Genomic DNA, 56201 nt, shown 5'->3' with positions numbered 1-56201 from the left:
TGCCCAACGGGGGCGACGGCTACGCGCTGGTGCTGTGGCTCCCCAACAGCAGCCTGCCTTACGTCACGCCGGGGGACAGCATCAACATCCGCTACGAAGCTTTTCCATTTGAGAAGTTTGGCCAGTTCCCCGGCAAGATCCTGTCGATTTCCAGCGTGCCCGCCTCGGCGCAGGAAATGGCGATGTACAACAATGTGCCCCGCCAGCCGTCCGGCACCACCAATCAGCCCTTTTACAAAGTGCTGGTCACGCTCGACCTGAGCCGCCTCACCGCCAGAGACAACCCCCTGCGGCTCTCCAGCGGCATGAAGGCGGAAGCCACGCTATTCCTGGAAAAACGCCCCGTCTACCAGTGGATGCTCGCCCCTTACTACGACCTTAAAAAAAGCCTAACCGGACCCGTGCATGAATGAATCCGCTTTTAAAGACATGATGCATCAGCTGAACTTTAGCCTGCGCCGCAGAGTGCCCCAGGTCCTGCAAACGGAAGCGGCAGAGTGCGGCCTGGCTTGCCTGGTGATGGTCTGTCGCTACCACGGCATGAACATCGATCTCTTCAACCTGCGCCAGCGGTTTGGCATCTCTTCTCACGGCGCGACGCTGGCGGTGCTGATCGACATCGCCACCCAGCTGCGCCTGAAAAGCCGCCCGCTTTCGCTGGATCTGAACGAGCTGCGCGAGCTGAAAACGCCCTGCATTCTCCACTGGGACATGAGCCACTTTGTGGTGCTGGTCGCCGTCAAACGCTCGGGCTTTGTGATCCACGATCCAGGCTTTGGCCGCCGCGTCGTGGGCATGGCGGAAATGTCCCAGCATTTTACCGGCGTCGCGCTGGAGCTGTGGCCGGACAGCGAGTTTGCCCGCGTCACCCAGCGCAGCCGCCTCAGCTTCCGCACCCTGCTCGGTAACATCGGCGGCCTGAAAGGCTTTTTGACGAAAATCTTCTGCCTGTCTCTGGTGGTGGAGGCGATCAACCTGCTGATCCCCATCGGCACCCAGCTGGTGATGGACCACGTCATCATCGCGGAGGATCATGATTTACTGGCGCTGATCTGTATCGGACTGCTGTTCTTTACCCTGTTTCGCACCTTCGTCAGCATGCTCCGGGCCTGGACGTCGCTGGTGATGAATTCCCTGATTGAAGTGCAGTGGAAAGCGGGCATGTTCGACCACCTGCTCAAACTCCCTCTCGCCTATTTCGAAAAGCGCAAACTCGGCGATATCCAGTCGCGCTTTGGCTCCCTGGATACTATTCGCACCACGCTGACCACCAACCTGGTCAACGGCATTATTGACACCCTGATGTCGGTCGGCGTGCTGATTATGATGGTGCTTTACGGCGGCTGGCTGGTGTGGGTGGTGCTGGGCTTTACCGCCTTTTATATGGTGCTGCGTCTGGCCACCTACAACCAGTACCGCCAGGCCTCGGAAGAGAAGATCGTCAAAGGCGCGCGGGCCAATTCCCACTTTATGGAAACCCTCTACGGCATCGGCACGCTGAAAGCGCTGGGGCTGTCCACCACGCGCTCGCAGTACTGGCTCAACCTCAATATAGATACCGCCAACGCCAACATCCGCATCACCAAGCTGGATATGCTGTTTGGGGGCATCAACACCTTTATCGGTGCCGTCGACCAGATAGTGATTTTGTGGCTGGGCGCGCTGATGGTGATCAACGGCCAGATGACGCTCGGGATGTTCGTCGCCTTCAACGCCTATCGCGGGCAGTTCTCTGAGCGGGCGGCCAACCTGATCGATATGATCCTGCAGTTGCGTATGCTCGGCCTGCACAGCGACCGTATCGCCGACGTGGTGTTTACCGACACCGAAACCAGCCAGCCGCCGCGCAAGCTGCTGCCTAAAAATCAGCCCGCCAGCTTTGAAGCCCGCGACCTGGTCTTCCAGTACGACGCGCTCTCGCGGCCGATTTTTGCCGATCTCAATATCACCGTCGCCGCCGGGGAAAGCGTGGCCATCGTGGGCCCTTCAGGGATCGGGAAGACAACCTTAATGAAGGTGATGGCCGGGCTGCTTGACCCCACGCGCGGGCAAATCCTGATCGACGGCCTGGACATCAGTAAAGTCGGGCTGAATAACTACCGCGACAGCATCGCCTGCGTGCTGCAGGACGACAAACTTTTTGCCGGGTCGATAGCCGACAACATCGGCAGCTTCGACAGCAGCAAAGATGCAGAGCGCATTATCAGCTGCGCCCGGAACTGCAACATCCACGACGAAATTATGAGCCTGCCGATGGGCTATGAAACGCTGATTGGCGAACTGGGGGGCAACCTTTCCGGGGGGCAGAAACAGCGGCTGCTGATCGCCAGGGCGCTTTATCGTCAGCCCAATCTGCTGTTTCTCGACGAGGCCACCAGCCACCTGGATTTGGCCAATGAAGCCCATATCAATGCCGCTATCGCTTCGCTGAAAATAACCCGCATCTTTATTGCCCATCGCCCGTCGACAATCGCCAGCGCTAACCGGGTGATAGATTTAGGATAGTGGCCAGAGGCTTAAATAAGAGGGGAATATTCCTCTTATTTAAGCCAGAGCAATAGTGACTAAACAGAAAAGGGAAATAAATAAACGCAAATAAGATATACAGCAGCACCCTTCCGGCGGCTGCCATATATTATGGGGAGTGTTTTAATCCTTTAAAATGCCGTTCCGTTATTCCATTAGGAAAAGCATCGCGTCCGTGATATTAACGCTTGGTGCTGCCGAACAGACCGGTGCCGCCAAGCAGGCCGCCCAGAATAGAACTCACGCCGCTAACCACGCTATTCACCACGCCACCCACGAGCTGGGTCACGCCATTGAGCACGCCGCCCACAACCGGCAGGCCGCTAACAATGCCGCCCACGGTGCCCAGCGGATCGCCCGTGCCGCCGATCACGCCATCCAGTAGACCCGCACCGCTAACTGACTTAACTTCCTGAGTGGATAATTCTTTCATGATTTTCACCATAATAAAATAAACGGAAAGAAAGGTTAAAAGCTCTCGCGGATAGTGAGGCGGTAAAACAATGCATTCCCTACCCTGATATAATTTCTAATACAGGCCAGGCAAAAGATCAAACCACCATAAAACATTATTTTTTTATTTTTAATAGGCCTGATTTTAACAGGCTTATAAATGTCACATTACTTTAATGGTGATTATCTGAATAAGCATTTGTACAAAATGGAATATAGCGAAAAGACGGATTAACTATGTTATATATTGTATATAGGCAGGTTTATTTCAGCGATTATATATTCATTCTGATTCAACAGGCTGGACGCCATTTTAATATGACTTAAAGAGAAACAGGCATCCCCCAGCCCGCTCTGACCAAAGAGCAGGCTGGAAGTCGATGTCTCTCAGGCCCCATAGCGGTTCCCGGTGTGCGCCAGCTGCCGACGCCATACGCCCGGCGCGATGCCATACTGGCGCTTAAAGCTGCGGTTGAAAGACTGCTGTGAGTCAAAGCCCAGGGAGATCGCCACGTTCAGGATCGGCTCTTCGGTGCGGCTCAGGCGCTCGGCGGATTTTTTCAGCTTCTGCGCGCGAATGTACTCGCCCAGATTGTAGCCGGTGTGCTGCTTGAAGATCCGCTGCAGGTGCCACTTCGAGTACCCTGCCCGCTCGGAAACGGTGTTGATGTCGAGGCGGCTGTCCAGGTGATTATCAATCCAGTCGAGTAAATCATGCATGAAGGCATCGGTGCTCATTGTCTCTCTCCCCTGCGGGTTTGTTAAAAGCATCTTTATCAGTTGCATTTAAATCTGACCTGCTTTGACAATAATTGCAAGTTTTATTGTTACATTAAATCCTCGTTACAAATGGGCCTTTTTCGAATGGCACAAATAGCACAGAAAGTGCAACAATTATTCTTGCACTTAGTTCTACGCCTTCCTACAATCGCCGCGATACTGTATTCGTAATTGATACACATTTTGTGCCGATGAGCGACACAAATGGCCTCAGGTCAGCCCGGACAAAGGAAGTGGCGCGGCACCCTCCGCTGCGTCTTGCCCGGCCGACTTCAACTATCGGAATAAGAATAATGAGCCTGCAAAAACATTGGGTTAGCCTTCATCTGCGCGTGTTGGGGCCGGTACTGCTTGCCGCGCTGCTCGCCGGATGCGACCGGGGAGTCGCACAAAACGCCGTGCCGCAGGCACCAGCCGTGAGCGTCGCCGACGTGGTGGTGAAACCCGTTAGCCAGTGGGATAGTTTTAACGGCCGCATCGAAGCGGTGGAAAGCGTTCAGCTCCGCCCCCGCGTCTCCGGCTACATCGACAAAGTGAACTACACCGACGGCCAGGAAGTGAAGAAAGGTGAAGTCCTGTTCACCATCGACGACAGAACCTACCGCGCCGCGCTGGAACAGGCGCAGGCGGCGTTGATGAGAGCCAAAACCCAGGCCAGTCTCGCCCGCAGCGAAGCCAGCCGCACCGACAAGCTGATCGGCACCAACGTCATTTCCCGCGAAGAGTGGGAACAGCGCCGCTCCGCCGCCACCCAGGCCGACGCCGATATTCGTGCGGCCCAGGCGGCGGTTGACGCGGCGCAGCTAAACCTCGACTTCACCAAAGTCACCGCCCCGATCGACGGCCGCGCCAGCCGCGCGCTGATCACCAGCGGTAACCTGGTCACGGCGGGCGACAGCGCCAGCGTACTCACCACCGTGGTGTCTCAGAAGACGGTTTACGCCTACTTCGACGTGGATGAATCCACCTATCTCCACTACCAGAACCTCGCCCGCAGCGGCCAGGGCGCGTCCAGCGACCATAAAGCCCTGCCGGTTGAAATTGGCCTGTCCGGCGAAGAGGGTTACCCACATCAGGGCACCGTGGACTTCCTCGACAACCAGCTCACCGCCAGCACCGGCACCATCCGCATGCGCGCCGTGCTGGATAACGCCCAGCGTCAGTTCACGCCGGGGCTGTTCGCCCGCGTTCGCCTGCCGGGCAGCGCGGAGTTCCAGGCGCTGCTGATCAACGACAAAGCAGTGCTGACCGACCAGGACAGAAAATACGTCTACATCGTGGATAAAGACGGCAAGGCCCAGCGCCGCGACATCACGCCGGGCCGCCTCGCAGCCGGGCTGCGCATCGTGCAGCAGGGGCTGAACCCTGGCGATAAAGTCATCGTCGACGGGCTACAGAAAGTGTTTATGCCGGGCATGCCGGTGAACGCGAAACCTGTCGCCATGGCCGCTACCAGCGCTGCCGTTAACTGATCCCTTACCAGAGAATCCGACGCATGGACTTTTCCCGCTTTTTTATCGACAGGCCGATTTTTGCCGCGGTGCTGTCGATTCTGATTTTTACTACGGGGCTTATCGCGATCCCGCTGCTGCCGATCAGTGAATACCCGGACGTCGTGCCGCCGAGCGTGCAGGTCCGGGCGGAATACCCTGGCGCCAACCCGAAAGTGATCGCTGAAACCGTGGCGACGCCGCTGGAAGAAGCGATCAACGGCGTCGAAAACATGATGTACATGAAATCCGTTGCTGGCTCTGACGGCGTGCTGGTGACAACCGTGACCTTCCGTCCAGGTACCGATCCGGATCAGGCGCAGGTTCAGGTGCAGAACCGTGTTTCCCAGGCCGAAGCTCGCCTGCCGGAAGACGTTCGCCGCCTCGGCATCACCACCCAGAAACAGTCGCCGACGCTGACCCTGGTGGTGCATCTGTTCTCGCCGAACGGCAAGTACGACTCGCTGTACATGCGTAACTACGCCACCTTGAAAGTGAAGGACGAACTCGCGCGCCTGCCGGGCGTCGGGCAGATCCAGATTTTCGGCTCCGGGGAATACGCCATGCGCGTATGGTTGGATCCGAACAAAGTGGCGGCGCGTGGCCTGACGGCCTCTGACGTGGTCACGGCGATGCAGGAGCAGAACGTGCAGGTCTCTGCCGGTCAGCTCGGGGCTGAGCCGCTGCCGAAAGCGAGCGACTTCCTGATCTCCATTAACGCCCAGGGCCGCCTGCACAGCGAAGAAGAGTTCGGCAACATCATCCTGAAAACCGCCCCGGACGGATCGCTGGTTCGCCTGCGTGACGTGGCGCGTATCGAGCTGGGTTCAGGCAGTTATGCCCTGCGTTCCCAGTTGAACAACAAAGATGCGGTCGGGATCGGTATCTTCCAGGCCCCCGGCGCCAACGCCATCGATCTGTCTAACGCCGTGCGCGCCAAGATGGCCGAGCTGTCCACTCGCTTCCCGGAAGACATGAAGTGGGCGGCACCTTATGACCCGACCGTGTTCGTGCGCGACTCCATTCGGGCGGTGGTGCAAACCCTGCTGGAAGCCGTGGTGCTGGTTGTGCTGGTTGTGATCCTGTTCCTGCAAACCTGGCGCGCGTCGATTATCCCGCTGATTGCCGTCCCGGTTTCAGTCGTGGGGACGTTCAGTATTCTTTATCTGCTCGGCTTCTCGTTGAACACGTTGAGTCTGTTCGGACTGGTGCTCGCCATCGGCATCGTGGTGGACGACGCCATCGTGGTGGTGGAGAACGTCGAGCGTAACATCGAAGAAGGGCTTGCCCCGCTGCAGGCGGCGCACCAGGCCATGCGCGAGGTTTCCGGGCCGATTATCGCTATCGCTCTGGTACTGTGCGCGGTGTTCGTGCCGATGGCGTTCCTCTCCGGCGTAACCGGGCAGTTCTACAAGCAGTTCGCGGTGACCATCGCCATTTCGACGGTGATTTCGGCGATTAACTCCCTGACGCTCTCCCCGGCGCTGGCGGCCCTGCTGCTGAAGCCGCACGGCGCGCCGAAGGACATGCCTACCCGGCTGATCGACCGCCTGTTCGGCTGGCTGTTCCGCCCGTTCAACCGCTTCTTCCACCGCAGTTCGGACGGCTACCAGGGGCTGGTGAGTAAAACCCTTGGCCGCCGTGGCGCGGTGTTTGCGGTGTACGTGCTGCTGCTGTGTGCTGCCGGAGTGATGTTCAAAACCGTGCCGGGCGGGTTTATTCCGACCCAGGATAAGCTCTACCTGATCGGCGGCGTGAAGATGCCCGAAGGCTCTTCGCTGGAGCGCACCGACGCGGTGATCCGCAAGATGAGTGAAATCGGGATGAACACCGAAGGCGTGGATTACGCCGTGGCATTCCCTGGCCTCAACGCACTGCAGTTCACCAACACGCCGAATACCGGCACGGTGTTCTTCGGCCTGAAGCCGTTCGGTGAGCGTAAACATACCGCGGCGCAAATTAACGCCGAGATCAACGCCAAAATCTCGCAAATCCAGGAAGGCTTCGGCTTCTCGATTCTGCCGCCGCCAATTCTGGGCCTGGGCCAGGGTTCCGGCTACTCGCTGTATATTCAGGATCGGGCGGGCTTAGGCTACGGGGCGCTGCAAACCGCGGTGAACACCATGTCCGGCGCGATCATGCAAACGCCGGGGATGCACTTCCCGATCTCCACCTACCAGGCGAACGTGCCGCAATTGGATGTGCAGGTAGACCGCGACAAAGCCAAAGCCCAGGGCGTGTCGCTGACCGATCTGTTCGGCACGCTGCAGACTTATTTGGGCTCGTCCTACGTGAACGACTTCAATGAGTTTGGTCGTACCTGGCGCGTGATGGCCCAGGCCGACGGGCAGTTCCGCGACAGCGTGGAAGACATCGGCAACTTGCGCACCCGTAACAGCCAGGGGGAAATGGTGCCGATCGGCAGCATGGTGAAAATCACCACCACATACGGACCGGATCCGGTGATCCGCTACAACGGCTACCCGGCAGCGGATCTCATCGGCGATGCCGATCCACGCGTGCTCTCTTCCGCTCAGGCTATGACTAAACTGGCCGCCATGTCCGGCCAGGTGCTGCCGAACGGAATGAACATCGAATGGACGGATCTGAGCTACCAGCAGGCAACCCAGGGCAACACGGCGATGATCGTCTTCCCGGTGGCGGTGCTGCTGGCGTTCCTGGTGCTCGCCGCGCTGTACGAAAGCTGGACGCTGCCGCTGGCGGTGATCCTGATCGTGCCGATGACCATGCTGTCCGCGCTGTTTGGCGTCTGGCTGACCGGGGGCGATAACAACGTATTCGTCCAGGTCGGGCTGGTGGTGCTGATGGGCCTGGCCTGTAAGAACGCCATCCTGATCGTCGAGTTCGCTCGCGAGCTGGAGATGCAGGGCAAGGGCATTATGGAGTCCGCGCTGGAAGCCTGCCGTCTGCGTCTGCGCCCTATCGTGATGACCTCGATTGCCTTTATCGCCGGGACTATCCCGCTGATTCTGGGCCACGGCGCGGGCGCGGAAGTGCGCGGCGTGACCGGGGTGACGGTGTTCTCGGGCATGTTAGGGGTGACGCTGTTTGGTCTGTTCCTGACGCCGGTGTTCTACGTCACGCTGCGCAAACTCGTTACGCGCGGCAAAACCCAGGCAAAAACTGTCGAGGCGCAAATGCCCTAAATCAGGCGGTGTAAAAACTGCCTGATGAACCCAATAAAAAACCGCCTTTCAAAGAGGCGGTTTTTTTATTTCTGCGGAAAGTGGCTGCGGCGCTTAATGGCCTTTTTTGTACAGCGCCTCAAGCTCGGGCACCGGCTGGCAGCCGCTGGTATCGCTTTTTTTCACTTTCTCCAGCGCAGTGGCCACGGTATGGCGAGCCAGCACGGCCAGCGACGCCTCTTCGGCTTCTTCCGCAATCGTTTTGAAGTACCAGCAGGCGTTGGCGCTCACCACGCAGCGGGCAGGCACGTCCGGGCGGGAAGCCCAAATCTTTTTGTCTTCAATCACTGACAGGTAAATATCTCGCAGGGTTATCTCTTCGGCCGGGCGGCCAAGATGAATGGAACCGTTGCGCCCCAGCGTCGAAACAATAATGCCGTCGCGCGTGAGGGGAACCATCAGTTTACGGATAAAGCTCGGATTGGCTTCCAGGCCGTAGGCGAGGATCGCGCTGGTCGAACGTTCACCCATTTGCTCCGCCATCGCTACGCTGAGAACCATCTGCAAAGCTGTCGGGAAGCGGTAATCTAACATTTCATTTTCCTGGGTCGCGGTGGATCTTGTTCTTTTTGGCACCGCTTAGGTGAATAAGCAATCAGCACAATATAACAAATGTCAGGTTTTTTTTGAAGCAATCTGAGCTTTCCCTGGGACCCAGCTCAAAATAATCGAAAGCTCATTTTCAATAAGTTACGGGAGTAAACTATTCGATAAATGAATTCTGGCAGGCCGGTAAATTAATTCAAGTCTTTGCCATGCTGAATAATAAGTCATGCAGCTGAGGTTTAATAAAATGCCCCGGCCTGATTTGACCGGGGAAACTGGTTAGCGGCACTCTGGTTGCCAGTTTAACGCCTGCAGCGCCGCCATATCTTTGTCGTTATCCGCCTTAATACGCTTCACCATGTCGTTTTCGGTTACTTTCGCGTCAGCGGGATACTGGCGGGCAAACTGCAGGTTGACGATGCCGCCGCAGGCCTCACGGGCAAGCCACACGTCAGACTCGTAGCCGCTTTGCTTTGCGTCCCCCGGCTTAGGCAGATAGATAATCCGAACCTCGGCCACGTCGCCATTTTTCGCTATATCGAAATGTGGCTTCGGCACCGTGCGGTTTAACTCCACCGCCGTCGCCTGCATCCAGCGGTCAAGCGGGGCGTTGAGTTTGATCTGATTAACCGTAATCAGCTGCGTCCACTGCCAGTTTTCGGCCTTTTCACCGTCGGTGGTGTATTCCCACACCGCCTGCTGCGGCGTTGAGCGAGTGAAGGATTGCCCGTACGTTTTGCCGGCAAAAGCGATGGTTTGCGGAGCCGCCAGGTCTTTAATTTTCGATGTTTTTGCCGACTGCGGGCCCGCACAGGCGGCCAGCAGAAAAACAGATGCCAGGGTAGCGATATGATAAGTTTTCAAAAACGAGATTCCTTTTAGTCTTTATTAAAATATTCCAGAGGCAGGTGCCCGGAAAATACTCGATCATTCTCCGATCTCAGACCATAGAAGGAAGTGCACTAGATTTCAATTCAGTAAGTCTGAAACTGGCGGGGGATCGAATAGATCGTTTATTCATCTTCAAATAATTTTTCAATCGACCGGGTTGGATAAAAAAGCGAATTAGCGTTTTTCCCCACCAGCGCAATAAAGCCTAATTTTTGATAAAAGTGCTTCGCATTGTCGTTAATGGCATCGACAAAAATCCCATGAACGCCCACCGCCTGTGACGCTAAATAAACCACTCTCATCGCGTGAGCCACAAGCGTTGAACCCCATTCCTGGCCCTGCAGATCTTTATGAATAGCCAGTCGCCCCAGCGTCACGCTGGGCACATTGGCATAAGGAATTTTTCGTTTCTGACTATTCGACGGCAGCGCCTCTTTTTCAAAACAGCTGCCGGATAAGGTGTAGTAGCCCAGGACTTTGGGGTTAGCGTCTTTGGTCACGAGAAGATAGCCACGTAAAAAGCGGCCATTGTGCTGGCGAATAAAGTGTTCGGCGAGAAAAGCATTCAGAGACGTTTCTCCGCAGTCAAAGCCGTGAAAATCATAGGCGGTGTCTGCTGAAAACAATTCAATAGTCAGGTCGGCCACGGCTTACTCCATGTCTTTCAGACGCCTTGCTGCATGTTTTAGCCTGTCATCCGGTTCAGGCGGGTTACTAATGGCATCCATCACTCGGTTCCACGATGCTTCATTTAGCACCAGGCGGCGATGCTGTTCGATCACTTCCGCAGCGCGAGCCGACGCACAGGCAATCATAAACTGGGTGATCGTCTGATTGGACATGGCTGCCGCCTCTTCGATCATGCTTTTGTCGTCGTCACTCAATCTGAGGTCGATGCGCTGTTTTTTTAAAGCTGACATCCTGTATTTACTCCCCGACCTGCCGCAGGTGTCAGCAGGAGGATGAAATCAATGAACATCTTAAGATGTACGGAAAAAAACCGTACATAAACAATACGCCTGTCGGGATAAATTTTCAACAGCGTCCGAGGCTTAAGGTGTCATAAATTCTGGCCAGATCCCTGGCCTGAAAAAACCCGCCATCATCGCCCCACCTTCCCGCAACAGGCCTATACTTATCGGCGACACTTTTCCGCACGTTCTGTTCTGCATGCACCGATTTATGCGAGATAACGCTATGGAATTAAAGGATTATTACGCCATCATGGGCGTGAAACCGACGGACGAACTCAAAACCATCAAAACCGCCTACCGCCGCCTGGCGCGCAAATATCACCCCGACGTCAGCAAAGAGCCCGACGCAGAAGCCCGCTTTAAAGAAGTGGCGGAAGCCTGGGAAGTGCTGAGCGACGAGCAGCGCCGCGCCGAGTACGACCAGATGTGGCAGCACCGCAACGACCCGCAGTTTAATCAGCAGTTCCACCAGGGCGGCGAGCAAAGCTACAACGCCCAGGACTTCGAAGATATCTTCTCTTCCATGTTTGGCCAGCAGGCCAGGCATTCTCGCCAGCCGCACGCCGCGCGAGGCCATGATTTAGAAATTGAAGTTGCCGTATTCCTCGAAGAGACGCTGGCCGAACACAGCCGCACCATCAGCTACAAGCTGCCGGTCTATAACGTGTTTGGCATCGTCGAGCAGGAAATCCCGAAAACGCTGAATGTAAAAATCCCGGCAGGCGTCGGAGACGGCCAGCGCATCCGGCTCAAAGGCCAGGGCACGCCGGGTGAAAACGGTGGGCCAAACGGTGACCTGTGGCTGGTGATTCATATCGCGCCGCATCCGCTGTTCGACATTGTCGGCCACAACCTTGAAGTCGTGGTACCGCTTGCCCCGTGGGAAGCCGCGCTGGGGGCAAAAGTCGAGGTTCCTACGCTCAAAGACAGCATTCTGATGACCATTCCTGCCGGCAGCCAGGCCGGGCAGAAGCTGCGTATCAAGGGCAAAGGGCTGGTCAGCAAACAGCACACCGGCGACCTGTTCGCGGTGATCAAAATCGTGATGCCGCCCAAGCCGGATGAAAACGCTGCGGCGCTTTGGCAACAGTTGGCAGACGCCCAGTCGGCGTTCAATCCGCGCAAAGATTGGGGGAAAAAATAATGGCTAACGTCACCGTCACTTTTACCATCACCGAGTTCTGTCTGCACACCGGCATTCAGGAGGAGGAACTCAATGAGATCGTCGGTCTTGGCGTCGTCGAGCCTTACGATTTTGAGGTCAGGCCGTGGCAGTTTGACGACCACGCGATCAACATAGCGCAGCGGGCATTGCGGCTACGACGAGAATTAGAACTCGACTGGCCGGGCATCGCCGTGGCGCTCACCCTGCTGGAGGAGAACGAACGCCTACGACAGGAGAATCGCCTGCTCCGGCAGCGCATAGGGCGTTTTATTCGCCACCCATAAGCCTATCTTCTGGTGGATTATTCATCAGAATATATCCACCAGTCGTGAACATCCTGAATCATTTAGGAATATTACCTAAGGCAACATCCGCTTCGCTGTGCCAGGCTTATTCACGGTCATAAGGACTGATAACGTTTGTTGAGGATATTATGAAAAAAACGATCATCGCTTTATCTGCAATTCTGCTGGCTGCCCCTGTTTTTGCCGCGACCACCACACATGCAACCGATGAGACCGTCGCTGCAGCACACGAAGGCGCGAACACCGCCAAAGAGAAACTGCACGAGGCAGAGAACAAAGGCGAAGAGCTGAAGCTTAAGTCGAAACACGCCGCCGAAGGGAAGAGCGACAGCACGGGCAGCAAGATAAGTGAAGGCTCCCAGAAGGCGTGGCATAAAACCAAAGAAGGCACCGAGAAAGGTTGGGACGCAACCAAAGAAGGAGCTGAAAAAGGCTGGAATAAGACCAAAGAAGGCGCCGCTGACCTGAAGAAAAAGGTCACTGAATAATTAGCTTTCTTTAAACAATAAGCCGCGAAAGCGGCTTTTTTATTGCCTCAATCTGTCCGTTTTTCAGCAAAATATCGTCCCGGCGTTTTCCCCAGCGCTTTTTTAAACACGCCAGAAAAAGCCCCAGGGCTGCTGTAGCCTAAATCCAGCGCAATGCGCGTGATCGCCTCCCCTTCACCTAACCGACCTATCGCCGCCAGCAGGCAGGCCTGTTGCCGCCATGCCACAAAGCTGATGCCGGTCTGCTGCCTGAACTGGCGGGTAAAGGTTCGGCGGCTCATGCCCACGCGCGCTGCCATATCGTCGACGGACGTTTCCAGCGAAGGTGCCAGTAAGAACGCCCGACAGGCCGCCTGCAGACGAGGTTCGGCGGGCAGCGGGGCGTTGAGAGAAAGCGCGGGCATCGAGGCAATTTCATAGAGCAGAAAATCAAGCAGGCTTTGGCCGCGCCCTTCAGGCTGAATAACCTCAGCCAGAGCCACGGCCTGCGCCAGCAGCTCGCGCAGCAGTATTGACACGCCGAAAACCTGGCTCGTCTGCGGCAGACTAAGCCTGTGCGCTGCGGCATCACTGATATAGCCGTTAAGCATCATGACCGGCCCGCGCATTTGCATCGCGTGAACCAGGCCGCCCGGCACCCAAATGGCACATTGCGGCGGCACCGCCCAGTTTCCGGCAGGCGTCTCCACCGAGATAACACCGCCTGCAGCGTAGGCAAACTGCCCGCGCTCGTGGCTATGCCGGGGGAAATAATCCCCATCGGCGAAGTGCTTTTCCGTGACGATGATTGCCTGAGGCGAATCCTGATAGAGTGCTGCGCGATTATTTTGCATGGCCCAATTTTACCTATAATTGACCCGTTAATAAAAGCAGGCCAATCAGGGAACCGCTACAGTTCCGTCAACACTTTTCACCGGACGCAGACATGCAGCGCAAACACCTTTTTCTCGCCCTGGCCGTCACCGCCGCCTGGGGGATTAACTTTCCTCTCACCCGGCTTGGGCTGGCCCATATCGATCCCCTTTTATTAACCGCCCTGCGGTTTACGTTTGCCGCCCTGCCGTGGGTTTTCTTTATTCGACGCCCGGCTGTAGCTCTGCGCTGGATAGCGGCCTACGGCCTGATTTTTGGCGTGGCGATGTGGGCGCTGATCAATCTGGGTATCGCGTTTGGCGTCCCGCCCGGCAGCGCCGCCTTGCTTATCCAGCTCAGCGCCTTTTTTACCCTGGGCTGGGGCGTTCTGCTGTTTGGCGAACGCCTTACGCGCCCGCAGCGCTACGGTATTGTTCTGGCGGCGGCGGGGCTGCCTGGCGTGGTGCTGGATAGCGGCGGCAGCGCAACGCTAACCGGATTGATACTGATTGTGATCAGCGCGCTGGCCTGGAGCGCCGGGAACATCATCATCAAACTTTCCGGCGTGAAAGAGATCTTTGCTTTTGTGGTGTGGGCCAGCCTGTTTCCCCCTGTGCCGCTGGTGCTGCTGACCTGGGTCTGGCACGGTTCCGCGCCCTTCACTTCGCTGGCGCAAAATATCGATAAACAGGCCGTGTTTTCGCTTCTGTTCCAGGTTTATGCCGCGACGCACTTCTGCTACTGGGGCTGGAATACCCTGCTTCACAAATACCCGGCTTCCCGCGTGGCGCCGCTTTCACTGCTGATCCCGGTCTTCGCCATGCTCAGCTCGGCGCTGATTCTTGGCCAGGTTCCCGATCTCACCAGCGCGCTTTCGCTGGCGGCGATCCTGCTGGCCCTGGCCATCGGCATGAAAAAAGAGCGCCCGCTCAGCCGCTAGTTATGCAGCGTCACGCTGTCGTCCACGCTCTGGCGCCACATGCGAACCTGAGCAGAAGGCGCATTCGGGTCGGCATAGCCGAAGGAGATCCCGAACAGCAGGCGATAATCGTCCGACACGCCAAGAATTTTACGCGTCGCATCGGCATGGAAGCCGAGCAACGTCTGCGGAATACCGGCAAAACCACGCGCTGCCAAAGACAGAAGGAAGCTCTGCCCGTACATGCCGATGTCGGACGCCACGCGCACGTTGTCGCCAAACGAGGGCATAAACAGGAACGCTACGTGTGGGGCACCGAAGAAGTTGAAGTTACGCAGGTACGCCTCACGACGCTTCTCTTTATCGTCACGGGCGATGCCAAGCGCATCGTAATAAACCTTCGCCTGGCGCTGGCTGCGCTCGTAATAATCTCCGTGAAAATCGTCATAGCTGAAGCTGAAATCTGGCGTGACATTACCCGCCGTATCGTTCTCAATCATCATCTTTTGCAGCGCATCTTTGGTTGCGCCGGAGGCAATATGGACGTTCCACGGCTGCGTGTTGCAGTTGGACGGCGAATGCTGGGCATCCTGTAAAACATCCCGAATTTGTGCCTCAGTCAGCGGCGTAGGCAGAAACGCTCTGGATGAAAAACGCTGACGTACGGCCTCGTCAAAAGCCAAAACTGTATTACTCATACCATCCTCTCTGTGCTTGCCCGGCGAAACCGGACATCGTTACTTGCCGGAGAGGATAACGCTGCCGGACGTAGCGAAAAACCGTATAATCCATTAAGGACTTTTGCGGAAATTGCACAAATGAAAGATCTGAGCCAGATAAATGCGCGCTCAATGCGCCTCTTCCTTGCCGTTATCAGCGAAGGCAGCTTTTCAGAAGTGGCCCGCCAGGAGAACCTTTCCCCCTCTTCCGTTTCCCGCACCGTAATTCAGCTTGAGCAATCGCTGGAGACACAGCTGCTTTACCGCAACACGCGAGCCGTGGTCGCCACCGAGGCGGGGAATATTTACGCCGCAGCGTTCAGGGAAATGCTGAGCCAGCTTGAGCAGGCGCAAAACCAGATTGGCGAGCGCCGCCAGCAGCCCGGCGGCGTGCTTCGCTTCAACGCGCCGGTGTCTTTCGGCCTGCGTCACATAGCCCCGTGGATTGCTGAATTCAGCGAACGCTACCCGGCACTGCGGCTGGAGCTAAACCTGGCCGATAACTACATCGACCCGTTGGCGGACGGCACCGATCTGCTGCTGCGTATCTCGCCGGTGCAGGACAGCTCGCTGCACGGGCGTTTTATTACCCGCCAGCGCGCTTATCTGGTCGCCAGCCCGGACTATCTCGCACGCTACGGCACGCCGCAAAAGCCCGAAGAGTTGCACAGCCATAAACTGCTGGCCTACCGTGGTCTGATGGGCCTTCAGCGCTGGTATTTCACGCAGGGAGAAGAAAAAATACAGCTAACGCCGGAGCCTAAAATCGTTTCTGGCAATGCTGAGATGCTGGTGAAAGCAGCAGAAGATGGCGCGGGGATCGTGCTCTTCCCGGACTGGCAAATCAGCGATGCGCTACGGGCCAGGCGGCTTATCCCGATGATGACGGATTACACCGCGTCCTACAGCGCCACGGACCATTCACTCTATATGCTCTACCCCGGCGGGCGTTTTCCGTCGCTCAACACCCGCACCGCAATAGACTTTTTTATGGCGAAGTTTGGCTCTCCGCCCTACTGGCAGGACGCTTAACTCGTTTATCGCCAATCCATTGCATAAACTCGCCGACGTGATTAGCCCACAGATCCGGGCGCGTCATGGTGAAATGCCCCGGCGATGTTGGCGTGCCTGCCTGCACCACGTAGCGGCCCTGTTTTAGCTTCGGCACTTCGGTTTCCAGCACGCGCAGGCTGTCCGGGTTGAACTCGTCATCCGAAAAGTTCAGCGCATACAGTTTGGTGGTGATTTTGTTCAGGTCAGGCTGCGGGTTATAGCTGAAGGAGGATTTGAGCGAATAAATCACATCGTTGGTGTCGATATGGTTGGCGGTGAAACGGTTGTTCGCCAGGAACTTGTCCGCCGCGGCCCCGTCCGGGATCGTTCTTTGCAGATCCGGCGCGCTGTCGATCATCATTCGCAGGATGTTGTAGCCCTGAAGCCAGCTCTCGGGTGCCTGAGTATAATTGCCGTTGTGCCAGGCCGGATCGGCTCGCACCGCGTCCACGATCATTCTGCGCCACAGCAGATTACGCCCGGAGACCTTGATCGGCAGCGACACCACCGGCATAACACCGTCCATCATATCCGGGTACGCCACCGCCCACTGCCAGGCGTTCATGCCCCCCATCGACATCCCTATCACGGCATGCAGATGCTTAATGCCCAACGTTTCGGTCACCAGCTTGTGCTGCAAATCAACCATATCGCCGTAATCGTAGTTGGGGAATTTAGCCTTTAAGCCGTCGCTCGGCTTACTCGACTGACCATGGCCAATGCTGTCGGCAAAAATCAGATAGTAGCGGCTCGAGTCCAGCGGGCGGCCTGGCCCGTAGAGGGATGTGGTCCAGACAGGGCTCAACAGCGCCCGGCTGTCCGCCCCCGTCCAGTGCAGCACGAGGATCGCATTATCAATCTCTCCCTGCGCATTTCGGTGCGCTTTCCCGAGCGTGGCGTAGTGCAGTTTCACCTGAGCCAGCGTTTCGCCATCCCGAAACTTGTAGTCATTGAATACGGCATTGGCCTGATGTGCCGCCGGGTTGAGCTGAGTATCCCAGGGAGCCGCGGGTGCTGCTGCGGGGGCGGCAAATACGGGGCTGGAGAGCCCGGTACCGGCCAGCAAAAGGCTTAACAACAGACTGATTTTCGTAAGGGTACGCGTAGATTTCATCAAGATTCACCTGGGTAAATGAGCGACGGTTCTCTGGCATCGGGCTGTTTAAAACTTGCCCTTTCACCATCAACTCTTATAATAAGAGTAACAATAAAAAGATCAACTACAGCGTAACCATTGGCCGGAGGCAGAGATCCGGCTATAGACTGTTACCGGGTCCACGTTGATGAAAAATAAGGAACGCTATGCGCTCGAAAGGTTTTGAAGGTATGACCTGCTCCATCGCCTGCGTGATGGGAGCCTTAGGCGACCGCTGGGGAATGCTGATTATGCGGGACCTGTTTTTAGGCCTCCGCCGCTACGACGATTTTCGCCGCTCCAGCGGCATCACCAATGCCACGCTGTCCGACAGGCTAAAAGTGCTTGAAGAGCAAGGGTTGATTACCCGGCAGCGCTACCAGACGAGACCGGATCGCTACGAATATTTGCTCACAGAAAAAGGGCGGGATATCGGGCTGGTGCTGCTGAGCATGATGCAGATAGGCAGTAAGTGGAATATCCCGGGCCTTGTGGGGCCGTCGCTTTTCATGGTGGACGGCAGCAGCGGCCATAAAGTGAAAGTTGCCCTCGTGGATACCGAAACCGGGCAGCAAGTTTCGCCGCAGGACGTCATGGTGGAGTTGGGGCCGGGTGCCGACGACCTCACCCGCTGGCGTGCTGCAGGCCGAATCAGAACCCCCGAACCGAGCGAGAGCTAAGTCGGGGACGATCCTTGTAAAGCGCAGAGAGAAAAGTGATGAAAATACTGGTGGTTGGGGCAGGTGCAATCGGGGGCTATTACGGCGCAAGGCTGATTCAGGCTGGCGCTAACGTGACTTTTCTCGTTCGGCCAAAACGGGCTGAGCTGCTGGCAAAGCAAGGGCTGCGGCTGGAAAGTAGTTTGGGCGATTTCAACGCCCCGGTTAACGCAGTCACCCGGGAGAGCCTCCGGCCGGACTACGATCTGATTTTGCTCAGCTGTAAAACTTACGATCTGCAGGCGGCTATCGAGGACATTACCCCCGCAGTTGGCCCTTCTACCGCTATTTTGCCTTTCCTAAATGGCATCTCGGTTTACGACGAGCTTGACGCTCGCTTCGGCCGCGATCGAGTGCTCGGCGGCGCGGCATATATTGCCACCACGCTTAACGCCAACGGCGAGATCAAACAGATGGGTGCGGCGGATCAAGTTGTTGTCGGCGCGAGATCGCCCGCAACGCTTGATGTAGCAAAAGCTGTTTACGCGCTTTTAGCCTCTTCCGCGGGCGCACGCGTCCTGTCAGATAACATCATGCAGGCGCTCTGGAACAAATGGGTGATGCTGGCTTCCGGCGCGTTGATGAACTGCCTGATGCGCGGCACGGTTGGGGATATCCTGGCGACAAAGGACGGCGAGGCGCTGATGAAACAGGCGATTTCGGAGAGCCTGAGCGTCGCCGCAGCGGAAGGCTATGCGCTACCGAAGGCGGAAATCACCAGCATTGAAAAACGCCTGCTGGATCCACAATCCGCCTGGGCCGCCTCGATGATGCGCGACATTGCCAGCAACGCGTCACGCCTGGAAGGTGATGCGATTGTCGGCGACATGATTACCCGCGCCACCCGGCACGGCCTGAACGTGCCGCTTTATCGGGCGGCGTACTGCCACCTCCAGGTTTATGCCCACCAGCGTACTCCGGGTGCGGCAGTTCAGCAGCCGTTCAAATAACGAGGTTGTATGGAGCTTCTCGCTAACGAGTGGACGCAATTTGTCGCGGCGCCGTCACAGGGGCTCCAGGGCCTGCACGCCCATTTTAATAAGCACCGCTACGAGCGCCACTCCCACGATTACTTTGTGATCGGCACTATGGACGTCGGGGCCTCTAAAGTGGGCTTGGGCCGCGGATCAATCATCGCCCCTGCAGGCAGCGCGATGATCGTGAATCCGGGGGATGCCCACGACGGCAGCGTTTACTCCGAGCAGGGGTACACCTATAGCATGCTCTACGTGCAGCCCTGGGTTGTGGACGGCATTGCCCACGAGCTGGAACTGGATCCCGGCTACGGACTGTGCTTCACCAGCCCGATCCTGAGCGATCCTGATATCGTCGCCAGGCTGCAAACGCTACACCGCACGCTGTTTCAATCGCAGGATAACTTAGCGCTGGAAGTGCTGCTGATTGACGCATTAAAACCGCTGCTGAGCCGCTATTCCACGCGCCGCTTTACCCCGCAGGAAGAATGCCACGAGCCGCGAATCGCCAGGGTGAGAGAGCTGATTCACGCCAGCTTTGCTTCCACGCTGACCACGGAAGATATGGCGCAGGCATCCGGGCTGAGCCGTGTCCGCCTGAACCAGCTTTTCCGTGCCGCTTATGGCCTGTCGCTGCACGCCTACCTCAACAGAGTCCGCATGGATGCCGCCAGGCAAATGCTCCGCGCGGGCCAACCTGCTGCAGACGTTGCCACCGCCGTTGGCCTGTTCGATCAAAGTCATTTGATTCGCCGCTTCAAAGGCTGCTTCGGCATCACGCCCGCACAATTTGTTAGCGCTCATTTTTCAGATATCCAATACGGCCACCGCTGACCTTTTCATACTCCTGCGTTTTAAGGTTCTTACTTTCTTCGGAGCAGAGTATGTCTCATTCCACGGATTCACCGTCCGTCAGCCAGGCCAGCGCGCGAGTGTCCGCCTGGGTCATGATTGTGATTGGCGCGGGAAGCGTGCTGTCGTCGCTCGATCTGTTTGTCGTCAACCTCGCTTTCCCGGCTATTCGCGATAGCTTTGCCGGAGCCACTAACCAGGCGCTGTCCTGGGTGATCAGCGCCTATTCCATTGCCTTCGCTGCGTTTCTGGTGCCCGCAGGCCGAATAGCGGATATTTACGGCCGTAAGCGTATCTTCAAGGCGGGTCTGGCGGTGTTTTCGGTGGCGAGCATAGCCTGTGCTTTTGCCCCGGATGTTATCTCGCTGATTTGCGCGCGGGGCCTGAAAGGCGTGGGCGCCGCGCTGATGATCCCCACCAGCCTGGGGCTGCTGCTGGCGGCGTACCCAAAAGAGCGCCATAAGCAAATGGTAGGGATTTGGGCCGCTACCGGCTCAGTTGCCGCCGCACTTGGCCCAATGCTCGGCGGAGCGCTGGTGAATATCGACTGGCGATTGATCTTCCTGATCAACCTGCCGGTGGCAATCCCGGCGCTGTGGCTGAGCAAGCACCTGACGGAAACAGCGGTCATTAAAAGCCGCTTCCCGGATATTCTCGGCTCGCTGATGCTGGTTGCGGGGCTTGCACTGCTGGTGGCCGGGATCTCCTGGGCCAGCGACTGGGGCCTCGCCAGCGCCAGGCTCTGGACGGTGTTGGGCGGGGCGTTCATCTTCCTGACGCTGTTCGTTCGTCGCTGCCTGACGCAACCTTCCCCGGCGCTCGACCTGCGGGTATTCCGCGTGCCTGCGTTTACCCTCGCCACGCTGGGCATGGCCTTTTTCTACATGGGATTTGCCATCATGCTGCTGGGCGGTAGCCTGTATCTGACCCAGATCTGGCACTGGCCGACCGTCGAGGCAGGCGCCGCTTTTGGCCTCGGCCCTGGCACCGCCGTTGTCGCGGCGTTGATCGCAGGCAGAACGGGCCTTTCTCCTAAAAAACTCACCATCGCCGCCGGTATTTTATATGTGATAGCCGGCCTCTGGTGGCACAGCGCCCTTAATGCCGCCCCCAATTATCCACTTGCCTACCTGCCTGCGCTGGTGCTAACGGGGATTGGCGCGGGCATCGGCCAGACAGGATTTATCGCAGGCGGTACGGCGGCGCTCCCGGGGCAGCAATATGCCACCGGCACCGGGATCATTAACACCTCGCGGCAAATTGGGGCCGCCATAGGCGTGGCGGTGTTTGTGGCCGTGTCCGGCAGCGCCGTTGCCAGCGAGCAGTACCACACCGCGTGGCTGCTGATGTCGCTTTTCGGGCTTATCGCCTCGCTGTCAGCGCTGCTGCTAAGCGCGAAGCGGTAGCGCTTATTTTTCCAGTAAGCCCAGGCGAATAAAACTTTCGGCGGTGGCGACAATCGCCTCCTCCGGGGAACGCGGTGCCCAGCCGAGCAGGTTCACCGCTTTCGCATTGGTCACGTTCATGTCCACGCCCAGCAAAGTCAGCGATCCTTTCATGCCCGGATTTTTGTGCGCCGCCAGGCGCACCATCCAGTCCGGCAGCGCGAGGGTGGAGACTTTGCTGGCGGCGTCACCAAGGTGTTTACGCAGGATTTTCGCTACCTCAACCATCAGCAGGCTTTGGCCGGAACTGGCAAGGAAGCGCTCGCCGTTGGCTGCCGGGTGCGTCATCGCCAACCAGTGCAAGTCGGCCACGTCGCGCACGTCCACAAAGCAAGAGTTGATGTTCGGGTTGCCTTTTTGCCCATCCAGCATGTTTTTTACCAGCCGCGTGGAGTGTGAAAAATCAGGTCCCAATACCGGCCCCATCACCGCCACCGGGTTCACCGCCGACAGCTCCAGGCCACGCCCCTCTTTCTCCACAAAGTCCCAGGCGGCTTTTTCCGCCAGCGTTTTCGATTTCTGATAGGGCCACACTTTGCCGGACACGTCGCTCCAGTCCGTTTCATCAAACGGACGGCGATGGCTTGCCGGGTGCCCGACGCCAACGGCCCCAAAGGCTGAGGTGAGGACGACGCGCTTAACCCCAGCAAAGCTTGCGGCGCGGAGCACTCGCAGGTTGCCGTCTACCGCAGGTTTGATCCAGTCTTCGTCGGTGGCGTGGTTACCTGAAGGCGTCGGCGATGCGCCATGCATCACGTAGCGGCACCCGGCCATCGCTTCAGCCCAGCCTTCATCCTCCATTAAATCTGCAACGAAAAAGGAGAGACGTTCGCCCGGTTCACAGCCGCCCTCTTTCAGGTTGTTGAGCACTTCTGCTTTACGGTCAGCGGAACGCACGGTGGTGCGAACTTCATAGCCTTTAGCCAGCAGCGTAATGATGCAGTGCTGGGCAATAAATCCGGTTCCGCCGGTAACCAATACGCTATCTTGTGTCATGCTTCTGTCCTCTGTGGCCTGGCAAGCAGGCGGTATACGTTCACTTGCTGCGCAGAATAAAACCAGCCAGTCGGATTTTGAATGCTTGATAGTCCGTTCTACTTGCGTAATAGTACGGAAATGCATACCGACCCGTTTTCTGAAATCCTCAAGTTTGCCGACGCAGAGTCGCTGGTCACCGGCGGCTTTACCGCGGGCGGCGACTGGGCGCTTCACTTCCCCCCGCCGGATAAAATCAAGTTCTTCGCCATCGTCAAAGGCAGTTGCTGGGTGATGCTCGAAGGCCACCCGGAACCGATACATTTTTGCACCGGCGACGTCGGCCTGCTGAATGCCAGGCGGGCGTTTATTGTCGCCAGCTCACCGGAAATCAAACCGGTCGATGCCATGAGCGTTTTTAAGGCCGGAGAGCGGAACTACGCCGCTCTGGGGGAAGGGAAAGAGTTTGAGTATATGGGTGGCCACGTCCTGCTGGATCCTAATCGCGGGCAGATGCTTGCTCAGGTGTTGCCACAGTGGATCCACATCCCGGCCATATCCCCGCAGGCGAGTTCGTTCCGCTGGCTGCTCGATCAGCTGATTGTCGAAAGAGAAACGGCCCAGCCCGGCACCCAGCTCGCCTCCGCGCAGCTTTCGCAGTTGCTGTTTATTCAGATTCTTCGCGCCCATTTGCAAACCAGCAGTTCGCTTCCGGCAGGTTTGCTGCGCGCGCTGGGAGATGCCCGTCTTGCGCCGGCACTCAGGCTTATTCATTCCAACCCGGCACGCGGCTGGCGGCTGGAAGAGCTCGCCAAAGCCTGCGCCATGTCGCGCACCACATTTGCGGAGTATTTCCGTAACGTATCGGGCATTACGCCTGTAGCTTATCTTACCCAGTGGCGCATGCGGCTGGCTGAGAAAGCGCTGCGCGAACAGGCGGATCAAATCGCCATGGTGGCCCAGTCGCTCGGGTATACCTCGGAAAGCGCTTTTAGCAACGCCTTCAAGCGCGAAACCGGGCTGTCGCCAAAAGCCTGGAGAAACGCCGCCCGAAGCACGGTAAGTTAGAAACAAAAAACGCCGCACGGTCGCGGCGTAAACCAGTAAAACTCGCTATTTGATCTGCGAAGAGACTCGCCATAAGTCCACGCCGCCTTCGGTGGCATACCGATCGATCTCAGCCAGTTCCTGTGCACTGAACGCCAGGTTATCCAGCGCCTGCAGCGAGTCCGCCAGTTGCTCAACGGTACGCGCCCCAATCAGGGCAGAGGTGACTCGTGAGTCACGCAGAACCCAGGCAATAGCCATTTGCGCCAGCGTCTGCCCGCGGCTTTCCGCCACGGCATTCAGTGCGCGTATCTTGTTGAGATTCTCGGCATGCAGCATGCCTGCAACGCGGGAACCCTCACCGGCGGCACGCGCGCCCTGTGGCATCCCATTCAGATATTTTGACGTCAGCATGCCCTGCGCCAGCGGTGAGAAAGCAATGCAGCCGCTGCCCAACTCAGCCAGCACATCCAGCAGCCCGTGCTCGATAGTCCGGTTCAGCATGGAGTAGTTCGGCTGGTGGATGAACAGCGGGACTTTCTCTTCGGCCAGGATCTGCGCCGCCTGACGGGTCAGCTCCGGGGAATAAGACGAGATCCCCACGTAGAGCGCTTTGCCCTGGCGATGCAGCTGCACCAGCGCACCCATGGTTTCTTCCAGCGGCGTATCGGCATCCACGCGGTGGCTATAGAAGATATCGACATAGTCCAGCCCCATTCGCTTCAGGCTTTGCTCGCAGCTGGCAATCAGGTGTTTTTTCGTGCCCGTTGGGCCGCCGTAGGGGCCAGGCCACATATCCCACCCAGCCTTGGTGGAAATAATCAGTTCGTCACGGTAAGGGGCAAAATCTTTCGCCATCCAGCGGCCAAAGTTCTCTTCCGCCGACCCCGCCGGTGGGCCGTAATTATTCGCGAGATCGAAGTGGGTAATGCCGTTATCAAAAGCGTGACGCAGAATAGCCCTGCCGGTTTCAAAAACATCCACCCCGCCGAAGTTCTGCCATAGCCCCAACGAAATAAGCGGTAACGCCAGGCCACTTTTCCCCGTTTTACGGTACTGCATATTATTACTGTAGCGAGATGGCGACGCACTATAATTCATAACGCATTCCTCATGGTGAAGAAAATATCAAGGGCAAGTTCGCATTAAATGAATAATGCAAAACTTATCGAGCAGAGGTAAATACCAGGCAACAAATCACCGGAGTTATTTAAAAGGGATTAATCAATGAATGAATATTTAGGGCGAGATAAATACTCATTGCGAAATCTATTTTCGCAGCGTATCGTTAATCTGTAAAATTCATTATTGAGATTGCATTAATCTTTACTGGAGATAAATGATGGAGCTGCGCCAGATTCGGCATTTTATTGCCGTTGCGGAACATGAAAATTTTACCCGGGCCGCGCTCAGCATGCATATCGTGCAGTCGGCGCTCTCCACCTCTATCAAGCAACTGGAAGAAGAGCTGGGCACCCCGCTGTTTATTCGCTCCACGCGCAAAGTTCGCCTGACCATGGCCGGGAAAGTATTTCTGCACTATGCCCGCACCATCGGCCATTACGTGGATAAAGCGGTCCAGGAAGTGGATGCGATTGTCTCCTTAAAAACCGGGACGCTGTCCATTGGCACCGTACAAAGCGTGCCGCCGTTTATTGATCTCCCCGAATTGCTGGAGACATTTATCCGCAAGTTTCCCGATTTTGAGGTCAAGCTTTGCCAGGGCTCTTCTGAAAGGCTAAATGAAAAAATCCAAAACCAGCAAATCAGTCTCGCCATTATGCCGGTGGAAGAGGTCTCAGACCGGCTGGCCTCGCGCATCATCGCCTGCGACGAAATGGTGCTGGCCTTCGCCCACGATTTTCCCGGCCTGCCCCCAGAGGGAGAAGCCATCGCGATGGAAGCGCTTGCCGGCCTGTCATTTATCGACTTTGAATCGGGCCAGGGCACGCGCAAGGTCAATGACGGCTGCTTTGCCCTGCGGGGCTTAAGCCGAAAAATCACCTTTGAAGTCAGCGATCTCGATACGCTGCTCAGCCTTTTAGAGCGGAAAATGGGGGTGGCTCTGCTCCCGGAAGAGGTGGTTATGGCGCGCGGGAACAGACTGACGAGACGGAAGATCAGCAACGCAGACCTATGCTGGGAGCTGGCCGTGGTCTGGCTGAGCGACAGCCCGGGCAGCCTGAAGGTTCACGACCGCCCGGTACAAGAGTTTTTGGACATTTTAGGCCCGGCAGAAGAAGAAGCCTGATCTTCCGGGTTCGTCAGGAACCATTTGCGGCTGGCGGTACAGAGAGGCGCCTCGCTTTGGCGGTCAGCGCAATCCCGGCCAGCAGAATAGCCACCAGCCACAAAGCAAGCTGCAGCCCAAGCCACCCGCTCAAAGCACCGATTATTACCGGCCCCAGCAACATGCCGGTATAGGCCATGCGGGTCACCAGCGCGATTTCTTTACTGGCATCGCCTTCCCCCTGCGAGGCCGCAATAATAAACATCAGCGGCACAAGCGTCGAAATGCCCAGCCCCAGCAGTAAAAAGCCGACCAACGCATTGCCGGGCGAGGACGACAGCAGCACGATACTCATGCCAATAAACCCCAGCGTGGCCATCAGCGACAGTAGCGTTTTCTCGCGTACTGCGCGACGGAGCGTGTCGCCGCTAAAACGCCCGGCCGTCATCCCCACCGAGAAAAAGGCGTAGCCTAAATAGGCGCGGCTCTGTTCAGGGTGAAGAAACTCCTGCATATAGAGCGTGCTCCAGTCGTAAATGGCCCCTTCACACAGCAAAGCCAGGAAAGCCAACACCCCTAATACCCAAAGCGACAGTTTTCCATCAGTTTGCCTGACCTCTGCCGTCGCGTCTTCCACGGCCGGCGCCGTTTCAGGCAGCGTTCTGGCCAGCAGAAAAGAGACTACCGCGGCCGCAATCAGCACGACGGATAGGTAGTAAAGCGCCGAGAATGTGAGCCGATGCGACAGCAAGCCTGCCAGCGACCCGCCTATTCCCCCGAGGCTAAACATTCCGTGCAGCTTCGACATAAATTTATGCCCGCTGGCCCGCTCCACAGCCGTCGCTTCCACGTTAGTCGCCACGTCAAGCACTGCCAGAGACAGGCCAAACGCCATCAGTAACAGGCATGAGGCCGCGAAGGAAGGACTAAGAAATACCAGCCATAAACTTAACGGATAAAGCACGCTGAACAGCCCAATAGCTTTTTTGGCCCCCATCGATGAGACCCACAGCCCGAGGCGTTTCATGGCCAGAATTGCCCCCAGCGACATCGAAAACAGCGCGATGGATAAAAGGCTGTTACTCACCTGGTGGGCTTCTTTCAGCCAGGGAATAAAAACGCCCCAGGTAGAGAAAATAACCCCGTTAGTGAAATAGAGCGCAAACAGCGTCAGCGCCGATTTTTTATAGGATTGCATAATTTTTGACTTAATTTTCATAACAGAAAAGAGAGGCCCAGGGCCTCTCTTAGATTACAGCGCAACCCTGGGCGACTTACAGCCCCTGAATTTCGCGCCATCCTTCCAGATACGTTTTTTCCGCCGGTGACGGCAGATCCAGAGCCAGTTGAGCGCGATGCCAGAACGGATAAATGGCCGCCGGGCGCCCCGCCGCTTCGATTTTCAACATCTGTGCTTCGGTGAGCGTCAGGTGAATGGAGGCAATATTTTCCTTTAGCTGCGCCTCGTTTCGCGCCCCTAACACGAGGGTATCGACGTTCGGGCGCTGCCTGACCCACGCCAGCGCCACCTGTGGCACGGTTTTACCGCACTCCGCCGCCACTTCCTTCAACACGTCAATCACCTGGTAGAGCCGGGCACGATCGCTGATATGCGGCTCGGTCCACGTCGAGCCCTGCCGGGTACCGTCCTGCGGCGGCGTCTCGCGGTCTATGCGCCCGGTAAGCAAGCCTTCCCCCAGCGGGCTCCAGATCATCGACCCGATCCCCATCTCTTTGCCCCCCGGCAGCAGCTCATATTCAGCGTCACGGCCTTCCGCCGTGTAATAAATCTGCTGGGCCACCGGCACGGTATAGCCCAGTTTCTCCGCCAGATATTTGGTTTTCGCCAGCTGCCAGCCGCTGTAGTTAGACACGCCCCAGTAGCGGATTTTACCGGCCAGCACCAGCGAATCCATCACTTCCAGCGTCTCTTCTACCGGCGTTACGCCGTCCCAGCCGTGGATCCAAAAGAAATCCAGCCAGTCCGTTTTCAGCCGGGTGAGGGACGCATTCACCTGCGGGATGAGATGCTGACGCGATGCCCCGCTGCCGTTCGGGCCTTCATGCATGCGAAACCGGGCTTTGCTGAACAGCAGCCAGTCGTTGCGCTGCCCCTGCAGGGCCTCGCCCAGGATGCTTTCCGCCTGGCCAAAAGAGTACAGGTTGGCGGTATCAATCGCATTTATCCCCGCCTCGCGGGAGAGCGCGATCATCGAGGTGGCCTGTTTCACGTCCACGCTACCGGCGCGGTCAAAACCAAAATCGCCGCCAAAAGTCAGGGTTCCGAGTACATATTGCGAGACTTGCAGGCCGGACTGGCCCAGATTGACATACTGCATGGTGACTCCCGTAAAAATATCATTCACTGCCAATTTATGGCGTTATGCCTTCCAGTAAGCGGTAATATCTGGCGCCAGGCCATTTACCGGATCGTTTTTTGGAAACGGCAGGGAGGCCATCCGCGCCTTCATTTCGGCGGTGGGCGCCTCCCGGCAAATATCAAAGCTTTGCCCGGCCGGGTAAGCCCCGACCACCAGAAAATCCTCGCTGGCCGACAGGCGGCAATGCCCAATCCCTGCGGGCAACAGCACCACATCCCCGGCGTTGACCGTCACTTCATGCCCCTCAGGGCCCCCCAGCATCAGGCGCGCCGTGCCGCCTGCAAACCCCAGTACCTCATGCGCCGTTGAGTGGTAGTGGTGGTAGTCATAAACCCCGTTTCGCCATTGCGGAAACCACTGATTCGCAGCAAAAATCGCCTCCATGCCGGAGGCAATATCTCCCCGGGTCACCACGTTTCTGTAATGCAAAACCGGCAGCCTTGAATTATTGGGCACCCAGCCGTTGGCGATAATTAATGTGGCCTCCGGGGTGATGCCCGAACTGGCCCAGCCGCGGCCGGGCGTGAGCGATATTCCTGCCCCGGCAACCAGGACCGATTTAATAAAATCTCTTCTGTCGAATGTGGCCATAGCAATGTATTCCCGCGTTGTGGTCAGAAAAAAGAAATGCGCCAGCGCCGTTGGTACCTGTCTAGCATAGCCAGAAGGATTTATTTTTTAAGTAGATTATTTAGATGGGAATTATCTATTCTGGAGATAGCATATTCAGGGCGTGGGATAAAAATAAAATCAACGCAGTTTGTCAGGCCCGTCAGTTGGCGTTCAATAAATGGGTGCCTATGCCCCAGCGCTGTAACTCGATCCCCGAAGCGGTGACGGCCAGCAGGCTATAGCTGCAGTTTTGCTGGCCGTAGCGGCTAAGCTCCTCCCCCGGGGCCGCACCTTTCAGCTGCCAGAGAAGAATTTCCAGCGCCGCGCCGTGGGTCACGACGGCCACGGCGTCATCCACGTCTGAAAGCGGCAATGTTTTAAAAAAATCGAGCAGGCGATGGCTGACCTCAGCGACGGATTCTCCCTGAGGGATCCGTGGCAGAGGGTCGCCGACGGACAACTGGCGCATCGCGGCGGGGTATTGTCTCCGGGCCTCGTCCAGGGTCAGCCCCTGCAGCAAACCAAAATGGCGTTCATGCAGCCTTTCATCCGTTGTTATCGGGCAGGTAAAGTGGCCGGCCAGCACGCCGGCGGTGTTTTGCGCCCGCAAAGCCGGCGAGGTGTAAACCTGAGTCACAGGGAATTCAGACAGGGCCGCAGCCAGCGCAAGGCATTGCCGGAGACCGCGGGCGGTGAGCGGGCTTTCCAGTCTGCCCTGAATCATGCCCTGTTGATTGCCTTCACTTTCCCCATGCCGGACCAAAATTACTCGCACACGCTTTCCTTTGTTAACGTTTTAATTTAGCATTTACTTAATTTAGAATTATCTAAAATAAAAATATGCAACCCGATCTCTCCCAACTTCAGGCCAGCGCGGAGGCAGCCGCCAAACTGCTAAAAGCCATGAGCAACCCGAAGCGTTTGCTCATTCTGTGCCTGCTGCTCGACTCCCCCGGCACCGGCGCCGGGGAACTGGCCGCCGCCGCAGGGCTAAGCCCGTCGGCCACCTCTCAGCACCTGGCGAAAATGAAAGATGAAGGGCTGATTGAATATAAACGCAGCGCTCAGCGGGTGCTCTATTTCATTAAAGAGAGCGCGGTACGCGAAGTCATTGCCGCCCTGAAAGCGATTTATTGTCCCTAAGGAGTACCATGCCAGTTTCAACCATCTTGCCAGAAGAAGCGAAAAAGCTCATTGCCAGCGGTGCCGCGCTGATCGACATCCGCGAGCCGGATGAGCATGCCCGCGAGAACATTCCCGAAGCGCATCTGATGCCGCTTTCTGCCATTGAAAACGGCGCCAGGCTGGGGCCGCTAGATCCTCACGACGTGGTGATTTTCCACTGTCAGTCCGGAATGCGTTCTTCTCAGCATGCCCAAAAGCTGGCGGCGCTTGCCGAACCGGCCCAGGTCATGCTGCTGGCCGGGGGCCTCGAAGCATGGAAAAAAGGCGGGCAGGAGATTCTGGCGGATAAAAGCCAGCCCCTGCCAATCATGCGGCAGGTACAAATTGTGGCGGGGACGTTAATCCTGCTTGGGGTCGTGCTCGGGTACAGTGTAAATAGCGGATTTTTCCTGCTTTCCGGCTTTGTTGGAGCAGGTTTATTGTTCGCAGGTATCAGCGGATTTTGCGGTATGGCACGTCTACTGGCCTGGCTGCCGTGGAACCGCCGTTAGCGTATCTTGCTTTATCCGCCTCAATTTCTGATCTATGGTTATCAGGCGGCAAAACCGCATTAAATTCCCTTAGCATTCAGAGGTTTTTCTATGTTCAAACCAGGTGATGTGGTGCAGCCCAAACAGGGCGGCCCTAAGCTACAGGTGGTCGAGGTTCAGGGAGAGGATTTGATTTGCGTCCCGGCCGCGACCTTAGGTGCGGATCAACTGACGCTGAAAGCAGATTCGGTTTCGCTGTACCAGGAAGAAGGCGATTTCGGCGTTTGCTAAACGACAAAAAAACGGCGTGAGGTTAATCACGCCGTTCTTCTCAATAAAAGTGCCCCTATCCTTGTCGTCGCCATTCATAAACAACCGGGCACGGCGGCAATCCAGGCCAGCAATCAATAGCCCTTCTCATAACCCGCAAAGAAACATCGAACCACAACGTCCGCGTTGACCTCTTTCAGAAAGTCAGCCACCGACTCTTTATCCAGCTGATAGCGGCGAGTTAGCACCCCGGCTTCCCAGGCTGCGCGCTGGCGATCGCCGGTCTGCTCGGCCATATGGTGAGTAAAGCCCAGCACAAATCCGCGTTTGTAATCCGCGCAAAAACGCTCCACGTTAAGCGCGCTGTCGGCCTGTCGGGCTTTCATTCCGGCCATCAGCCCCTTACCAAAATGGTTATCCATCAGCGACTCCTTATCACTCGCTATATAAATAATTATATAACGATTTTATCCGCGATGGGTATCCCTAAAACCCAGGGTTTTAGGGGGATTTTGTGCTTTAAGACACAGTTAAATCATCTCTTTGATAATCATCAGAAAATTAAAATGAGAACCACAAAATCAGGAAATGCCAGCGGCAAAGTGTGTTTCAACGCACTTTATCGACAAAAAACCTATAAATAAAAATTTATAGCTAATTGATGAAAACATTGCAGTGACATACTCTACGCCCAGTGATTTACATGTTTTATAACACCAATAATTAGCCATAAAAGTAGCGCAAGCGACTACTTTTAAACCGGAGTCAACATTATGTTTTCCCCTGAGTCACGCTTACGCCATGCCGCCGCAGATATTTTTGCAATGGTAGTGTATTGCTCGGTAGTGAACATGATGATTGAGATCTTCCTCTCAGGCATGACCTTCGAGCAGTCGCTCTCTTCCCGCCTGGTCGCCGTGCCGGTCAACATTATTATCGCCTGGCCCTATGGTTTCTACCGCGATGCCTTTATGCGTACCGCGCGCCGCCTGACCCCGGCGAGCTGGGCGAAAAACCTGGCTGACGTGCTGGCTTATGTGACTTTCCAGTCCCCGGTTTACGTGCTGATTTTATGGAGCGTGGGCGCTGACTGGCACCAGATTGTGGCCGCCGTGACCTCGAACCTGTTGGTGTCGATGATGATGGGTGCCGCTTACGGCTACTTCCTGGATTTCTGCCGCCGACTGTTTCGCGTCAGCGGCCAGATGGGCGTGAAAGCGGGCGCCTGAGTCCCAACATGCAAAGGCGACTGGCCTGAAGCCAGTCGTTCACTTATTCAGACTCGCCAAATAACCCTGTCAGATATCTTTCCAGCGCAATACGGGAACTGAAACCATGCGGAATACCGTAGTGCTCGTGCGTTTCGCCGGCAAGATAGAGCGGGAACTGCTGGTAGTGATCGCAGGTTTTCATCTCTGAAGCCGGTTCGGCCAGCGACTGGCTGCGCTCTCTCAGGGTAGGGTGAATAATCAGAGCGGTACGCCCCATGCGCGCTTCGCGGTTAACATAAACGTAATTCTCACCACGACGGTAGCCGTAGGTTTTTGCCGTTACCACATCCATGGTAAAACCCGATTTCTCAAGCACTCGGGCCACCTCATCCGGTCGTAAATACATAGATTTTCCTCGTCATCATTTACTGCATCGCAACCATACAATAAGCAGCATTGGCAACGCTTTCGGAATTGTCCAGAAAGGCCGGCAAAGGCTTTGCGCCGCCCCATAACTAAAATCCATGGTCTACACTTAGCGTTACATCTTAGAAAGGGAGACAATAATGGCTAGCCGAGCAAACAAAAATAACGTTGACGATCAGGTAGACGAAATCAATAACGATGTCAGTCAGCTGGCAGATACGCTGGAAGATGTACTGAAATCCTTCGGTAGCGATGCGAAAGATGAAGTTGATGCCGCACGTAAAAAAGCCGAAGCGCTTCTGAAAGAGACCCGTGCAAGGATTAACGGTAATCAGGGCCGAGTGACGCAAGCCGCGCGAGATGCTGTTGGCTGCGCAGATTCCTATGTTCGCGATAAACCCTGGCAGAGCGTGGGGATTGGCGCGGCGGTAGGTATTGTCCTTGGGGCATTGCTGGTGTCACGCCGCTAACCCCAAGCGTTTAACAGTCGATAAATGAGACTAAATGCGCGTTGTAACCCCGGCCCCATTCGCCGGGGTTTTTACTTTATGGCCAACCGCAGTTGAAGCGCATAGCGCTGGGCCATTTCATACGAACTGATATTGGTAAAACTCAGCAGCAAACCACCGGGCCCATGATGTTCAATTCGCCAGTGGCTGAGTGCCTGGACGGCAAGTCCTGCGGCTCTGGCTTTGCCCTCGATAATCAACTCGTCACCTTCGACTTGCATCACCATCTGAATGCCGCCTTCCTGAGGCACAACCGTAAACCCTTGCTCACGTAGCGCCTCCTCGAGCCATAACCGGCGTTCGGCGTAGCACTGACGCATTTTTTTTAAGTGCCGCCAGAAATGCCCTGCCCGCAAGAAATCGGCGATAGCCTGCTGAATAAGAATTGGAGCGGTACAGGGTTGCCTGCGAGCCTGACGCTGAAAATCGTCTACCGCGTGGGAAGGCACCACCAGCCATGCAACACGCAGGGCCGGAAACATCGACTTACTGAAAGTCCCCGCGTAAATAACCCTCTGCGGGCTGTCCAGGCTTTTTAGCGGCGGCAAGGGCTTGCCGTGGTAGCGAAACTCGCTGTCGTAATCATCTTCAATGATCCAGCTTTGTTCCCGACTGGCCCATTCCAGCAGCGCGTGTCGCCGTGAAAGAGAGAGCGCCACGCCTGACGGGCTTTGGTGCGCAGGCGTCAAAAGTGCAAAACGGGCATTGGGGAAATGGTTCACGCCGTAATCAACCTGCATGCCCTCATCGTCCACGGGGATCGCCCGGATCGCCATCCCCGCTTTTACAAAATCAGGTCGAACAAAGCGGTAGCCCGGATCTTCCAGCCAGATGCCATCCCCGGGCCGCGCAAGCGTAGCGAGTATCAGGGCAATACCAGCCTGGAATCCGGGGGTAATAAAGATTTGCTCCGGCTGGCAGTCAATGCTGCGGGAGAAGCGCAGGTAATCCACAATCGCCTGCTTCAATGAGGCTTCCCCGCTGGGTTCCGGCAGCATCAGGTCAAAACGAGTTTGCTGCCGCAAACGCCGCCCCATAAGCCTCGCCCAAATAGCCCGAGGGAAGAGATCCAGCGCGGGCAGCCCCATCTGAAAAGGCCTGGGCGCGCCCTGCGGGTGAGCGGCCGAAATGTTTTGACCACCGGGATCGTGCTTCACCGATGGACTCACAAAAGTGCCCGCCTGCCCACGCCGCTCCAGCCAGCCCTGAGCCACCAGGTCGCCATAAGCGTTCTCAACCGTGGCTCTGGCAACCCCCAGCTCTAGCGCCAGCGTCCGGCTGGACGGCAGGCGACTCCCTGCCGCCAGTTCACCGCTGTTTATCGCCTGCTTTAGCTGACGGGCAATTTGCTGGTAGCGCGGCTGAGCAGGATGAGAGGCCACGGTAAGCGGCGCAAATTTTTGTTTCATGGTCTGGTTTTTTAGTTAATTTATGGCTCTATTTGATAGTCCATCATAGTGGTAAATTGCCCTCACACCAACCTGAGGAGCCACACCATGATCGAATTACGTCAGCCTTACTATGAACTCTCCCCCAACGTGATCAAACCGATGCGGCAGGCGCTGCAGGGGCTGGAAAATGGCCCCCTGAGCAACGAGCTGATCGAGCTGGTTTTCCTGCGCGTGTCGCAGATTAACGGCTGCGCCTATTGCCTGGAGATGCATGCCAAAGCGCTGCGTAAATCCGGCGTTGACCCGGTGAAGCTGGATTCACTGGCGGGCTGGAAAGTCAGCCACCAGTTCACGGAGAAAGAGCGTGCGGCGCTGGCATGGGCAGAAGCGCTCACCCTGATTGCCGACAGCAATGCCGAAGATGATGTGTACCAGCCGCTGCTGCAGTTTTTCAGCGCCGAGGAGATTGTAGATTTGACCCTGGCGGCCAGCATGATGAATGCGTTTAACCGCGTTGCGATTGGGATGCGGCAGTAAGAGATTTTTTTGTCTTTGAGACACAAACACGTTCTATGTAGCCTGGAGAATATTACGTTCACTTCCAGGCCTTTTTTATATACAGCCCCCGCACCAGTGAACGTCTTAGGGGAGTCACCGTCCCCCCCTAAGAACCCGGACTCCCGGCCAAATAAATCGACCGCGTGATCGGCAGACCTCCGTTTTATCTCCCAGTCCTGGGTCGGCTGAGATGGGTTCCCGACGCTCTCAGTCACAACGTCTCTGCTTCTTTTACCCTCACCCTAACCCTCTCCCTGGAAGGGAGAGGGAATAAACAATGTTTCCCGTGGCTTTTGTTTTCTCCCTCGCCCCTTTGGGGAGAGGGCCGGGGTGAGGGGAGATTTGTCCCCGGCTCTCAGCGCCCCCGGCTATGACCCAACTCAGACAGGGTTGAGCTGTCGGGAACAGCGAAAGAGAGCGATCGTCGGGAACGAATCGTGAACGACCCCGAATGTTTGGGTGATAACCGGTGGGTTTACCGCTTCAGCGGCGATGAGCTCGCCGGGCGCCGGGGGTTGTCAGAGGCATGGCGTAATGCCACCTGACACTTTCACGTGCTTTGAACGTGCAGAGGAAACAGGATTACGAGTGAACGGAATCTCAACCGTTCTTTCATAGATAAAGCTCTTTCTGCTGAAAAAGATCCCCCTTCCCCTACACTTTTCAATCCCCTACAAAAAATCACAGAAACACTATATCTTGCGTGGTTGCAAATTTTAAAATCAACATCTAGTATTTCTTTCAGTACGAACACACCACCCGCAGTCCACTTTATGCGGCGTTCCATTATTCTAAAGGGAAATACGAATCATGCGCATTACTATTTACACTAAAGATGACTGTGTTCAGTGTCATGCTACAAAACGGGCGATGGAGAGCCGGGGTTTTGCCTTCGACATGATCAACCTCGATCAGTGTCCGGAGGCGGCTGACGACCTGAGAGCCAAAGGCTTCCGCCAGCTGCCGGTGGTGGTAACAGAAGCCGAAAGCTGGAGTGGTTTTCGCCCGGATATGATCAATCGCCTGTGCGTTGCTGCCAGCGCATGAGCACCCTCGTCTACTTCTCCAGCGAGTCGGAAAACACCCTGCGTTTTATCGAACGTCTGGGGCTACCCGCCTTACGCATTCCCCTGGAGGTAAAAGCGCGCCTGGAAGTGACGGAACCCTACATTTTAATCGTGCCCAGCTATGGCGGCGGCGGCATTGCCGGGGCGGTACCGCCGCAGGTGATCCGCTTCCTGAACAACCCGAATAATCGCGCGCTGATCCGCGGCGTTATCGCCAGCGGTAACCGCAGTTTTGGCGAAGGGTTTTGCCGGGCCGGGGACGTCATTTCACAAAAATGCCAGGTGCCTTACCTCTACCGTTTTGAGCTACTGGGCACCCCGCAAGACATCGACAACGTGCGTAAGGGAGTAAGCGAATTTTGGCAACGACAGAAGCAGTCCGTTTAGCAACGGAAAGCGTGGACTACCACGCCCTGAACGCCATGCTCAACCTCTATGACAAAGAGGGAAACATCCAGTTTGATAAAGACAAACAGGCCGTGGAAAGTTTCTTTGCACAGCACGTCTTACCGAACACCGTCAGCTTCCCCAGCCTGCAGGCGAAGCTGGACTATCTGGTGGCCGAGCACTATTACGACGATGCCGTGTTAACCCGCTATTCGCGCTCGTTTATCCTTGAACTGTTCGACAGAGCGCACGGCAGCGGCTTTCAGTTCCAGACCTTTTTAGGCGCGTGGAAGTACTACACCAGCTACACCCTGAAAACCTGGGACGGGAAGCACTATCTGGAACATTTCCCGGACCGTGTGTGCATGGTGGCCCTGACCCTGGCGCAGGGAGATGAGCCGCTTGCCACGCGCCTGATGGAAGAGATGCTCAGCGGCCGTTTCCAGCCTGCCACGCCAACGTTCCTCAACTGCGGTAAGAAGCAGCGGGGCGAGCTGGTTTCCTGCTTCCTGCTGCGGATTGAAGACAATATGGAGTCGATTGGCCGCGCGGTTAACTCGGCGCTCCAGCTTTCTAAGCGTGGCGGCGGCGTTGCCTTCCTGCTTTCCAACCTGCGTGAAGCCGGGGCGCCCATCAAACGCATTGAAAACCAGTCATCGGGCGTGATCCCGGTAATGAAGATGCTGGAAGACGCGTTTTCCTACGCCAACCAGCTTGGCGCACGCCAGGGCGCGGGGGCGGTTTACCTCAACGCGCATCACCCGGATATCCTGCGCTTCCTCGATACCAAGCGGGAAAATGCCGATGAGAAGATCCGCATTAAAACGCTATCGCTCGGGGTGACTATTCCGGATATCACCTTCCAGCTCGCCAAAACCAATCAGCAGATGGCGCTGTTTTCGCCTTACGACGTGGAAAGAATCTACGGCAAGCCGTTTGGCGACATCAGCGTCAACGATCTTTATCAGCAAATGGTGGAGGACGATCGGATTCGTAAGAGCTGGATCAACGCTCGCGACTTCTTCCAGACGCTAGCGGAGATCCAGTTTGAGTCCGGCTACCCGTACATCATGTTTGAGGACACGGTTAACCGGGCCAACCCGATTGCCGGGCGTATTAACATGAGTAACCTCTGCTCGGAAATTTTGCAGGTAAACAGCGCCTCGACCTACGATGAAAACCTGGATTACGCGCAAACGGGCAAAGACATATCCTGCAACCTTGGTTCGCTGAACATCGCCCATGCCATGGATTCTGAGGATTTTGGCCGCACCGTGGAGACCGCCATTCGCGGCCTGACGGCGGTGTCTGATATGAGCCATATTCGCTCGGTGCCGTCGGTTGAAGCCGGGAATACCGCCTCCCATGCTATTGGCCTCGGGCAAATGAACCTGCACGGCTACCTGGCGCGCGAGGGGATTGCCTACGGCTCAGCCGAAGGGCTGGATTTCACCAATATCTATTTCTACACCATCACCTGGCACGCGCTTCGCGCTTCCAACGCTTTAGCCCGGGAGCGACAGCAGCGTTTTGCCGGTTTCGAACAGTCGCGCTATGCCAGCGGCGAATATTTCCGACAGTACCTCGAACAAACGTGGGAGCCAAAAACGGAGAAAGTCCGGGCGCTGTTTGCCAAAGCAGGGATTGTGATTCCAGGGCGTGAACAGTGGCAGCAGCTATGCGACGACGTACGCGAGCACGGCCTGTATAACCAGAATTTGCAGGCTATCCCGCCAACGGGATCAATCTCTTACATCAATCACGCGACTTCGAGCATCCACCCGATTGTCTCCCGGATTGAGATCCGTAAAGAGGGTAAAACCGGGCGTGTTTACTACCCCGCCCCGTTTATGACCAACGACAATCTTGAGTTTTACCAGGACGCCTACGATATTGGCCCGGAAAAGATCATCGACACCTACGCCGAGGCCACCCGACACGTTGACCAGGGGCTTTCGCTGACGCTGTTCTTCCGCGATACCGCCACCACCCGCGACATCAATAAAGCGCAGATTTATGCCTGGAAGAAAGGCATTAAAACGCTCTACTACATTCGTCTGCGGCAGCTGGCGCTGGAAGGCACCGAGGTGCAGGGCTGCGTGTCCTGCGCGCTATAACGCAAAGTACCAGGCTAAAGGACAAGGAAAGAAAATGACGCAACTGACGCGCGTAAGCGCCATCAACTGGAACAAAATCGAGGACGATAAAGACCTCGAGGTCTGGAACCGCCTGACCAGTAACTTCTGGCTGCCGGAGAAGGTGCCGCTCTCTAATGATATTCCGGCCTGGCAATCGCTCAGCGAGCAGGAGCAGCAGCTCGTTATCCGCGTGTTTACCGGACTGACGCTGTTGGACACTATTCAGAATACCGTGGGTGCCCCCGCGCTGATGGCCGATTCGCTGACGCCACACGAAGAGGCGGTGATGTCGAATATCAGCTTTATGGAAGCGGTGCATGCCCGTTCCTACAGCTCGATATTTTCCACGCTCTGCCAGACCAAAGATGTGGACGCCGCCTACGACTGGAGCGAGCAGAACGAAGCCCTGCAGCGTAAAGCCTCGATTATTCTGGGCCATTACCGGGATAACGACCCGCTGAAGAAGAAAATTGCCAGCGTGTTTCTCGAGTCCTTCCTGTTTTACTCCGGCTTCTGGCTGCCGATGTATTACTCCAGCCGCGGCAAGCTGACCAACACCGCCGATCTCATTCGGCTGATCATCCGCGACGAGGCGGTGCACGGCTATTACATCGGCTACAAGTACCAGAAAGCGCTGGCGCAGCAGAGCCCCGAGCGACAGACCGAGCTGCAAAACTTTGCCCTCGATCTGCTGATGGATCTCTACGATAACGAGCTGGCGTACAGCGAAACGCTTTACCGTGAACTGGGCTGGGAAGACGAAGTGAAGGCGTTTCTGAGCTACAACGCCAATAAAGCGCTGATGAACCTGGGCTACCAGGCGCTGTTCCCGGCGGAGATGGCGGAAGTTAACCCGGCCATTCTCGCGGCGCTGTCCCCCAATGCCGATGAGAACCACGATTTTTTCTCCGGCTCAGGCTCCTCCTACGTGATGGGCAAGGCGGTGGAAACCGAGGACGAGGACTGGGATTTCTAGTAATCTGGCCGCTGAGCATTTTGCGAGGTGGCCTATGTCGTTATTTCGTTGTTCTGTTTTGGCGCTGCTTTGCGGCAGCGCACCGTTAGCCTTTGGCGCCCCGCTGCTGCTGGACACGGCACAGCTGGCGCACAGTAAGCAAGAGATTAGCCAGCAAAACCCGGCCCTGATGCCCGCCTGGCAAGCCCTTAAGCATAAAGCCGACCAGGCGCTAATTCATCCGCTCTACAGCATCACCCAAAAAAGCCCCGGTGCACCGGCAGGCGATCCTCACGACTATTACAGCTTTTCTGACTACTGGTGGCCCGATCCTAAAAGCCCCGACGGCCTGCCGTGGGTGCGAAAAGATGGCCAGATCAATCCCGTCGCCGTCGGCAAGCAAAGCGATAAAGCCCGCCTGAACAGCATGACCGATGACGTATGGAATCTGGCGCTGGCCTGGCAGCTATCCGGTAAAGATGCCTACGCGGAAAAAGCCCGTCAGCAGCTGGTGAATTGGTTTATCACGCCGGAAACCCGGATGACGCCGAATCTCGCTCACGCCCAAACCATTCCCGGGAGAAAAGGCGTGCGCGGCACTGGTATTCTCGACGGACGCGGCTTTGTGCGGCTTATCGATGCCATTGAGCTGCTGCACGACGGCGGAAAGCTGGATGATAAAACCTGGCGCTCGCTCAGGCAGTGGTATCGGGATTATTACCAGTGGCTGACCACCAGCGAAAACGGCCAAAAAGAGGCTGCGGCTGAAAATAACCATGGCACCTGGTACGACGTTCAGGCCGCCGCGATTGCCCTGTGGCTGGGGGATAAGGACGCGGCCAAACGGCGTTTGATTTCTGCCACCCAGCGCATTCCGGTGCAGTTTGACGCCAAAGGCGTGCCGGTGACGGAAATTGAGCGCACGCGTTCCTGGCACTACAGCAACTTTATTCTCGATGCCTGGAACCCGTTAGGGCTGTTGGGTGAAAAAGTTGGGGTCAACGTCTGGCAGGCCAAAAGCGGTGAACACAGCCTGCAAAATGGCTACCTGTACATCACCCAGTTTGTCGATAGCCAAACCCCGTGGCCGTACCCCAATATCGAGCCGTTCAAGCCCGATGAGGCGCTGGAAAATATGGTGACCGCCGCACATGCCTGGCGGGAAAATAATACATTTAAAGACAAAGCCCAATGGCTGCTTAACCGGAATAAAACTGCCGTCATTAATTTAATTGCTCAGCCGTAATACGTCTGTCATTTCAGCCTGAATCACCCAAATTCAGGCTGAATATTCACCTCATTGACAAAAAATATTCCACCGCACTTATTCCCTCTCAGGCCAGTGCTCATGGGAAATTTCTCCCACATTCATCGCGCGGATATTTTGACATCACAGAATCGAGGGTTGCCTCAGATTCTTAGTATGTTAGGGTATATACCGGTCATTATTTCCATCAGGAATCATCTATAAATAAATTAAATACAGGAAGCCGTTTATTGCATGGCAATTAAATTAGAAGTGAAGAATTTATATAAAGTATTTGGCGAACATCCACAGCGCGCGTTCAAATACATTGAGAAGGGTATTTCCAAGAGTGAATTACTGGAAAAAACGGGTCTGTCGCTTGGCGTAAAAGACGCCAGTCTGGCCATTGAAGAAGGCGAGATTTTTGTCATCATGGGGTTGTCCGGCTCAGGAAAATCCACCATGGTTCGCCTTCTCAATCGCCTGATTGAACCCACCCGTGGACAGGTACTGATTGACGGCATTGATATTGCCAAAATATCAGACTCAGAACTCCGCGAGGTGCGCAAAAAAAAGATTGCAATGGTCTTCCAGTCCTTTGCTTTAATGCCGCATATGACGGTGTTAAATAATGCCGCTTTCGGTATGGAGCTTGCGGGAATTCCGGTCAAAGAACGGCATGAAAAAGCGCTGGATGCGCTACGTCAGGTCGGACTTGAGAATTATGCCCATGCTTACCCCGATGAATTGTCCGGCGGGATGCGTCAGCGCGTAGGTCTGGCCCGTGCGCTGGCCATAAATCCAGACATATTACTTATGGATGAAGCCTTCTCCGCGCTTGACCCCTTAATTCGGACCGAAATGCAGGACGAATTAATTAAGCTGCAGGCAAAACATCAGCGCACCATCGTGTTTATTTCCCACGATCTCGACGAAGCCATGCGCATTGGCGATCGCATTGCCATTATGCAGGGCGGCGAAGTGGTGCAGGTCGGTACGCCGGATGAAATCTTAAATAATCCGGCCAACGATTACGTGCGCACCTTCTTCCGCGGCGTGGACATTAGCCAGGTCTTTAGCGCCAAAGATATTGCCCGCCGCAGCCCGGCTGGGTTACTGCGTAAAACCAGCGGCTTTGGCCCTCGTTCGGCGCTGAAACTGCTGCAGGATGACGACCGCGAATATGGCTATGTCATTGAGCGCGGACAAAAATTCCTTGGCATCGTCTCCACCGATTCGCTAAAAGCGGCACTGGCGGCGGGCGAAGGTCTGGACCATGCGTTCCTGGCTTCCCCGGAGGCGGTTTCCGCCGAAACCTCGCTGAGCGATCTGCTCTCTCATGTCGGCCAGGCTCCGTGTGCGGTGCCGGTGGTCAGCGAAGAGGGACAGTACGTGGGCATCATCTCAAAAGGGGTGCTGCTGCAAGCATTAGATCGTGAGGGGGCAAGTCAATGAGTGACGCAACGAATCCATGGGATACCGGCAGCGCGGCAACAGACGCCGCAACCAGTCAGGCAACAGGTTCTGCAGACGCATGGGGCGCTCCGGCGTCGGATGCAGCCACCAGCGGAGGCGCTGACTGGCTGAATTCGGCCCCGGCAGCCGCGCCTGAACATTTCAATATTCTGGATCCGTTCCACAAAACGCTGATCCCTCTCGACAGCTGGGTGACGGAGGGGATCGACTGGGTGGTGACCCATTTCCGCCCCGTGTTCCAGGGCATTCGCGTGCCGGTGGATTATATTCTCAGCGGCTTCCAGCAGCTGCTTTTGGGGATGCCCGCGCCGGTCGCGATTATCGTCTTTGCGCTTATTGCCTGGCAGATGTCCAGCCTCGGCATGGGCGTTGCCACGCTGATTTCGCTGGTCGCCATTGGCGCGATTGGTGCCTGGTCGCAGGCGATGGTCACCCTGGCGCTGGTGCTGACGGCCCTGCTGTTTTGTATGGTGCTCGGCCTGCCTCTCGGGATTTGGCTGGCGCGTAGCGAACGTGCGGCGAAAATCGTTCGCCCCTTGCTGGATGCCATGCAGACCACTCCGGCGTTTGTTTACCTGGTGCCTATCGTGATGCTGTTCGGCATCGGCAACGTGCCTGGCGTGGTGGTGACGATTATCTTTGCTCTGCCGCCTATCGTGCGCCTGACTATCCTGGGCATTAAGCAGGTGCCGGAAGATTTGGTCGAAGCGGCGCGCTCATTCGGTGCCAGCCCGCGCCAGATGTTGTTCAAAGTGCAGCTTCCGCTGGCGATGCCAACCATTATGGCCGGCGTTAACCAGACGCTGATGCTGGCGCTGTCGATGGTGGTTATCGCGTCGATGATTGCCGTGGGCGGGCTCGGCCAGATGGTTCTGCGAGGCATTGGCCGCCTTGATATGGGTCTGGCTACGGTCGGTGGCGTGGGGATCGTGATCCTGGCCATTATTCTCGACCGCCTGACTCAGTCCATTGGGCGCGATTCCCGCTCCCGTGGCAACCGCCGCTGGTATACCACCGGCCCGCTGGGTCTTGTGACCCGTCCCTTCATGAAATAAGCCTGGCGGCGGCTTCGGCCGCCCCTCGCCCCATCACCATTAAAAAGGAATAACGATGCGACACAACGCTATTTTAGCCACAGCTCTTGCGACACTCGTTACCACCAGCGCTTTTGCCGCAGACCTGCCGGGCAAAGGCATTACCGTTCAGCCGGTACAGAGCACCATCGCCGAAGAAACCTTCCAGACCCTGCTGGTCAGCCGCGCGCTGGAGAAAATGGGCTACACCGTGAATAAGCCAAGCGAGGTGGACTATAACGTAGGCTACACCTCCATCGCTTCCGGCGACGCCACCTTCACCGCCGTTAACTGGCAGCCGCTGCATGATGATATGTACGCCGCTGCGGGCGGGAGCAAGAAATTCTACCGGGAGGGCACCTTCGTGACCGGCGCGGCTCAGGGCTACCTTATTGATAAGAAAACCGCTGACCAGTACCACATCACCAATATCGAGCAGCTTAAAGATCCGAAAATCGCCAAACTGTTCGACAGCAACGGCGACGGCAAAGCTGACATGATGGGCTGTACGCCAGGCTGGGGCTGCGAGGCGGTGATTAATCACCAGAATGAAGCCTATAAGCTGGCGAATACCGTGACCGTGAACCACGGCAACTACTCGGCGATGATGGCCGACACTATCGCGCGCTTCAAAGAAGGTAAGCCGGTGCTGTATTACACCTGGACACCGTACTGGGTGAGCGATGTGCTGAAGCCGGGCAAAGACGTGGTGTGGCTGCAGGTGCCGTTCTCTTCCCTGCCGGGCGAGCAGAAAGATATTGATACTAAACTGCCTAACGGAGCGAACTACGGCTTCCCGGTGAACACCATGCACATTGTTGCCAATAAGGCCTGGGCCGAGAAAAACCCACAGGCGGCGAAGCTGTTTGCAGTCATGAAATTGCCGCTGGCGGATATCAATGCCCAGAATGCGATGATGCATAACGGTAAGTCTTCTGAGGCCGACATTAACGGCCACGTCGACGGCTGGATTAAGGCGCACCAGGCGCAGTTTGACGGCTGGGTGAAAGAGGCACTGGCGGCGAAATAAACCGCCCCTCACCCTGACCCTCTCCCCAAAGGGGAGAGGGGATAAACAGACAAATACCTTTTCTCTTCTCCTTCTTTTCTCCCTCTCCCTTCCAGGGAGAGGGCCGGGGTGAGGGTTAATAACCGCACGATCCGACACCCACCTTCGCTTCTGCTGTCATCATTTTTCGCTATTATTCAGACCTCTCTTTGGCAAGTTGAAGATAATAATGAAAAACAATACTCACGGACTCAGCCCGGCGCTGATCGTCCTGATGTCCGTCGCGACCGGCCTCGCGGTTGCCAGCAACTACTACGCGCAGCCGCTGCTCGACACCATCGCAAACGCCTTTTCGCTCTCGGTGAATCAGGCCGGATTTATCGTTACCACTGCACAGCTCGGCTATGCCGCAGGGCTGTTGCTGCTGGTGCCGCTTGGGGATATGTTCGAGCGCCGGGGGCTGATCGTCTTTATGACGCTGCTGGCAGCCGGTGGGATGCTGATCACCGCCACCAGCCAGTCCCTGTGGATGATGATTCTGGGCACCGCGCTGACCGGGCTCTTCTCCGTGGTCGCGCAGATTCTTGTGCCGTTTGCCGCGACGCTCGCGGCACCGGAAAAGCGCGGGAAGGTTGTCGGGACTATCATGAGCGGGCTGCTGCTCGGGATTCTGCTGGCGCGAACCGTCGCGGGTTTATTGGCAAGCCTTGGCGGCTGGCGCACCGTTTATTGGGTTGCCAGCGTGCTGATGGCGCTGATGGCGCTGGCCCTGTGGCGCGGGCTGCCGCAGGTGAAGCAGGACAGCCACCTCAACTACCCGCAACTGCTGACCTCAATCTTCAGCCTGTTTATTAAAAACAGCCTGCTGCGCACCCGCGCCTTGCTGGGCTGCCTGACCTTCGCCAACTTCAGCATTCTCTGGACGTCGATGGCGTTCCTGCTGGCTTCGCCGCCGTTTAACTATTCAGAAGGGGTTATCGGCCTGTTCGGCCTTGCGGGAGCCGCTGGCGCGCTCGGCGCTCGCCCCGCAGGCGGCCTGGTTGATAAAGGCAAGGGGCACCACACCACCACTATTGGCCTGCTGCTGCTGCTGCTCTCCTGGGCCGCGATCGCTTTTGGTCAGTTCTCAGCCCTCGCCCTGATTGTGGGTATCCTGGTGCTGGATCTCACCGTCCAGGGCGTCCACATCACCAACCAGAGCCTGATATACCGCATGATGCCGGAAGCCCGTAACCGACTGACCGCCGGGTACATGACCAGCTACTTCATCGGCGGCGCGGCGGGTTCTTTGATTTCAGCGAGCGCTTACCAACATGCCGGCTGGAACGGGGTGTGCATTGCCGGCGCCAGCGTCGCCCTACTAAATTTGGTAGTGTGGTGGCGCGGATACCAGCGGCAGGCCGATTAGCGCAATATTGTCGCTTCCCGTAAGGGAAATTGAAGATGTAATGGCGGGGACAGTCTGTTAAGGTTGTCCCCGTTTACTAATTCGAGTGACATTAACGCAGGTTATTTATTAACACCCTATATGGATAGACCCGCAACTGTTTCAGCCGACAACCGCCACGGGGCGGAATTGTTCTTCAGTCTGAAAGCAGAGTTTCCATTACCATTTCTCCTGTCCTCAAGGCACAAAGCCTCCGGCTTCGCTGCCGTTAAACGCCGTTATACCACTCGAAACCCATTTTCTCTCCCCACGCTGCTTAGCACTCTGGGCTACGGCTTAGCGTGGTTTACGCCGATGGTGGCAACAACCAAACGTATATAAACGTATACAAACGTATAAATAATACATTTACTTTATTTGTCACCATCGTTACTATATCGGCTGCAACTAATGAGGTTATGCCAAAATGGATAGTTCGTTCACGCCCATAGAACAAATGCTGAAGTTCCGCGCCAAACGTTACCAGGAGTTCCCGTACCAGGAAGTTCTGTTGACGCGTCTTTGTATGCACATGCAGGGTAAACTGCTGGAAAACCGCAATAAGATGCTGAAGGCGCAGGGGATCAACGAGACATTATTCATGGCACTCATTACCCTTGAGTCCCAGGAAAATCACAGCATCCAGCCTTCTGAGCTGAGCTGCGCGCTGGGTTCATCCCGCACCAACGCCACGCGTATTGCCGATGAGCTGGAAAAACGCGGCTGGATTGAGCGCCGTGAAAGCGACAATGACCGCCGCTGCCTGCATCTGCATTTGACCGAAAAAGGTCATGAATTCCTGAGACAGGTCCTGCCACCGCAGCATAACTGCCTGCATCAACTGTGGTCCGCTCTGGATGCTGACGAAAAAACACAGCTGGAAACAATCACCCGTAAGCTGCTCAACCGTCTCGACCAGATGGAAGAGGACAAAGTGATCCTTGAAGCTCTGAGCTAAGCTTTTACCGTCTGTACGTCTGACAACAATCCGATTTCAAAACAACTCTCAGGCCAGCAATCTCCTTGCTGGCCTGTCAGGTCTAACAGGTCGGCTCAGCTGACCGGAAATAATAATAACCAGGTGGAGATTAGCATGAGCGCAAATGCGGAGACTCAAGCCCCGCAGCAACCGGCTAACAAGAAGGGGAAACGTAAAAGCGCCCTGATCTTGTTGACCTTGCTCTTTGTCATTATTGCTGTGGCATATGGAATCTATTGGTTTTTGGTGCTGCGTCACTTTGAAGAGACCGATGATGCTTATGTGGCAGGCAACCAGGTGCAGATCATGGCCCAGGTCTCCGGTAGCGTCACCAAAGTCTGGGCGGACAATACCGATTTTGTTAAACAGGGTGATGTACTGGTCAGCCTCGACCGTGCCGACGCTGAGCAGGCGTTCGAGAAGGCAAAAACCCAACTGGCCTCCAGCGTGCGGCAGACTCGCCAGCTGATGATCAACAGCAAGCAGTATCAGGCCAATATCGAACTGCAGAAAACGGCTCTGGCGCAGGCGCAAAGCGACCTGAACCGCCGTATTCCGCTGGGCAGCGCCAACCTGATTGGCCGCGAAGAACTGCAGCACGCCCGGGATGCCGTCACCAGCGCTCAGGCTCAGTTGGATGTGGCCGTGCAGCAATACAATGCTAACCAGGCCATGATTCTCGGCACCAAACTGGAAGAGCAGCCTGCGGTTCAACAGGCGGCGACCGAAGTGCGTAACAGCTGGATGGCGCTGCAGCGTACCACCATCGTCAGCCCAATGACCGGCTATGTTTCCCGCCGTGCCGTGCAGGTTGGCGCCCAAATTAGCCCGTCCACGGCGCTGATGGCCATCGTACCGGCCAGCGGTATGTGGGTTGACGCTAACTTTAAAGAAACCCAGCTGGCGCATATGCGCATTGGCCAGTCGGCCACCATCGTCAGCGATATCTACGGCGACGACGTGAAGTACACCGGGAAAGTTGTCGGCCTGGATATGGGCACCGGCAGCGCCTTCTCGCTGCTGCCAGCGCAGAACGCCACCGGGAACTGGATCAAAGTGGTTCAGCGCCTGCCGGTTCGTATTGAACTGGACGCCAAACAGGTTGAACAGCATCCGCTGCGGATCGGCCTGTCCACGCTGGTGAATGTGGATACCAGCAACCGCGACGGGAGCGTACTGTCCTCTCAGACCCGCACCACGCCGGTTTACGAAAGTAACGCGCGTGAGCTGAATCTGACGCCGGCTAACCAGCTTATTGACCAGATTATTCAGGCCAATGCGGGTTAATAAAGCGGAGGGTGTATGGCACAACAAAAACCGCTAGAAGGCGCCCAGCTGGTCATTATGACCATCGCCCTGTCGCTGGCGACCTTTATGCAGGTGCTGGACTCCACCATCGCTAACGTGGCTATCCCGACGATTGCCGGTAACCTGGGCTCATCCCTGAGCCAGGGGACGTGGGTTATCACCTCATTTGGGGTGGCAAACGCCATCTCAATCCCGATCACCGGCTGGCTGGCAAAACGCTTCGGGGAAGTGAGGCTTTTCCTGTGGTCGACCGTGCTGTTTGCTATCGCCTCCTGGGCGTGCGGCATGTCGAACAGCCTGACGATGCTGATCTTCTTCCGCGTTATCCAGGGGATCGTTGCCGGGCCGCTGATTCCGCTGTCCCAGAGCCTGTTGCTGAGCAACTACCCGCCCGCCAAGCGCAGCATTGCGCTGGCGCTGTGGTCGATGACGGTGATCGTGGCGCCGATTTGCGGCCCGATTCTGGGCGGCTATATTAGCGACAACTATCACTGGGGCTGGATCTTCTTCATCAACGTGCCGATTGGTATCGTCGTGGTGCTGATGGGCCTGCAGGCCCTGCGAGGCCGCGAAACTCGTACCGAGCAGCGCCGCATCGATGGCGTAGGGCTGGCCTTGCTGGTGCTGGGGATCGGTAGTCTGCAGATTATGCTCGACCGGGGTAAAGAGCTGGACTGGTTTAACTCGACGGAAATCATCGTGTTGACGGTAATTGCGGTGGTCACCATCAGCTTCCTGATTGTCTGGGAGCTGACCGATGATAATCCGATAGTCGACCTGTCGCTGTTTAAGTCGCGAAACTTTACCATCGGCTGCCTGTGTATCAGTCTCGCCTACATGCTTTACTTCGGCGCGATTGTCCTGCTGCCTCAGCTGTTGCAGGAAGTGTATGGCTATACCGCGACCTGGGCCGGGCTTGCGTCCGCGCCGGTGGGGGTCATCCCGGTGCTGCTGTCGCCGATTATCGGCCGCTTCGCGCACAAGCTCGATATGCGCCGTCTGGTCACCTTCAGCTTCATTATGTATGCGGTGTGCTTCTACTGGCGCGCGTATACCTTTGAGCCGGGGATGGACTTCGCCGCGTCGGCCTGGCCGCAGTTTATTCAGGGCTTTGCGGTGGCGTGTTTCTTCATGCCGCTGACCACGATTACCCTGTCTGGCCTGCCGCCGGAGCGCCTTGCCGCGGCGTCGAGCCTGTCGAACTTTACCCGTACGCTGGCGGGTTCGATTGGGACGTCGATAACCACCACGCTGTGGACGAACCGCGAGTCGCTGCACCATGCGCAGCTAACGGAGTCTGTCACGCCGTATAACCCGAACTCGGTTGAAACCTACAACCAGCTTCAGGGCTTGGGCATGTCGCACCAACAGGCTTCCGGCTACATCGCCCAGCAGATCACCAACCAGGGGCTGATCATCTCCGCCAACGAGATTTTCTGGTTCTCGGCAGGGGTATTTATTCTGCTTCTCGGGCTGGTATGGTTTGCCAAACCGCCTTTCGGGGCGGGCGGTGGCGGCGGTGGCGCACACTGACATTCCTCCCTAAAGGAGCCTTCGGGCTCCTCAGACAGCGGACAAACCTCTGGCGAGAGAAGAAATACCAGACTGCTCGTTAAAAAAAACAGGAAAATCAATTTATTGATTTTCGGCTGATAACCACAGAGAGGGAAAAACCACGCTTTTTCCTTCTTTGTCAGCAGCCTTAGGAGCCTTCGGGCTCCTTTTTCTTTGCCTGAATCTGGCGGTTTCACCACACAGGTTGTCAGCTTTGCGCCAGCCCCTGCAGAAATTATTCGCCAGGATAAACAGACCACCTGACCTGGAGAAACCTGATGCTGACCAACCCATCGCAAAAATACCTCGCCCATGCGCCGATTCAGTTGCCCGATCGCCAGTGGCCGGATAAAACCCTGACGCACGCTCCACGCTGGCTTTCCACTGACCTGCGCGACGGCAATCAGGCGCTGGCTGAACCGATGGACGTTGCCCGCAAGCTGCGCTTCTGGGATTTACTGCTTAAGTGCGGCTTCAAAGAGATCGAGGTCGCCTTCCCTGCCGCCTCAGAAACGGATTTTCAGTTTGTGCGCCAGCTGATTGAAGAAAATCGGATTCCTGAAGATGTCACCATTCAGGTCCTCACCCAGGCACGTAGCGACCTGATTGAACGCACCTTTGCATCCCTGGCAGGCGTACACAGCGCCACGGTGCATCTGTACAACGCCACCGCCCCGCTGTTCCGCAGGCTGGTTTTCCGCCAGAGCAAAGAAGAGATCGTTCAGCTGGCGGTCAACGCCACCCGCCAGGTGCGGGCGCTGTGCAAGGCTAACCCACAGACGCAATGGCGCTATGAATACTCCCCGGAAACTTTTTGCTTCACCGAACCGGAATTCGCCCTGCAAATTTGCGAGGCGGTGGCGGATGTCTGGGAGCCGTCTCCCGAGCGGCCAATGATTATCAATTTGCCCGCCACCGTGGAGGTGAACACGCCCAACGTTTATGCCGATCAGATTGAGTATTTCTGCCGCCACTTCTCCCGCCGCGATGCGGTGTGCATCAGCGTACATCCCCATAACGATCGCGGTAGCGGCGTGGCCAGCGCCGAACTCGCCATCCTCGCCGGTGCGGATCGGGTGGAAGGCTGCCTGTTTGGCAACGGGGAGCGCACCGGGAACGTCTGCCTGGTCACGCTGGCGATGAATCTTTATAGCCAGGGGATTTCGCCGCAGCTGGACTTCAGCGATATGAAGCAGGTGGTGGAACTGGTCGAGCAATGCAATCAGTTACCGGTGCATCCTCGCCATCCTTACGCCGGGAAGCTCGCTTTTACCGCTTTTTCCGGATCGCATCAGGATGCCATTAAGAAAGGTTTTACCGCGCGGGGCGAGTCCAGCTCAGCGCGGTGGGAAATGCCCTATCTGCCCGTTGATCCGAACGACATTGGCTGCAGCTATGAAGCGGTGATCCGCGTCAACAGCCAGTCCGGGAAAAGCGGTGCCGCCTGGATGCTGGAGCAAAACCACGGCCTGGTGCTGCCGCGCGGTTTACAGCAGGACTTTAGTCGCCACGTCCAGGCGCAAACCGACAGGGAGGGCAACGAGATGACGCTGAGCGCCCTGTGGCAGCTGTTCCGCACACTTTACGGCCCGCATCAATCCGCCCCGCGTCAGCTGCTGGATTACCGGACGGAGAGCCAGGCCGATGGTTCACTCCGTCTGTGGGCCCACGTTCAGACGCACGGCGGCGTTATCGCTCTGCAGGGCAAAGGCAACGGTTTACTTTCCGCCGCAGCCGATGCCCTGAAATCTCGTTTTAACCTGGTATTTTCTATTGAGGATTATCATGAGCATACGCTCGGCAGGCACAGCGAAAGCCGCTCGGCCGCTTATATCCGCTGCACCTTCAGGGAAGGCGTGAGCCGCTGGGGAACCGGCATTGATAATGATGTCTCGCGCGCGTCGCTCCAGGCGCTGTTAAACGCGCTGCCCGAGGGTTAATCAGAGAAGAAGTATTCGCTCGGTGAAACGCCGAGCGTTCGCCGAAACATAGCGCTGAAGGCGCTGTGGCTTTCATACCCCAGATCCAGCGCAACGCGCAGCACGGACTGCCCCTGGGCAAGGCGCTCAAGCGCCGCCATCAGCCTTGCCCTGCGCAGCCATTCGCTAAACGCCAGACCCGTTTGCTGACGAAAATGGCGCAGCAAGGTTCTCTCACTGACGTTAAGCCGTTCAGCGGCCAGCGCGTTTGTCCAGGGCTGACCGGGTTCCGCCTGAATCTGGCGACACAGCGCCAGTAGCCCCGGTGACTGCGGCTCGGGAAGATTAAACGGCAGCGCGGCGGTGCCCCGAATCTCATCGAGGATAAGCTCGTAAATTCGCTCTGCCCGACTTCCCGCCGGGTAAGCTTCCGGTAACTGGAGCGAGCAGATAATCAGCTCGCGCAGTAAAGTGGATATCTGCACGACCTGGCAAACCGACGGTAAGTCAGCCCGGGCAAACGGATCAATAAACAATGTGCGCGCCGCTACGTGGCCGATGATTTGCAGGCGGTGCTGAGTGCCAGCGGGTAACCAGACGCCGCGCCCCGGCGGAACCACCCAAATCCCCTGCCCGGTTTCGACGCGCACAACGCCGCTCAGCGTATGCAGCAGCTGCGCGCAGTCGTGACTGTGCCAGGGCTCCGAGGCACCATGGCTGTAATCATGGGCAAAAGGAACCAGCGGCCGCGTGGCAAAACTGAATTTCAGGCTGGTGGACATAGTTCGTTTCGTGAGCAAAAAGATGACGATAGCATACCGCAGGCGTAAAAAAAGGAGCCATATGGCTCCTTTTTACTGTGTGCACAAAACTAGATGTGCAGCTCCTGCAGCTTCTCTTTCGGCAGAGCCAGCTCATCATTGCTGTTGACGCTGACGCCATGCTCAATGATGTGGCGCGCGATATCCTGCGCTTCCTGCAGAGAGTGCATCTGATACGTCCCGCACTGGTAAACGTTCAGCTCTGGGATCTGGTTTTGCTCTTTCACTTTCAGCACGTCCTGCATCGCCGCTTTCCAGGCATCCGCCACGCGCTGCTCTGCCGGGACACCGATCAGGCTCATGTAGAACCCTGTGCGGCAGCCCATTGGGGAGATATCGATGATCTCTACCCCGTTCCCGTTCAGGTGGTCACGCATAAAACCGGCGAACAGGTGCTCCAGAGTATGGATCCCTTTTTCCGGCATCACTTCCTTGTTTGGGACACAAAAGCGCAGGTCAAACACCGTAATGGTGTCACCGTGTGGCGTGTGCATAGTTTTGGCTACACGGACTGCAGGCGCACCCATACGAGTATGGTCGACTGTGAAGCTATCCAACAACGGCATCTGGTCACCTCCGATAAAATGATTTTTTTTAAAAATAATTGAAACTATTTTTACGCACGCGAGTCTGAGTATATGAAAGACGCGCATTTGTTATCATCATCCCTGTTATTCAGAGATGAATATTTGGCCACAAGTATGTGGCCTTTTTCTTTTCTGTCAGGCCTTCTTCGCCAGAAAGCTATCGAACGACTCCGTATCCGCCGCCTCAATATCCCGCTGACGCTGCCATGAAGCATCATGCTCTTTCTGCAGGGCATCCGCAGTTAAAATTTCCAACGGCTCCTGAATCAGCATCTGACGATATTGTTCGGCCAGCGCAAGGCCGGTGCCGCCAATCCCGTTATCAATCATAGAACGTAAAATACGGGCTGAATACGTTAACTCCGGATCGTCAAAGCTGGCGACCAGCTGGTCACATACTTGCTGGTATTCCTGGCTGTCGGTCATACCGTCCAGCGTTTCCGCCACGCGGCGTAAATCGGTGAACAGATCTTTGCCTACTTTTGACAGCGGGTGCTGAGCCGTTTCACAGCCCATACCCAGGGTAAGCCCAGGCTTACGACCTTCCAGAATCACGCGGTTCCAGTTGGTACGGGTGCACAGCAGTTCGTCGCTGCTCATCTCCGGCGCATCCGCCAGTACGCACCAAATCATAAACAGGTCGAGGAAGCGAACCTGCTGCTCATCCACGCCGATTGGCGAGAACGGGTTGATATCCAGCGAACGCACTTCGATATACTCGATGCCGCCGCGCAGCAGCGCATCCGACGGCGATTCTCCATCACGCGTCACGCGCTTTGGACGAATCGGCGCATAGAGTTCGTTTTCAATTTGCAGCACGTTGGTGTTGAGTTGCAGGTGTTTGCCGTCCTTCATCAAACCAATCTGAGCGTACTCTTCTGACGGGGTTTTAATCGCCCGCTTCAGCGCATCGACATAGGTGTTCAGATCGTTGAAGGTAATGCCCAGATTGCTCTGCGACTTGTTGGTGTAACCCAGATCGCTCAGGCGTAATGACGTGGCATACGGCAGGTAATACATGCCGCATTCGGTTTTCTCAAACGGCAACGCGCTCTCTTTGCCCTGCAGGAATGAAGAGCAAATAGCCGGAGAAGCACCGAACAAATAAGGGATAACCCAACCAAAGCGGTAATAGTTGCGGATCAGGCGGAAATAACCGGCAGAAATGGCCTCTTTACCACTTTCTGCATCCTGTACGCCGCATTTTGCCTGCCAGAAAGCCATCGGCAGGGAGAAATTGTAATGCACGCCGGAGATGGTCTGCATCAGCGCGCCATAACGATTTTTCAGCCCTTCACGGTACAGCGTTTTAAAGCGCCCCGCATTAGAAGAACCGTACTGGGCCAGCTCGATGTTCTGACCGTCGTCGATGTAACACGGCATACTTAGCGGCCACATACGTTCCTCGCCCAGTTCACGCGCCGTGTGGCGATGAATGTCACGCAGGAAGGTCAGCATATGGTCAATGTCACCATCAACCGGGGTAATAAATTCCAGGAGGGCTTCGGCGAAGTCCGTGGTAATCCATTTATGTGTAAACGCTGAGCCAAGGCTTTCAGGATGCCCGGTGGTGGCTAAATCGCCTTCTGGCGTCACGCGCAGCGTTTCACGCTCAAGACCACGGCAAATGCCTTTTACTGCTTCAGGGTGTTTTTCCAGCCAGGCCAAAGCCTGTGATACGTCCGGGATCAAATTGACCTCCCGCCTGTCGAATTTATTTTAATAAGCATAATTGTTTTCGCCGGTGATGAAGACTCATCCCACGCAATTAGTGCCACCACGCCATGCCTTGTACCGTTGCAGCCGCGACAACGATGTAGCGTAGCGCTTTGCCAAGGCATAAAAAGAATATCACCGGCCCCCAGCTCAGGCGTAACCACCCGGCCAGCAGGCATAACAGATCGCCTATCAGCGGCATCCAGCTCAGTAACAACGTCGCTGGGCCAAAACGAGTCAACCAGTCGGTCGCTTTTCCCTGCCAGCGCGATTGTATACGCTGCGGGAAAAAGCGCCCCAGAATAACGTTAGTCATACCGCCAAGGCTATTACCGATTGTTGCTATTATCACAAGAACCGATACCGGGCCGCTACCGGCAACCAGAAGCGCCACAAGTACCGCTTCTGAGCTCCCCGGCAGCAGCGTCGCGCTCAGGAAACTGCTGGTGAACAATGAAAGGAGCGATAGCGTGTCGCTCACAGTAGGCGCACGTCCACAACATCCATTCCCGCGCTGCGCGCCGCCTGAAGACCAAAATCAGCATCTTCAAATACCACACATTTTCCCGGCGCCACGCCCATCAGTTCGGCGCAGCGTAAGAAGGTATCAGGTGCTGGCTTATGGTGTTTAACATGATCTGCTGCCACGACCGCTGCAAAATACTGACGTAAACCAAGATGCTTAAGCAGCGCTTCTGCAATATCGCTTTCGCTACCTGTACCGACCGACATCGGACGGCGGCCATGCCAGGCTTTCACCACTTCAATCAGCGGCAGCGGACGCACGGTATCAAGTAGCATGGCTCGAACGGCAACAGTTTTTTCAGCCGCCAGACTGTGGGGATCGAGATCGGCATTGTGGCTTTCGATAATTGCAGCAGCAATTTTCCAGCTTGGCGCGCCATTCAGGGCAACCATCGCCTGCTCGTCGAAGCTCATGCCATAGCGGCCAAGGGTTTCATGCCAGGCTTTACGGTGAGTCGGCTCCGTATCAAGGATCGTGCCGTCCATATCAAAGATTAAACCGTCATAGCGATCGTACATCTCACCCTCACTTCACTGAATGTCGAGGCGGTACTTTAGCGTAAATGGCTGAAATTGTCGCTGTCTGCGGGTAGTGGCGGTATTGCGAATAAGGAGTATGAAAAGCTGAACGGTATGTTTGTAACAGGGGAATTTAAACGAAGTTTGAAGGGGTGAGTCGTGCTGGTGGGAAATTAACTTTCTCTTTCACACCGTCATCGCTAATGATGAGGAAGAATATGGTGCATCCGGGAGGATGACTCACCGAAGGCTCGCCCTAAAGGGCCGTTGCTGAAGCAACGTTATCCTCCCTGGTGCTGGCGGAGAAATTGACTTTCTCTTTCACACCGTCATTGCTAATGATGAGGAAGAATATGGTGCATCCGGGAGGATTCGAACCTCCGACCGCTCGGTTCGTAGCCGAGTACTCTATCCAGCTGAGCTACGGATGCATCGGGATTACTGCTTTTACTGCTGACTCAGTACTACCTACACTCTCAGGCAATACCGGAGAAGAATGGTGCATCCGGGAGGATGACTCACCGAAGGCTCGCCCTAAAGGGCCGTTGCTGAAGCAACGTTATCCTCCCTTGTGTTGGCGGAGAAAGTAACTTTCTCTTTCACACCGTCATCGCTAATGATGAGGAAGAATATGGTGCATCCGGGAGGATTCGAACCTCCGACCGCTCGGTTCGTAGCCGAGTACTCTATCCAGCTGAGCTACGGATGCATCGGGATTACTGCTTTTACTGCTGACTCA

At 56.3% G+C, this 56201-nt stretch carries 57 protein-coding genes and 2 tRNA genes (1 of these 59 running past the window's edge); 34 read left to right on the top strand and 25 right to left on the bottom strand.

Translation table 11 applies throughout. The features are described from left to right. Together F3J28_RS19950 and F3J28_RS19945 are read left to right on the top strand one after the other, a co-directional pair. Positions 1 to 413: the 3' portion of an HlyD family secretion protein gene (locus tag F3J28_RS19950; protein WP_166879111.1), read on the top strand. The gene continues 877 nt to the left of window position 1, outside the view; 413 of the gene's 1290 nt are visible here — the last part of the coding sequence; its start codon lies off the left edge, out of view; its stop codon occupies positions 411 to 413. Next, the gene (locus F3J28_RS19945) at positions 406 to 2505 is read left to right on the top strand and encodes a peptidase domain-containing ABC transporter (protein WP_166879108.1); all 2100 of its coding nucleotides are present in this window, start codon (positions 406 to 408) and stop codon (positions 2503 to 2505) included. Before F3J28_RS19950 ends, F3J28_RS19945 begins: the two co-directional genes overlap by 8 nt. 202 nt (positions 2506 to 2707) lie before the next feature. Here the strand turns inward: F3J28_RS19945 and F3J28_RS19940 are convergent, their stop codons facing one another. Next, complete coding sequence (locus tag F3J28_RS19940) at positions 2708 to 2959, bottom strand: hypothetical protein (protein ID WP_166879105.1); 252 nt, start codon at positions 2957 to 2959, stop codon at positions 2708 to 2710. Between the two features lie 407 nt (positions 2960 to 3366). Next, the gene (locus F3J28_RS19935; RefSeq protein WP_126355037.1) at positions 3367 to 3717 is read right to left on the bottom strand and encodes a helix-turn-helix domain-containing protein; all 351 of its coding nucleotides are present in this window, start codon (positions 3715 to 3717) and stop codon (positions 3367 to 3369) included. A gap of 335 nt (positions 3718 to 4052) precedes the next feature. On the opposite strand from F3J28_RS19935, the gene oqxA reads away from it, so the two are divergent. Together oqxA and oqxB are read left to right on the top strand one after the other, a co-directional pair. After that, positions 4053 to 5231 (top strand): multidrug efflux RND transporter periplasmic adaptor subunit OqxA, encoded by a 1179-nt coding sequence (gene oqxA / locus F3J28_RS19930; RefSeq protein ID WP_166879102.1) that lies wholly within the window; start codon positions 4053 to 4055, stop codon positions 5229 to 5231. Between the two features lie 23 nt (positions 5232 to 5254). Beyond that, on the top strand, positions 5255 to 8416 hold the full coding sequence (oqxB, locus tag F3J28_RS19925; RefSeq protein WP_166879099.1) for a multidrug efflux RND transporter permease subunit OqxB: 3162 nt from the start codon (positions 5255 to 5257) through the stop codon (positions 8414 to 8416). A 93-nt stretch (positions 8417 to 8509) separates the two neighbouring features. Here the strand turns inward: oqxB and oqxR are convergent, their stop codons facing one another. The 4 genes from oqxR to F3J28_RS19905 all read right to left on the bottom strand — a co-directional run bounded on the left by oqxR (position 8510) and on the right by F3J28_RS19905 (position 10812). Beyond that, on the bottom strand, positions 8510 to 8989 hold the full coding sequence (gene oqxR, locus F3J28_RS19920; RefSeq protein WP_166879097.1) for an efflux pump transcriptional repressor OqxR: 480 nt from the start codon (positions 8987 to 8989) through the stop codon (positions 8510 to 8512). A 291-nt stretch (positions 8990 to 9280) separates the two neighbouring features. After that, complete coding sequence (locus tag F3J28_RS19915; protein WP_166879094.1) at positions 9281 to 9865, bottom strand: HI_0983 family protein; 585 nt, start codon at positions 9863 to 9865, stop codon at positions 9281 to 9283. A gap of 149 nt (positions 9866 to 10014) precedes the next feature. Then, positions 10015 to 10539, bottom strand: a complete 525-nt coding sequence (locus tag F3J28_RS19910; RefSeq protein WP_166879091.1) for a GNAT family N-acetyltransferase — start codon at positions 10537 to 10539, stop codon at positions 10015 to 10017. Positions 10540 to 10542: 3 nt separating this feature from the next. Beyond that, entirely contained in the window at positions 10543 to 10812 is a 270-nt protein-coding gene (locus tag F3J28_RS19905) for a type II toxin-antitoxin system TacA family antitoxin (protein WP_166879089.1), read from the bottom strand. Positions 10813 to 11089: 277 nt separating this feature from the next. Between F3J28_RS19905 and cbpA the strand changes: the two genes are divergently transcribed. From cbpA to F3J28_RS19890, 3 genes are all read left to right on the top strand, one after another. Then, positions 11090 to 12010, top strand: coding sequence for a curved DNA-binding protein (gene cbpA / locus F3J28_RS19900; RefSeq protein WP_166879086.1), 921 nt, complete (start codon positions 11090 to 11092; stop codon positions 12008 to 12010). After that, on the top strand, positions 12010 to 12315 hold the full coding sequence (gene cbpM, locus F3J28_RS19895; protein WP_008458201.1) for a chaperone modulator CbpM: 306 nt from the start codon (positions 12010 to 12012) through the stop codon (positions 12313 to 12315). Before cbpA ends, cbpM begins: the two co-directional genes overlap by 1 nt. Positions 12316 to 12464: 149 nt before the next feature. Next, complete coding sequence (locus F3J28_RS19890; protein ID WP_166869063.1) at positions 12465 to 12824, top strand: KPN_00521 family repetitive protein; 360 nt, start codon at positions 12465 to 12467, stop codon at positions 12822 to 12824. Positions 12825 to 12871: 47 nt separating this feature from the next. Here the strand turns inward: F3J28_RS19890 and F3J28_RS19885 are convergent, their stop codons facing one another. After that, a complete protein-coding gene (locus tag F3J28_RS19885; protein ID WP_166879083.1) occupies positions 12872 to 13657 on the bottom strand; it encodes an AraC family transcriptional regulator in 786 nt (261 codons plus the stop codon). A gap of 92 nt (positions 13658 to 13749) precedes the next feature. Between F3J28_RS19885 and F3J28_RS19880 the strand changes: the two genes are divergently transcribed. Further along, the gene (locus F3J28_RS19880; RefSeq protein ID WP_166879081.1) at positions 13750 to 14616 is read left to right on the top strand and encodes an EamA family transporter; all 867 of its coding nucleotides are present in this window, start codon (positions 13750 to 13752) and stop codon (positions 14614 to 14616) included. On the opposite strand, the gene F3J28_RS19875 is transcribed toward F3J28_RS19880, so the two are convergent. After that, a complete protein-coding gene (locus F3J28_RS19875; protein ID WP_166879078.1) occupies positions 14613 to 15293 on the bottom strand; it encodes a nitroreductase in 681 nt (226 codons plus the stop codon). The genes F3J28_RS19880 and F3J28_RS19875 overlap by 4 nt on opposite strands. Before the next feature lie 120 nt (positions 15294 to 15413). On the opposite strand from F3J28_RS19875, the gene F3J28_RS19870 reads away from it, so the two are divergent. Further along, positions 15414 to 16346, top strand: a complete 933-nt coding sequence (locus tag F3J28_RS19870) for a LysR family transcriptional regulator (RefSeq protein ID WP_166879075.1) — start codon at positions 15414 to 15416, stop codon at positions 16344 to 16346. Here the strand turns inward: F3J28_RS19870 and F3J28_RS19865 are convergent. Continuing rightward, the gene (locus F3J28_RS19865; RefSeq protein WP_166879072.1) at positions 16303 to 17481 is read right to left on the bottom strand and encodes an alpha/beta fold hydrolase; all 1179 of its coding nucleotides are present in this window, start codon (positions 17479 to 17481) and stop codon (positions 16303 to 16305) included. The genes F3J28_RS19870 and F3J28_RS19865 overlap by 44 nt on opposite strands. A gap of 188 nt (positions 17482 to 17669) precedes the next feature. Here F3J28_RS19865 and F3J28_RS19860 point away from each other — a divergent pair, with 188 nt between their 5' ends. The 4 genes from F3J28_RS19860 to F3J28_RS19845 are packed head-to-tail and all read left to right on the top strand — an operon-like array spanning position 17670 to position 21453. Further along, a complete protein-coding gene (locus F3J28_RS19860) occupies positions 17670 to 18182 on the top strand; it encodes a winged helix-turn-helix transcriptional regulator (RefSeq protein WP_166879070.1) in 513 nt (170 codons plus the stop codon). Between the two features lie 38 nt (positions 18183 to 18220). Continuing rightward, positions 18221 to 19171, top strand: coding sequence for a ketopantoate reductase family protein (locus F3J28_RS19855; protein ID WP_166879246.1), 951 nt, complete (start codon positions 18221 to 18223; stop codon positions 19169 to 19171). Between the two features lie 9 nt (positions 19172 to 19180). Further along, positions 19181 to 20029: a helix-turn-helix transcriptional regulator gene (locus F3J28_RS19850; RefSeq protein ID WP_166879067.1), complete on the top strand. Its 849-nt coding sequence runs from the start codon at positions 19181 to 19183 to the stop codon at positions 20027 to 20029. 50 nt (positions 20030 to 20079) lie between these two features. After that, positions 20080 to 21453: an MFS transporter gene (locus F3J28_RS19845; RefSeq protein ID WP_286178370.1), complete on the top strand. Its 1374-nt coding sequence runs from the start codon at positions 20080 to 20082 to the stop codon at positions 21451 to 21453. A 3-nt stretch (positions 21454 to 21456) separates the two neighbouring features. Here F3J28_RS19845 and F3J28_RS19840 read toward each other — a convergent pair whose 3' ends face one another. Beyond that, the gene (locus F3J28_RS19840) at positions 21457 to 22488 is read right to left on the bottom strand and encodes an SDR family oxidoreductase (RefSeq protein WP_166879064.1); all 1032 of its coding nucleotides are present in this window, start codon (positions 22486 to 22488) and stop codon (positions 21457 to 21459) included. An 81-nt stretch (positions 22489 to 22569) separates the two neighbouring features. Here F3J28_RS19840 and F3J28_RS19835 point away from each other — a divergent pair, with 81 nt between their 5' ends. Further along, on the top strand, positions 22570 to 23535 hold the full coding sequence (locus F3J28_RS19835) for an AraC family transcriptional regulator (RefSeq protein ID WP_166879059.1): 966 nt from the start codon (positions 22570 to 22572) through the stop codon (positions 23533 to 23535). A gap of 45 nt (positions 23536 to 23580) precedes the next feature. Here the strand turns inward: F3J28_RS19835 and mgrA are convergent, their stop codons facing one another. Then, a complete protein-coding gene (mgrA, locus tag F3J28_RS19830) occupies positions 23581 to 24615 on the bottom strand; it encodes an L-glyceraldehyde 3-phosphate reductase (protein WP_166879057.1) in 1035 nt (344 codons plus the stop codon). A 238-nt stretch (positions 24616 to 24853) separates the two neighbouring features. On the opposite strand from mgrA, the gene F3J28_RS19825 reads away from it, so the two are divergent. After that, the gene (locus F3J28_RS19825; RefSeq protein WP_166879054.1) at positions 24854 to 25765 is read left to right on the top strand and encodes a LysR family transcriptional regulator; all 912 of its coding nucleotides are present in this window, start codon (positions 24854 to 24856) and stop codon (positions 25763 to 25765) included. Between the two features lie 13 nt (positions 25766 to 25778). Here F3J28_RS19825 and F3J28_RS19820 read toward each other — a convergent pair whose 3' ends face one another. The 4 genes from F3J28_RS19820 to F3J28_RS19805 form a co-directional block, all read right to left on the bottom strand. Next, entirely contained in the window at positions 25779 to 26942 is a 1164-nt protein-coding gene (locus F3J28_RS19820) for an MFS transporter (protein WP_166879051.1), read from the bottom strand. Between the two features lie 76 nt (positions 26943 to 27018). Further along, complete coding sequence (locus F3J28_RS19815; RefSeq protein ID WP_166879048.1) at positions 27019 to 28083, bottom strand: aldo/keto reductase; 1065 nt, start codon at positions 28081 to 28083, stop codon at positions 27019 to 27021. A 42-nt stretch (positions 28084 to 28125) separates the two neighbouring features. After that, the gene (locus F3J28_RS19810; protein ID WP_166879045.1) at positions 28126 to 28716 is read right to left on the bottom strand and encodes a cupin; all 591 of its coding nucleotides are present in this window, start codon (positions 28714 to 28716) and stop codon (positions 28126 to 28128) included. Between the two features lie 181 nt (positions 28717 to 28897). Beyond that, positions 28898 to 29512, bottom strand: a complete 615-nt coding sequence (locus F3J28_RS19805) for a histidine phosphatase family protein (RefSeq protein ID WP_166879043.1) — start codon at positions 29510 to 29512, stop codon at positions 28898 to 28900. A gap of 65 nt (positions 29513 to 29577) precedes the next feature. Between F3J28_RS19805 and F3J28_RS19800 the strand changes: the two genes are divergently transcribed. The 3 genes from F3J28_RS19800 to F3J28_RS19790 all read left to right on the top strand — a co-directional run bounded on the left by F3J28_RS19800 (position 29578) and on the right by F3J28_RS19790 (position 30683). Beyond that, positions 29578 to 29880 (top strand): ArsR/SmtB family transcription factor, encoded by a 303-nt coding sequence (locus F3J28_RS19800; RefSeq protein WP_166879040.1) that lies wholly within the window; start codon positions 29578 to 29580, stop codon positions 29878 to 29880. An 8-nt stretch (positions 29881 to 29888) separates the two neighbouring features. Continuing rightward, positions 29889 to 30413: a rhodanese family protein gene (locus tag F3J28_RS19795; RefSeq protein ID WP_166879037.1), complete on the top strand. Its 525-nt coding sequence runs from the start codon at positions 29889 to 29891 to the stop codon at positions 30411 to 30413. 90 nt (positions 30414 to 30503) lie between these two features. Further along, a complete protein-coding gene (locus tag F3J28_RS19790; RefSeq protein ID WP_008458219.1) occupies positions 30504 to 30683 on the top strand; it encodes a GDFGVC terminal motif YodC-like protein in 180 nt (59 codons plus the stop codon). Positions 30684 to 30796: 113 nt separating this feature from the next. On the opposite strand, the gene F3J28_RS19785 is transcribed toward F3J28_RS19790, so the two are convergent. Continuing rightward, entirely contained in the window at positions 30797 to 31084 is a 288-nt protein-coding gene (locus F3J28_RS19785; RefSeq protein WP_166879035.1) for a DUF2623 family protein, read from the bottom strand. Between the two features lie 351 nt (positions 31085 to 31435). On the opposite strand from F3J28_RS19785, the gene F3J28_RS19780 reads away from it, so the two are divergent. Then, positions 31436 to 31891 (top strand): L-alanine exporter AlaE, encoded by a 456-nt coding sequence (locus F3J28_RS19780; RefSeq protein ID WP_039297511.1) that lies wholly within the window; start codon positions 31436 to 31438, stop codon positions 31889 to 31891. Between the two features lie 43 nt (positions 31892 to 31934). Here the strand turns inward: F3J28_RS19780 and F3J28_RS19775 are convergent, their stop codons facing one another. Further along, on the bottom strand, positions 31935 to 32279 hold the full coding sequence (locus tag F3J28_RS19775) for a DUF2002 family protein (protein WP_008458222.1): 345 nt from the start codon (positions 32277 to 32279) through the stop codon (positions 31935 to 31937). A 160-nt stretch (positions 32280 to 32439) separates the two neighbouring features. Here F3J28_RS19775 and F3J28_RS19770 point away from each other — a divergent pair, with 160 nt between their 5' ends. After that, positions 32440 to 32769 (top strand): DUF883 family protein, encoded by a 330-nt coding sequence (locus tag F3J28_RS19770; protein WP_008458223.1) that lies wholly within the window; start codon positions 32440 to 32442, stop codon positions 32767 to 32769. A 71-nt stretch (positions 32770 to 32840) separates the two neighbouring features. Here the strand turns inward: F3J28_RS19770 and pdxR are convergent, their stop codons facing one another. Continuing rightward, complete coding sequence (gene pdxR / locus F3J28_RS19765; RefSeq protein WP_166879031.1) at positions 32841 to 34217, bottom strand: MocR-like pyridoxine biosynthesis transcription factor PdxR; 1377 nt, start codon at positions 34215 to 34217, stop codon at positions 32841 to 32843. 87 nt (positions 34218 to 34304) lie between these two features. Between pdxR and F3J28_RS19760 the strand changes: the two genes are divergently transcribed. The 14 genes from F3J28_RS19760 to leuA all read left to right on the top strand — a co-directional run bounded on the left by F3J28_RS19760 (position 34305) and on the right by leuA (position 51315). After that, on the top strand, positions 34305 to 34736 hold the full coding sequence (locus F3J28_RS19760) for a carboxymuconolactone decarboxylase family protein (RefSeq protein WP_166879028.1): 432 nt from the start codon (positions 34305 to 34307) through the stop codon (positions 34734 to 34736). Between the two features lie 831 nt (positions 34737 to 35567). Continuing rightward, positions 35568 to 35804 (top strand): glutaredoxin-like protein NrdH, encoded by a 237-nt coding sequence (nrdH, locus tag F3J28_RS19755; RefSeq protein WP_166879025.1) that lies wholly within the window; start codon positions 35568 to 35570, stop codon positions 35802 to 35804. Next, a complete protein-coding gene (gene nrdI / locus F3J28_RS19750) occupies positions 35801 to 36211 on the top strand; it encodes a class Ib ribonucleoside-diphosphate reductase assembly flavoprotein NrdI (RefSeq protein ID WP_008458227.1) in 411 nt (136 codons plus the stop codon). Before nrdH ends, nrdI begins: the two co-directional genes overlap by 4 nt. Continuing rightward, a complete protein-coding gene (gene nrdE, locus F3J28_RS19745; protein WP_166879022.1) occupies positions 36184 to 38328 on the top strand; it encodes a class 1b ribonucleoside-diphosphate reductase subunit alpha in 2145 nt (714 codons plus the stop codon). Before nrdI ends, nrdE begins: the two co-directional genes overlap by 28 nt. 34 nt (positions 38329 to 38362) lie before the next feature. Further along, positions 38363 to 39325, top strand: a complete 963-nt coding sequence (gene nrdF / locus F3J28_RS19740; protein WP_166879019.1) for a class 1b ribonucleoside-diphosphate reductase subunit beta — start codon at positions 38363 to 38365, stop codon at positions 39323 to 39325. Between the two features lie 34 nt (positions 39326 to 39359). Then, on the top strand, positions 39360 to 40550 hold the full coding sequence (locus F3J28_RS19735) for an alginate lyase family protein (protein WP_166879017.1): 1191 nt from the start codon (positions 39360 to 39362) through the stop codon (positions 40548 to 40550). Between the two features lie 255 nt (positions 40551 to 40805). Continuing rightward, positions 40806 to 42005: a glycine betaine/L-proline ABC transporter ATP-binding protein ProV gene (gene proV, locus F3J28_RS19730; protein WP_008458231.1), complete on the top strand. Its 1200-nt coding sequence runs from the start codon at positions 40806 to 40808 to the stop codon at positions 42003 to 42005. Further along, on the top strand, positions 42002 to 43081 hold the full coding sequence (proW, locus tag F3J28_RS19725) for a glycine betaine/L-proline ABC transporter permease ProW (protein ID WP_166879014.1): 1080 nt from the start codon (positions 42002 to 42004) through the stop codon (positions 43079 to 43081). The genes proV and proW overlap by 4 nt, the downstream gene beginning before the upstream one ends. Before the next feature lie 55 nt (positions 43082 to 43136). After that, positions 43137 to 44129 carry a glycine betaine/L-proline ABC transporter substrate-binding protein ProX gene (gene proX / locus F3J28_RS19720; protein WP_008458237.1) on the top strand — a complete coding sequence of 331 codons (993 nt, stop codon included), beginning with the start codon at positions 43137 to 43139 and terminating at the stop codon, positions 44127 to 44129. Positions 44130 to 44337: 208 nt separating this feature from the next. Next, on the top strand, positions 44338 to 45516 hold the full coding sequence (locus F3J28_RS19715; RefSeq protein WP_008458239.1) for an MFS transporter: 1179 nt from the start codon (positions 44338 to 44340) through the stop codon (positions 45514 to 45516). 445 nt (positions 45517 to 45961) lie between these two features. Continuing rightward, a complete protein-coding gene (gene mprA, locus F3J28_RS19710; RefSeq protein WP_008458241.1) occupies positions 45962 to 46492 on the top strand; it encodes a transcriptional repressor MprA in 531 nt (176 codons plus the stop codon). 135 nt (positions 46493 to 46627) lie between these two features. Next, positions 46628 to 47800 carry a multidrug efflux MFS transporter periplasmic adaptor subunit EmrA gene (emrA, locus tag F3J28_RS19705; protein ID WP_008458242.1) on the top strand — a complete coding sequence of 391 codons (1173 nt, stop codon included), beginning with the start codon at positions 46628 to 46630 and terminating at the stop codon, positions 47798 to 47800. 15 nt (positions 47801 to 47815) lie between these two features. Continuing rightward, positions 47816 to 49354, top strand: a complete 1539-nt coding sequence (gene emrB, locus F3J28_RS19700) for a multidrug efflux MFS transporter permease subunit EmrB (RefSeq protein WP_008458243.1) — start codon at positions 47816 to 47818, stop codon at positions 49352 to 49354. Between the two features lie 299 nt (positions 49355 to 49653). Next, on the top strand, positions 49654 to 51315 hold the full coding sequence (gene leuA, locus F3J28_RS19695; protein ID WP_166879011.1) for a 2-isopropylmalate synthase: 1662 nt from the start codon (positions 49654 to 49656) through the stop codon (positions 51313 to 51315). Here leuA and F3J28_RS19690 read toward each other — a convergent pair. The 7 genes from F3J28_RS19690 to F3J28_RS19660 all read right to left on the bottom strand — a co-directional run bounded on the left by F3J28_RS19690 (position 51312) and on the right by F3J28_RS19660 (position 56171). Next, on the bottom strand, positions 51312 to 52076 hold the full coding sequence (locus F3J28_RS19690) for an AraC family transcriptional regulator (protein WP_166879008.1): 765 nt from the start codon (positions 52074 to 52076) through the stop codon (positions 51312 to 51314). The two genes, leuA and F3J28_RS19690, sit on opposite strands and share 4 nt — an antisense overlap. A gap of 89 nt (positions 52077 to 52165) precedes the next feature. Then, complete coding sequence (gene luxS, locus F3J28_RS19685; RefSeq protein ID WP_008458247.1) at positions 52166 to 52681, bottom strand: S-ribosylhomocysteine lyase; 516 nt, start codon at positions 52679 to 52681, stop codon at positions 52166 to 52168. Between the two features lie 156 nt (positions 52682 to 52837). After that, positions 52838 to 54394 carry a glutamate--cysteine ligase gene (gshA, locus tag F3J28_RS19680; protein WP_166879005.1) on the bottom strand — a complete coding sequence of 519 codons (1557 nt, stop codon included), beginning with the start codon at positions 54392 to 54394 and terminating at the stop codon, positions 52838 to 52840. A 76-nt stretch (positions 54395 to 54470) separates the two neighbouring features. Beyond that, positions 54471 to 54899, bottom strand: a complete 429-nt coding sequence (locus tag F3J28_RS19675; protein ID WP_008458252.1) for a YqaA family protein — start codon at positions 54897 to 54899, stop codon at positions 54471 to 54473. Further along, positions 54896 to 55462: a fructose-1-phosphate/6-phosphogluconate phosphatase gene (gene yqaB / locus F3J28_RS19670; RefSeq protein ID WP_166879002.1), complete on the bottom strand. Its 567-nt coding sequence runs from the start codon at positions 55460 to 55462 to the stop codon at positions 54896 to 54898. The genes F3J28_RS19675 and yqaB overlap by 4 nt, the downstream gene beginning before the upstream one ends. Positions 55463 to 55816: 354 nt before the next feature. After that, positions 55817 to 55893 (bottom strand) — tRNA-Arg (locus tag F3J28_RS19665). 201 nt (positions 55894 to 56094) lie between these two features. Beyond that, a tRNA-Arg gene (locus F3J28_RS19660) sits at positions 56095 to 56171 on the bottom strand. Positions 56172 to 56201 lie beyond the last annotated feature (30 nt).

Source organism: Enterobacter sp. Ap-1006 (assembly GCF_011752835.1).
In the GTDB taxonomy this organism is placed as follows: domain Bacteria; phylum Pseudomonadota; class Gammaproteobacteria; order Enterobacterales; family Enterobacteriaceae; genus Cedecea.
The sequence above is the reverse complement of the archived record's forward strand: the minus strand, read 5'-3'. Positions and strand labels throughout refer to the sequence as shown.

Bases quoted from the DNA above. Each gene is read 5' to 3' on its own strand.
- F3J28_RS19945 (WP_166879108.1), top strand. From the start codon at position 406: ATGAATGAATCCGCTTTTAAAGACATGATGCATCAGCTGAACTTTAGC.
- F3J28_RS19940 (WP_166879105.1), bottom strand. From the start codon at position 2,959: ATGAAAGAATTATCCACTCAGGAAGTTAAGTCAGTTAGCGGTGCGGGT.
- F3J28_RS19935 (WP_126355037.1), bottom strand. From the start codon at position 3,717: ATGAGCACCGATGCCTTCATGCATGATTTACTCGACTGGATTGATAAT.
- oqxA (WP_166879102.1), top strand. From the start codon at position 4,053: ATGAGCCTGCAAAAACATTGGGTTAGCCTTCATCTGCGCGTGTTGGGG.
- oqxB (WP_166879099.1), top strand. From the start codon at position 5,255: ATGGACTTTTCCCGCTTTTTTATCGACAGGCCGATTTTTGCCGCGGTG.
- oqxR (WP_166879097.1), bottom strand. From the start codon at position 8,989: ATGTTAGATTACCGCTTCCCGACAGCTTTGCAGATGGTTCTCAGCGTA.
- F3J28_RS19905 (WP_166879089.1), bottom strand. From the start codon at position 10,812: ATGTCAGCTTTAAAAAAACAGCGCATCGACCTCAGATTGAGTGACGAC.
- cbpA (WP_166879086.1), top strand. From the start codon at position 11,090: ATGGAATTAAAGGATTATTACGCCATCATGGGCGTGAAACCGACGGAC.
- cbpM (WP_008458201.1), top strand. From the start codon at position 12,010: ATGGCTAACGTCACCGTCACTTTTACCATCACCGAGTTCTGTCTGCAC.
- F3J28_RS19890 (WP_166869063.1), top strand. From the start codon at position 12,465: ATGAAAAAAACGATCATCGCTTTATCTGCAATTCTGCTGGCTGCCCCT.
- F3J28_RS19885 (WP_166879083.1), bottom strand. From the start codon at position 13,657: ATGCAAAATAATCGCGCAGCACTCTATCAGGATTCGCCTCAGGCAATC.
- F3J28_RS19880 (WP_166879081.1), top strand. From the start codon at position 13,750: ATGCAGCGCAAACACCTTTTTCTCGCCCTGGCCGTCACCGCCGCCTGG.
- F3J28_RS19875 (WP_166879078.1), bottom strand. From the start codon at position 15,293: ATGAGTAATACAGTTTTGGCTTTTGACGAGGCCGTACGTCAGCGTTTT.
- F3J28_RS19870 (WP_166879075.1), top strand. From the start codon at position 15,414: ATGAAAGATCTGAGCCAGATAAATGCGCGCTCAATGCGCCTCTTCCTT.
- F3J28_RS19865 (WP_166879072.1), bottom strand. From the start codon at position 17,481: ATGAAATCTACGCGTACCCTTACGAAAATCAGTCTGTTGTTAAGCCTT.
- F3J28_RS19860 (WP_166879070.1), top strand. From the start codon at position 17,670: ATGCGCTCGAAAGGTTTTGAAGGTATGACCTGCTCCATCGCCTGCGTG.
- F3J28_RS19855 (WP_166879246.1), top strand. From the start codon at position 18,221: ATGAAAATACTGGTGGTTGGGGCAGGTGCAATCGGGGGCTATTACGGC.
- F3J28_RS19850 (WP_166879067.1), top strand. From the start codon at position 19,181: ATGGAGCTTCTCGCTAACGAGTGGACGCAATTTGTCGCGGCGCCGTCA.
- F3J28_RS19845 (WP_286178370.1), top strand. From the start codon at position 20,080: ATGTCTCATTCCACGGATTCACCGTCCGTCAGCCAGGCCAGCGCGCGA.
- F3J28_RS19840 (WP_166879064.1), bottom strand. From the start codon at position 22,488: ATGACACAAGATAGCGTATTGGTTACCGGCGGAACCGGATTTATTGCC.
- F3J28_RS19835 (WP_166879059.1), top strand. From the start codon at position 22,570: ATGCTTGATAGTCCGTTCTACTTGCGTAATAGTACGGAAATGCATACC.
- mgrA (WP_166879057.1), bottom strand. From the start codon at position 24,615: ATGAATTATAGTGCGTCGCCATCTCGCTACAGTAATAATATGCAGTAC.
- F3J28_RS19825 (WP_166879054.1), top strand. From the start codon at position 24,854: ATGATGGAGCTGCGCCAGATTCGGCATTTTATTGCCGTTGCGGAACAT.
- F3J28_RS19820 (WP_166879051.1), bottom strand. From the start codon at position 26,942: ATGCAATCCTATAAAAAATCGGCGCTGACGCTGTTTGCGCTCTATTTC.
- F3J28_RS19815 (WP_166879048.1), bottom strand. From the start codon at position 28,083: ATGCAGTATGTCAATCTGGGCCAGTCCGGCCTGCAAGTCTCGCAATAT.
- F3J28_RS19810 (WP_166879045.1), bottom strand. From the start codon at position 28,716: ATGGCCACATTCGACAGAAGAGATTTTATTAAATCGGTCCTGGTTGCC.
- F3J28_RS19800 (WP_166879040.1), top strand. From the start codon at position 29,578: ATGCAACCCGATCTCTCCCAACTTCAGGCCAGCGCGGAGGCAGCCGCC.
- F3J28_RS19795 (WP_166879037.1), top strand. From the start codon at position 29,889: ATGCCAGTTTCAACCATCTTGCCAGAAGAAGCGAAAAAGCTCATTGCC.
- F3J28_RS19790 (WP_008458219.1), top strand. From the start codon at position 30,504: ATGTTCAAACCAGGTGATGTGGTGCAGCCCAAACAGGGCGGCCCTAAG.
- F3J28_RS19785 (WP_166879035.1), bottom strand. From the start codon at position 31,084: ATGGATAACCATTTTGGTAAGGGGCTGATGGCCGGAATGAAAGCCCGA.
- F3J28_RS19780 (WP_039297511.1), top strand. From the start codon at position 31,436: ATGTTTTCCCCTGAGTCACGCTTACGCCATGCCGCCGCAGATATTTTT.
- F3J28_RS19775 (WP_008458222.1), bottom strand. From the start codon at position 32,279: ATGTATTTACGACCGGATGAGGTGGCCCGAGTGCTTGAGAAATCGGGT.
- F3J28_RS19770 (WP_008458223.1), top strand. From the start codon at position 32,440: ATGGCTAGCCGAGCAAACAAAAATAACGTTGACGATCAGGTAGACGAA.
- pdxR (WP_166879031.1), bottom strand. From the start codon at position 34,217: ATGAAACAAAAATTTGCGCCGCTTACCGTGGCCTCTCATCCTGCTCAG.
- F3J28_RS19760 (WP_166879028.1), top strand. From the start codon at position 34,305: ATGATCGAATTACGTCAGCCTTACTATGAACTCTCCCCCAACGTGATC.
- nrdH (WP_166879025.1), top strand. From the start codon at position 35,568: ATGCGCATTACTATTTACACTAAAGATGACTGTGTTCAGTGTCATGCT.
- nrdI (WP_008458227.1), top strand. From the start codon at position 35,801: ATGAGCACCCTCGTCTACTTCTCCAGCGAGTCGGAAAACACCCTGCGT.
- nrdF (WP_166879019.1), top strand. From the start codon at position 38,363: ATGACGCAACTGACGCGCGTAAGCGCCATCAACTGGAACAAAATCGAG.
- F3J28_RS19735 (WP_166879017.1), top strand. From the start codon at position 39,360: ATGTCGTTATTTCGTTGTTCTGTTTTGGCGCTGCTTTGCGGCAGCGCA.
- proV (WP_008458231.1), top strand. From the start codon at position 40,806: ATGGCAATTAAATTAGAAGTGAAGAATTTATATAAAGTATTTGGCGAA.
- proW (WP_166879014.1), top strand. From the start codon at position 42,002: ATGAGTGACGCAACGAATCCATGGGATACCGGCAGCGCGGCAACAGAC.
- proX (WP_008458237.1), top strand. From the start codon at position 43,137: ATGCGACACAACGCTATTTTAGCCACAGCTCTTGCGACACTCGTTACC.
- F3J28_RS19715 (WP_008458239.1), top strand. From the start codon at position 44,338: ATGAAAAACAATACTCACGGACTCAGCCCGGCGCTGATCGTCCTGATG.
- mprA (WP_008458241.1), top strand. From the start codon at position 45,962: ATGGATAGTTCGTTCACGCCCATAGAACAAATGCTGAAGTTCCGCGCC.
- emrA (WP_008458242.1), top strand. From the start codon at position 46,628: ATGAGCGCAAATGCGGAGACTCAAGCCCCGCAGCAACCGGCTAACAAG.
- emrB (WP_008458243.1), top strand. From the start codon at position 47,816: ATGGCACAACAAAAACCGCTAGAAGGCGCCCAGCTGGTCATTATGACC.
- leuA (WP_166879011.1), top strand. From the start codon at position 49,654: ATGCTGACCAACCCATCGCAAAAATACCTCGCCCATGCGCCGATTCAG.
- F3J28_RS19690 (WP_166879008.1), bottom strand. From the start codon at position 52,076: ATGTCCACCAGCCTGAAATTCAGTTTTGCCACGCGGCCGCTGGTTCCT.
- luxS (WP_008458247.1), bottom strand. From the start codon at position 52,681: ATGCCGTTGTTGGATAGCTTCACAGTCGACCATACTCGTATGGGTGCG.
- yqaB (WP_166879002.1), bottom strand. From the start codon at position 55,462: ATGTACGATCGCTATGACGGTTTAATCTTTGATATGGACGGCACGATC.